The organism is Cryobacterium sp. TMT2-10 (genome assembly GCF_004403075.1).
In the GTDB taxonomy this organism is placed as follows: Bacteria; Actinomycetota; Actinomycetes; order Actinomycetales; family Microbacteriaceae; genus Cryobacterium; species Cryobacterium shii.
Genome location: NZ_SOGW01000058.1, coordinates 1 through 56,091, shown reverse-complemented (window position 1 = coordinate 56,091; position 56,091 = coordinate 1). Strand labels below are relative to the sequence as shown.

The 56,091-nt window shown below is 68.2% G+C and carries 55 protein-coding genes and 1 tRNA gene (1 of these 56 only partly in view); 35 read left to right on the top strand and 21 right to left on the bottom strand.

Features of this window, described 5'->3' with window-relative positions:
• The 4 genes from E3T37_RS06790 to E3T37_RS06775 all read left to right on the top strand — a co-directional run.
• Nucleotides 1-639, top strand: partial view of a sugar ABC transporter substrate-binding protein gene (locus tag E3T37_RS06790; RefSeq protein WP_134366047.1) — the 3' portion only. Its footprint begins 330 nt before the window's first position; only the last 639 of its 969 coding nucleotides appear in the window; the start codon falls outside the window, past its left edge; its stop codon occupies nucleotides 637-639.
• On the top strand, nucleotides 636-1,676 hold the full coding sequence (locus tag E3T37_RS06785) for an ABC transporter permease (RefSeq protein WP_134366046.1): 1,041 nt from the start codon (nucleotides 636-638) through the stop codon (nucleotides 1,674-1,676). The genes E3T37_RS06790 and E3T37_RS06785 overlap by 4 nt, the downstream gene beginning before the upstream one ends.
• A complete protein-coding gene (locus E3T37_RS06780) occupies nucleotides 1,673-2,452 on the top strand; it encodes an ATP-binding cassette domain-containing protein (protein WP_134366045.1) in 780 nt (259 codons plus the stop codon). The genes E3T37_RS06785 and E3T37_RS06780 overlap by 4 nt, the downstream gene beginning before the upstream one ends.
• A 248-nt stretch (nucleotides 2,453-2,700) precedes the next feature.
• Nucleotides 2,701-3,498 carry a maleylpyruvate isomerase family mycothiol-dependent enzyme gene (locus tag E3T37_RS06775; RefSeq protein WP_134366044.1) on the top strand — a complete coding sequence of 266 codons (798 nt, stop codon included), beginning with the start codon at nucleotides 2,701-2,703 and terminating at the stop codon, nucleotides 3,496-3,498.
• Between the two features lie 116 nt (nucleotides 3,499-3,614).
• On the opposite strand, the gene adhE is transcribed toward E3T37_RS06775, so the two are convergent.
• The 8 genes from adhE to E3T37_RS06735 all read right to left on the bottom strand — a co-directional run bounded on the left by adhE (nucleotide 3,615) and on the right by E3T37_RS06735 (nucleotide 14,724).
• Nucleotides 3,615-6,335, bottom strand: a complete 2,721-nt coding sequence (gene adhE / locus E3T37_RS06770; protein ID WP_134366043.1) for a bifunctional acetaldehyde-CoA/alcohol dehydrogenase — start codon at nucleotides 6,333-6,335, stop codon at nucleotides 3,615-3,617.
• A gap of 244 nt (nucleotides 6,336-6,579) precedes the next feature.
• Nucleotides 6,580-7,725 carry a cysteine desulfurase family protein gene (locus tag E3T37_RS06765; RefSeq protein ID WP_134366042.1) on the bottom strand — a complete coding sequence of 382 codons (1,146 nt, stop codon included), beginning with the start codon at nucleotides 7,723-7,725 and terminating at the stop codon, nucleotides 6,580-6,582.
• Nucleotides 7,726-7,736: 11 nt separating this feature from the next.
• Nucleotides 7,737-8,597 (bottom strand): carboxylating nicotinate-nucleotide diphosphorylase, encoded by an 861-nt coding sequence (nadC, locus tag E3T37_RS06760; RefSeq protein WP_134366041.1) that lies wholly within the window; start codon nucleotides 8,595-8,597, stop codon nucleotides 7,737-7,739.
• Nucleotides 8,591-10,303 carry an L-aspartate oxidase gene (gene nadB, locus E3T37_RS06755; protein ID WP_134366040.1) on the bottom strand — a complete coding sequence of 571 codons (1,713 nt, stop codon included), beginning with the start codon at nucleotides 10,301-10,303 and terminating at the stop codon, nucleotides 8,591-8,593. Before nadB ends, nadC begins: the two co-directional genes overlap by 7 nt.
• A gap of 1 nt (nucleotide 10,304) precedes the next feature.
• Nucleotides 10,305-11,645, bottom strand: a complete 1,341-nt coding sequence (gene nadA / locus E3T37_RS06750) for a quinolinate synthase NadA (protein WP_134366039.1) — start codon at nucleotides 11,643-11,645, stop codon at nucleotides 10,305-10,307.
• Nucleotides 11,646-11,710: 65 nt separating this feature from the next.
• Nucleotides 11,711-12,403: an NUDIX domain-containing protein gene (locus E3T37_RS06745; RefSeq protein ID WP_134366038.1), complete on the bottom strand. Its 693-nt coding sequence runs from the start codon at nucleotides 12,401-12,403 to the stop codon at nucleotides 11,711-11,713.
• Nucleotides 12,404-12,485: 82 nt separating this feature from the next.
• A complete protein-coding gene (locus tag E3T37_RS06740) occupies nucleotides 12,486-13,253 on the bottom strand; it encodes a polyprenol monophosphomannose synthase (RefSeq protein WP_134366037.1) in 768 nt (255 codons plus the stop codon).
• 4 nt (nucleotides 13,254-13,257) lie between these two features.
• Entirely contained in the window at nucleotides 13,258-14,724 is a 1,467-nt protein-coding gene (locus E3T37_RS06735) for a glycosyltransferase family 39 protein (protein ID WP_134366036.1), read from the bottom strand.
• A gap of 252 nt (nucleotides 14,725-14,976) precedes the next feature.
• Here E3T37_RS06735 and E3T37_RS06730 point away from each other — a divergent pair, with 252 nt between their 5' ends.
• Entirely contained in the window at nucleotides 14,977-15,804 is an 828-nt protein-coding gene (locus E3T37_RS06730; RefSeq protein WP_134366035.1) for a carbon-nitrogen hydrolase family protein, read from the top strand.
• Here E3T37_RS06730 and E3T37_RS06725 read toward each other — a convergent pair.
• Nucleotides 15,801-16,205 (bottom strand): ATP-dependent DNA ligase, encoded by a 405-nt coding sequence (locus tag E3T37_RS06725; protein WP_241975895.1) that lies wholly within the window; start codon nucleotides 16,203-16,205, stop codon nucleotides 15,801-15,803. The two genes, E3T37_RS06730 and E3T37_RS06725, sit on opposite strands and share 4 nt — an antisense overlap.
• Nucleotides 16,206-16,476: 271 nt before the next feature.
• On the opposite strand from E3T37_RS06725, the gene E3T37_RS06720 reads away from it, so the two are divergent.
• A complete protein-coding gene (locus E3T37_RS06720) occupies nucleotides 16,477-16,695 on the top strand; it encodes a hypothetical protein (RefSeq protein WP_134366034.1) in 219 nt (72 codons plus the stop codon).
• Nucleotides 16,696-16,736: 41 nt separating this feature from the next.
• Here E3T37_RS06720 and E3T37_RS06715 read toward each other — a convergent pair whose 3' ends face one another.
• Complete coding sequence (locus tag E3T37_RS06715) at nucleotides 16,737-17,744, bottom strand: alpha/beta fold hydrolase (protein ID WP_134366033.1); 1,008 nt, start codon at nucleotides 17,742-17,744, stop codon at nucleotides 16,737-16,739.
• Nucleotides 17,745-17,955: 211 nt separating this feature from the next.
• Between E3T37_RS06715 and E3T37_RS06710 the strand changes: the two genes are divergently transcribed.
• On the top strand, nucleotides 17,956-19,029 hold the full coding sequence (locus tag E3T37_RS06710) for an alkene reductase (protein WP_134366032.1): 1,074 nt from the start codon (nucleotides 17,956-17,958) through the stop codon (nucleotides 19,027-19,029).
• A 560-nt stretch (nucleotides 19,030-19,589) separates the two neighbouring features.
• On the opposite strand, the gene E3T37_RS06705 is transcribed toward E3T37_RS06710, so the two are convergent.
• Nucleotides 19,590-20,789 carry a pyridoxal phosphate-dependent aminotransferase gene (locus E3T37_RS06705; RefSeq protein ID WP_134366031.1) on the bottom strand — a complete coding sequence of 400 codons (1,200 nt, stop codon included), beginning with the start codon at nucleotides 20,787-20,789 and terminating at the stop codon, nucleotides 19,590-19,592.
• 92 nt (nucleotides 20,790-20,881) lie between these two features.
• Between E3T37_RS06705 and E3T37_RS17025 the strand changes: the two genes are divergently transcribed.
• The 10 genes from E3T37_RS17025 to E3T37_RS06655 all read left to right on the top strand — a co-directional run bounded on the left by E3T37_RS17025 (nucleotide 20,882) and on the right by E3T37_RS06655 (nucleotide 31,092).
• A complete protein-coding gene (locus E3T37_RS17025; protein WP_174776149.1) occupies nucleotides 20,882-21,457 on the top strand; it encodes a hypothetical protein in 576 nt (191 codons plus the stop codon).
• 302 nt (nucleotides 21,458-21,759) lie between these two features.
• Nucleotides 21,760-22,308: a hypothetical protein gene (locus E3T37_RS06695; RefSeq protein ID WP_134366030.1), complete on the top strand. Its 549-nt coding sequence runs from the start codon at nucleotides 21,760-21,762 to the stop codon at nucleotides 22,306-22,308.
• 120 nt (nucleotides 22,309-22,428) lie between these two features.
• Nucleotides 22,429-24,087 (top strand): S1C family serine protease, encoded by a 1,659-nt coding sequence (locus tag E3T37_RS06690; protein ID WP_134366029.1) that lies wholly within the window; start codon nucleotides 22,429-22,431, stop codon nucleotides 24,085-24,087.
• Nucleotides 24,088-24,284: 197 nt separating this feature from the next.
• Complete coding sequence (locus E3T37_RS06685; protein WP_241975894.1) at nucleotides 24,285-25,346, top strand: glycosyltransferase family 2 protein; 1,062 nt, start codon at nucleotides 24,285-24,287, stop codon at nucleotides 25,344-25,346.
• Nucleotides 25,343-26,155 carry a CDP-alcohol phosphatidyltransferase family protein gene (locus E3T37_RS06680; RefSeq protein WP_134366028.1) on the top strand — a complete coding sequence of 271 codons (813 nt, stop codon included), beginning with the start codon at nucleotides 25,343-25,345 and terminating at the stop codon, nucleotides 26,153-26,155. Before E3T37_RS06685 ends, E3T37_RS06680 begins: the two co-directional genes overlap by 4 nt.
• Nucleotides 26,142-27,041 carry a glycosyltransferase family 2 protein gene (locus E3T37_RS06675; RefSeq protein ID WP_134366027.1) on the top strand — a complete coding sequence of 300 codons (900 nt, stop codon included), beginning with the start codon at nucleotides 26,142-26,144 and terminating at the stop codon, nucleotides 27,039-27,041. Before E3T37_RS06680 ends, E3T37_RS06675 begins: the two co-directional genes overlap by 14 nt.
• 75 nt (nucleotides 27,042-27,116) lie before the next feature.
• Nucleotides 27,117-28,418 carry a hypothetical protein gene (locus E3T37_RS06670; RefSeq protein WP_174776150.1) on the top strand — a complete coding sequence of 434 codons (1,302 nt, stop codon included), beginning with the start codon at nucleotides 27,117-27,119 and terminating at the stop codon, nucleotides 28,416-28,418.
• A gap of 72 nt (nucleotides 28,419-28,490) precedes the next feature.
• Nucleotides 28,491-29,198, top strand: a complete 708-nt coding sequence (locus E3T37_RS06665) for a CoA-transferase (protein ID WP_134366026.1) — start codon at nucleotides 28,491-28,493, stop codon at nucleotides 29,196-29,198.
• Nucleotides 29,198-29,878 (top strand): 3-oxoacid CoA-transferase subunit B, encoded by a 681-nt coding sequence (locus E3T37_RS06660; protein WP_134366025.1) that lies wholly within the window; start codon nucleotides 29,198-29,200, stop codon nucleotides 29,876-29,878. Before E3T37_RS06665 ends, E3T37_RS06660 begins: the two co-directional genes overlap by 1 nt.
• Complete coding sequence (locus E3T37_RS06655) at nucleotides 29,875-31,092, top strand: acetyl-CoA C-acetyltransferase (protein WP_174776151.1); 1,218 nt, start codon at nucleotides 29,875-29,877, stop codon at nucleotides 31,090-31,092. The genes E3T37_RS06660 and E3T37_RS06655 overlap by 4 nt, the downstream gene beginning before the upstream one ends.
• Nucleotides 31,093-31,134: 42 nt before the next feature.
• On the opposite strand, the gene E3T37_RS06650 is transcribed toward E3T37_RS06655, so the two are convergent.
• Complete coding sequence (locus E3T37_RS06650) at nucleotides 31,135-32,043, bottom strand: hypothetical protein (RefSeq protein WP_241975893.1); 909 nt, start codon at nucleotides 32,041-32,043, stop codon at nucleotides 31,135-31,137.
• Between the two features lie 88 nt (nucleotides 32,044-32,131).
• Here E3T37_RS06650 and E3T37_RS16765 point away from each other — a divergent pair, with 88 nt between their 5' ends.
• The gene (locus tag E3T37_RS16765; RefSeq protein WP_160141025.1) at nucleotides 32,132-32,437 is read left to right on the top strand and encodes a helix-turn-helix domain-containing protein; all 306 of its coding nucleotides are present in this window, start codon (nucleotides 32,132-32,134) and stop codon (nucleotides 32,435-32,437) included.
• On the opposite strand, the gene E3T37_RS06640 is transcribed toward E3T37_RS16765, so the two are convergent.
• Genes E3T37_RS06640 through E3T37_RS06630 form a run of 3 tightly spaced genes read right to left on the bottom strand, consistent with a single transcriptional unit; the run spans nucleotide 32,424 to nucleotide 34,722 of the window.
• On the bottom strand, nucleotides 32,424-33,170 hold the full coding sequence (locus tag E3T37_RS06640) for an ABC transporter ATP-binding protein (protein ID WP_134366023.1): 747 nt from the start codon (nucleotides 33,168-33,170) through the stop codon (nucleotides 32,424-32,426). The two genes, E3T37_RS16765 and E3T37_RS06640, sit on opposite strands and share 14 nt — an antisense overlap.
• Nucleotides 33,170-33,970 (bottom strand): ABC transporter permease, encoded by an 801-nt coding sequence (locus tag E3T37_RS06635; RefSeq protein WP_241975892.1) that lies wholly within the window; start codon nucleotides 33,968-33,970, stop codon nucleotides 33,170-33,172. The genes E3T37_RS06640 and E3T37_RS06635 overlap by 1 nt, the downstream gene beginning before the upstream one ends.
• A gap of 59 nt (nucleotides 33,971-34,029) precedes the next feature.
• Nucleotides 34,030-34,722: an NTP transferase domain-containing protein gene (locus tag E3T37_RS06630; protein WP_134366022.1), complete on the bottom strand. Its 693-nt coding sequence runs from the start codon at nucleotides 34,720-34,722 to the stop codon at nucleotides 34,030-34,032.
• A 369-nt stretch (nucleotides 34,723-35,091) separates the two neighbouring features.
• On the opposite strand from E3T37_RS06630, the gene E3T37_RS17330 reads away from it, so the two are divergent.
• Genes E3T37_RS17330 through E3T37_RS06615 form a run of 3 tightly spaced genes read left to right on the top strand, consistent with a single transcriptional unit; the run spans nucleotide 35,092 to nucleotide 38,555 of the window.
• Nucleotides 35,092-36,663, top strand: a complete 1,572-nt coding sequence (locus E3T37_RS17330) for an ABC transporter ATP-binding protein (RefSeq protein WP_241981010.1) — start codon at nucleotides 35,092-35,094, stop codon at nucleotides 36,661-36,663.
• A complete protein-coding gene (locus tag E3T37_RS06620) occupies nucleotides 36,639-38,213 on the top strand; it encodes a hypothetical protein (RefSeq protein WP_241994544.1) in 1,575 nt (524 codons plus the stop codon). Before E3T37_RS17330 ends, E3T37_RS06620 begins: the two co-directional genes overlap by 25 nt.
• Nucleotides 38,214-38,261: 48 nt before the next feature.
• Entirely contained in the window at nucleotides 38,262-38,555 is a 294-nt protein-coding gene (locus tag E3T37_RS06615) for a DUF3039 domain-containing protein (RefSeq protein ID WP_134366020.1), read from the top strand.
• A 65-nt stretch (nucleotides 38,556-38,620) separates the two neighbouring features.
• On the opposite strand, the gene E3T37_RS06610 is transcribed toward E3T37_RS06615, so the two are convergent.
• Both E3T37_RS06610 and E3T37_RS06605 read right to left on the bottom strand, forming a co-directional pair.
• Nucleotides 38,621-39,943, bottom strand: coding sequence for a nicotinate phosphoribosyltransferase (locus tag E3T37_RS06610; protein WP_134366019.1), 1,323 nt, complete (start codon nucleotides 39,941-39,943; stop codon nucleotides 38,621-38,623).
• 49 nt (nucleotides 39,944-39,992) lie between these two features.
• On the bottom strand, nucleotides 39,993-41,225 hold the full coding sequence (locus tag E3T37_RS06605) for a beta-ketoacyl synthase (protein WP_198415990.1): 1,233 nt from the start codon (nucleotides 41,223-41,225) through the stop codon (nucleotides 39,993-39,995).
• 231 nt (nucleotides 41,226-41,456) lie between these two features.
• Between E3T37_RS06605 and murI the strand changes: the two genes are divergently transcribed.
• From murI to E3T37_RS06585, 4 genes are all read left to right on the top strand, one after another.
• Nucleotides 41,457-42,323, top strand: a complete 867-nt coding sequence (gene murI / locus E3T37_RS06600) for a glutamate racemase (protein ID WP_134366018.1) — start codon at nucleotides 41,457-41,459, stop codon at nucleotides 42,321-42,323.
• On the top strand, nucleotides 42,320-43,054 hold the full coding sequence (rph, locus tag E3T37_RS06595) for a ribonuclease PH (protein ID WP_134366017.1): 735 nt from the start codon (nucleotides 42,320-42,322) through the stop codon (nucleotides 43,052-43,054). The genes murI and rph overlap by 4 nt, the downstream gene beginning before the upstream one ends.
• A gap of 4 nt (nucleotides 43,055-43,058) precedes the next feature.
• On the top strand, nucleotides 43,059-43,649 hold the full coding sequence (gene rdgB, locus E3T37_RS06590) for an RdgB/HAM1 family non-canonical purine NTP pyrophosphatase (protein WP_134366016.1): 591 nt from the start codon (nucleotides 43,059-43,061) through the stop codon (nucleotides 43,647-43,649).
• 238 nt (nucleotides 43,650-43,887) lie between these two features.
• A complete protein-coding gene (locus E3T37_RS06585) occupies nucleotides 43,888-44,799 on the top strand; it encodes a cation diffusion facilitator family transporter (protein ID WP_134366015.1) in 912 nt (303 codons plus the stop codon).
• Nucleotides 44,800-44,848: 49 nt separating this feature from the next.
• On the opposite strand, the gene E3T37_RS06580 is transcribed toward E3T37_RS06585, so the two are convergent.
• From E3T37_RS06580 to E3T37_RS06565, 4 genes are all read right to left on the bottom strand, one after another.
• Nucleotides 44,849-45,631, bottom strand: coding sequence for a DedA family protein (locus E3T37_RS06580; RefSeq protein WP_370261904.1), 783 nt, complete (start codon nucleotides 45,629-45,631; stop codon nucleotides 44,849-44,851).
• A 101-nt stretch (nucleotides 45,632-45,732) separates the two neighbouring features.
• Nucleotides 45,733-46,422 carry a DedA family protein gene (locus E3T37_RS06575; protein ID WP_241994543.1) on the bottom strand — a complete coding sequence of 230 codons (690 nt, stop codon included), beginning with the start codon at nucleotides 46,420-46,422 and terminating at the stop codon, nucleotides 45,733-45,735.
• A gap of 1 nt (nucleotide 46,423) precedes the next feature.
• Nucleotides 46,424-46,505 (bottom strand) — tRNA-Leu (locus tag E3T37_RS06570).
• Nucleotides 46,506-46,590: 85 nt separating this feature from the next.
• Entirely contained in the window at nucleotides 46,591-47,520 is a 930-nt protein-coding gene (locus E3T37_RS06565) for a LysR family transcriptional regulator (RefSeq protein WP_241985431.1), read from the bottom strand.
• 147 nt (nucleotides 47,521-47,667) lie between these two features.
• Here E3T37_RS06565 and E3T37_RS06560 point away from each other — a divergent pair, with 147 nt between their 5' ends.
• The 10 genes from E3T37_RS06560 (at nucleotide 47,668) to E3T37_RS06520 (ending at nucleotide 55,830) form a co-directional block, all read left to right on the top strand.
• Nucleotides 47,668-49,059, top strand: a complete 1,392-nt coding sequence (locus E3T37_RS06560) for an MFS transporter (protein WP_134366013.1) — start codon at nucleotides 47,668-47,670, stop codon at nucleotides 49,057-49,059.
• Nucleotides 49,060-49,117: 58 nt separating this feature from the next.
• Nucleotides 49,118-49,924, top strand: coding sequence for a 3-hydroxybutyrate dehydrogenase (locus E3T37_RS06555; protein WP_134366012.1), 807 nt, complete (start codon nucleotides 49,118-49,120; stop codon nucleotides 49,922-49,924).
• Between the two features lie 242 nt (nucleotides 49,925-50,166).
• On the top strand, nucleotides 50,167-51,399 hold the full coding sequence (locus tag E3T37_RS06550; RefSeq protein WP_134366011.1) for a CpaF family protein: 1,233 nt from the start codon (nucleotides 50,167-50,169) through the stop codon (nucleotides 51,397-51,399).
• Nucleotides 51,396-52,256: a type II secretion system F family protein gene (locus E3T37_RS06545; RefSeq protein ID WP_134366010.1), complete on the top strand. Its 861-nt coding sequence runs from the start codon at nucleotides 51,396-51,398 to the stop codon at nucleotides 52,254-52,256. The genes E3T37_RS06550 and E3T37_RS06545 overlap by 4 nt, the downstream gene beginning before the upstream one ends.
• Nucleotides 52,253-53,191, top strand: a complete 939-nt coding sequence (locus E3T37_RS06540; RefSeq protein WP_134366009.1) for a type II secretion system F family protein — start codon at nucleotides 52,253-52,255, stop codon at nucleotides 53,189-53,191. The genes E3T37_RS06545 and E3T37_RS06540 overlap by 4 nt, the downstream gene beginning before the upstream one ends.
• Nucleotides 53,192-53,269: 78 nt before the next feature.
• Nucleotides 53,270-53,446: a hypothetical protein gene (locus E3T37_RS16760; RefSeq protein ID WP_166787107.1), complete on the top strand. Its 177-nt coding sequence runs from the start codon at nucleotides 53,270-53,272 to the stop codon at nucleotides 53,444-53,446.
• Between the two features lie 52 nt (nucleotides 53,447-53,498).
• A complete protein-coding gene (locus tag E3T37_RS06535) occupies nucleotides 53,499-53,909 on the top strand; it encodes a TadE/TadG family type IV pilus assembly protein (RefSeq protein ID WP_134366008.1) in 411 nt (136 codons plus the stop codon).
• A complete protein-coding gene (locus E3T37_RS06530) occupies nucleotides 53,884-54,348 on the top strand; it encodes a hypothetical protein (RefSeq protein WP_134366007.1) in 465 nt (154 codons plus the stop codon). The genes E3T37_RS06535 and E3T37_RS06530 overlap by 26 nt, the downstream gene beginning before the upstream one ends.
• A 26-nt stretch (nucleotides 54,349-54,374) precedes the next feature.
• Nucleotides 54,375-54,836: a pilus assembly protein TadG-related protein gene (locus E3T37_RS06525; protein WP_241975888.1), complete on the top strand. Its 462-nt coding sequence runs from the start codon at nucleotides 54,375-54,377 to the stop codon at nucleotides 54,834-54,836.
• 109 nt (nucleotides 54,837-54,945) lie between these two features.
• The gene (locus tag E3T37_RS06520) at nucleotides 54,946-55,830 is read left to right on the top strand and encodes a DMT family transporter (protein ID WP_134366005.1); all 885 of its coding nucleotides are present in this window, start codon (nucleotides 54,946-54,948) and stop codon (nucleotides 55,828-55,830) included.
• Nucleotides 55,831-56,091 lie beyond the last annotated feature (261 nt).

Genomic DNA, 56,091 nt, shown 5'->3' with positions numbered 1-56,091 from the left:
GCCGTCGAGAAGGCCGTTGCCGCCGGGATCCCGGTGATCACCATCAACTCCGGCCTGGAGAGGTCCCTGGAGTTCGGGGCGCAGACCCACGTCGGCCAGAGCGAGTTCATCGCGGGCCAGGGCGCCGGCGAACAGCTGAAGAAGGCCGATCTCAAGAACGTGATCTGCGTCATCCACGAGGCCGGCAACTCGGGGCTCGAAGAGCGCTGCCGGGGCGCGGCTGACACGCTCGGCGGAACCGTCAGCAACGTGCAGGTCGACATCGCGAACCTCGCGGATGCCCAGAACACCATCAAGAGCAAACTCCTGGCCGACCCAACGATCGACGGTGTCCTGACCCTGCAGACCGGGGTGGCCGTGGCCGCGAGCCAGGCGATCGACGAAGCCAAGAGCACCGCCGCGCTGGCCACATTCGACGTGTCCGCCGATGTCACCCGGCTGATCCTCGACGACAAGATGCTGTTCGCGGTCGACCAGCAGCCCTATTCGCAGGGCTACCTGCCCGTGATGTTCCTCACCCTGCAGAAGCGCAACGGTGACGTCGTCGGCGGCGGCCTGCCCGTGTATTCCGGCCCGGGCTTCGTCACGAAGGAGAACGCGGCGCAGGTGGCCAGGTTCGCGAAGAACGGCACCAGATGACCCTCACCGCAGTCGCGGCGACGAACGAACGGCGAAAGCGGCAGCATCCGCTCGTGACGCTGCTGCGCCGGCCCGAAGTCGGTGCCGCAGTGGCGGCCCTCGCGGTCTTCACCTTCTTCTCGGTATCGACGCCGACTTTTCTGTCGCCGGCCGGCATCTCGACCTGGCTGTACTCCGCGTCGCTGTTCGGCATCATGGCCGTAGCCGTGGCACTGCTGATGATCGGCGGCGAGTTCGACCTGTCCGCCGGTGCGATGACGGGGACCGCCGGTCTGATCGTCGGCGTGCTCACCACCGAGTGGGGCGTCAACATCTGGCTGGCGATGGCCCTGGCCCTGGCGGTGGCGCTCCTGATCGGTGCCGCAAACGCCTTCATCGTCATGAAGACCGGCCTGCCGAGCTTCATCGTGACCCTGGCCACGTTCTTCATCCTGCAGGGGTGCAACCTTGCCGTGACGAAGCTCGTGACGGGCACCGTCGCGATCCAGGGCATGGGCTCGGTCCCCGGTTTCGACCAGGTCAGGGTCTTCTTCGGGTCGTCCTTCGCCTTCCTGGGCATGGACGTCAAGATTTCGATCGTCTGGTGGATGGCCCTAACACTGCTGGCGACCTGGGTCCTGCTGCGCACGAGGGGCGGCAACTGGATCTTCGCCGTCGGCGGCCAGGCCACGAGTTCGCGCCAGGCCGGCGTGCCGGTGCTCAAGGTCAAGCTGGGGCTCTTCATGACCACCGCCGGCGCCGCCTGGCTGGTGGGCATGCTGCAGCTCTTCGACGTGTCGACCGTTCAGGCCACGACCGGGATCGGCCAGGAGTTCATCTACATCATCTGCGCCGTCGTCGGCGGCTGCCTGCTCACCGGCGGCTACGGGTCGGCCATCGGGGCGGCCCTGGGCGCCCTGATCTACGGCATGACACTGCAGGGCATCGTGTTCGCCCAGTGGGACAACAACTGGCTCAAGGCATTCCTCGGCGGGATGCTGCTGCTCGCCGTGCTGGTGAACCTGTACGTTCGCAAGCAGACCGGAGTCCGCTCGTGAGCGCGCTCCTCGAGGTGAAGGACATCGGCAAGTCCTACGGAACGGTGCAGGCCCTGCAGGGCGTCTCGGCGTCGGTCGGCGCCGGGGAGGTCTTGTGCGTGCTGGGCGACAACGGCGCGGGAAAATCGACGCTGATCAAGATCCTGTCCGGTGCCCACCCGCACTCGGAGGGCACCCTGCTCGCCTACGGTGAGGCCCGCACGTTCCGCAACCCCCGTGAGGCACTCGACCTCGGCATCGCGACCGTGTACCAGGATCTCGGCGTGGTGCCCCTGATGCCGGTGTGGCGCAATTTCTTCCTCGGGTCGGAGCTGACGCGCGGACGTGGCCCGTTCCGGCGTCTCGACGCAGCGCGGATGCGTGAGGTCACCAGGCTCGAACTGGCCCGGATGGGGATCGAGCTGCGCGACGTCGACCAGCCGATCGGCACCCTCTCCGGCGGTGAGCGGCAGTCCGTGGCGATCGCGCGTGCCGTGTATTTCGGGGCGAAAGTCGTGATCCTGGACGAGCCCACCTCCGCCCTGGGCGTGAAACAGGCCGGCGTCGTTCTCACCTATATCGCCCGGGCCAGGGACCGCGGCCTCGGCGTTGTCTTCATCACCCACAACCCGCACCATGCGTACCCCGTGGGGGACCGTTTCCTGCTGCTGAACCGCGGCACGAGCCTGGGCGCGTTCCTGAAGAGCGAGATCACGATCGAGGAGATGACCGCGCTGATGGCCGGCGGCGCCGAACTCGAGGCGCTGGCGCACGAGCTGGAGCGCCCGCGCCCCTAACCAATTCGACGGAGATTTTCACCGAATCGGGCATATAAACACTGAAATAGACGAAAATCAGGCTCTTTCGAAAAAATCTCCGTCGAATTGGTTCGCCGTCCCGCGGGGAGGCGTGGTGCCGCGGCCTGAGATATGCGTTCGTCTGGCCTGGTCGTTGGGGAACCTCGACCTGGCCGAACACGACTTGGGTGCCGATGCGGGCTCGCTTATCGTGGATAGCACAGCATCGCACCACCGATGGGAGTCCCATGGGCGCAGTACACGATTCGGCCGAGATCTCCGGCTGGGGGGCGCAGTTGCAGCTCGCCGGGCACGGCACGGCCGCCGTAGCCCGCATACTGGGCCGGCTCACCGACGCAGAACTCGATGGCGACTCGCTGCTTCCGGGCTGGTCGAGGCGCCATGTCGTCGCGCACCTGGCATCCAACGCCCGCGCCATGACCCGATTACTGCTCTGGGCCGAGACCGGCGTCGAGACCGTGATGTACGCGTCCGCAGACGTGCGGAACGATGAGATTGAGAAGGACAGCAAGCTCCGCCCCGATGAACTCTGTGTCTCCTTCAGCGAGTCGGCGGGCCTCCTCGAGCGGGCCTGGCGGGATCTGCCGAAGGATCGCCGGATGTACCCGGTGCGTAACGGCCAGGGGGCCATGATCCTGGTCTCGGACACGGTCTGGATGCGCACCCGCGAATTGTGGGTGCACGCGGTCGACCTGAACGAGGGAGGCTCGTTCCGTGATGTGCCCGCAGCCGTCCTCAACCGCCTGCTCGGCGACATCCAGCGCACGTGGGCCGGCCGGGGCGAGGACGCGAACCGGCGCCTGGTCGTGACCGATGCCCCGGACTCGTCGGTAGGCCCGGCGGATATGCTCCCGACAGGCATGGGCCCGACGGATGCCGCCGCTCCCGAAATCGTGTCGGGCACCCTGGTCGACCTGACGGCCTGGGCCTCCGGTCGAGGGTCGGCCGGAGTCACCTCGAGCACGGGGGAGACCCCGATCGCGGCCCGCTGGCTCGATCCGCCAGCTCTGATCCGCCAGCTCTGATCCGCCAGCTCTGATCCGCTGGCACTGATCCTCTGGCGGCACACGCCACCTAAAGAACGGCCCCGCACCTGTTCAGGTGCGGGGCCGTTCTTTGTGGTGCGATCAGGCGGTGAAGACTACTTGCCTGCCTTGCGGGCCGGCTTCTTCGATTCCTCCGGTGCGGCGGCGACGGCCGCGCGGTTGGCGCGGACCTCGTTGAACGAGGTGCCGTAGTACGCGGCTTCCATGATCGTCTTCATGTCCGCGAGCATGGGCATCCGCGGGTTGGCGGGTGCACACTGGTCGCCGTAGGCGCCCATCGCGAGGGCATCGAGGCGACCGATGAAGTCCTGCTCATCGACGCCCTGAGCCTGGAAGGAGGGCTTGATGCCGACCTGGTCGCGCAGCTTCTCGACGGCCTGGGCGTAGGACTCGATGCCCTCTTCAGGCGTCGAGGCCGGGAGGCCGAGGTGCTTGGCGATCTGCTGGAAACGCTCGGGAGCAATGTAGCTCTCGTACTTGGGCCAGCTGGTCAGCTTCGTCGGGATGAGACCGTTGTAACGGATCACGTGCGGCAGGTACGTTGCGTTCACCCGACCGTGGATGAGGTGGAGCTGCGCACCGGTGACGTGAGCCATCGCGTGGCAAATACCCAGGAACGCGTTACCGAACGCCATACCGGCGATCGAGGAGGCGTTGTGCATCTTCTCGCGCGACTTGATCACGGCGGCATCCGTGCTGTTCGAGGTGCCGGTGGCGCTCGTGACGATGTTCTCGAAGATGAGCTTGATCGCGTGCAGGCACAGGCCGTCGGTGAAGTCGTTCGCGTAGACGGAGACGTAAGCCTCGGTCGCGTGCGTCAGAGCGTCGAAGCCCGAGTCGGCGACCAGGAACGACGGCATCGCTGCGGTGAGCGACGGGTCGATGATGGCGACGGTCGGCAGGAGCGCGTAGTCGGCGAGCGGGTACTTCACTCCGCTGACCTCGTCCGTGATCACGGCGAAGGGGGTCATTTCAGAACCGGTACCCGAGGTAGTCGGGATGCAGACGAGCTTGGCCAGTTCGCCCAGGTCGGGGAACTTGAACGCGCGCTTGCGCACGTCGAAGAACTTTTCCTTCATGTCCGAGAATTCGATTTCGGGGTGTTCGTACAGCAGCCACATCACCTTGGCGGCGTCCATCGGCGAACCTCCGCCGAGGGCGATGATCGTGTCCGGCTTGAAGGCGCGCATTTCCTCTGCGCCCTTGGTGACGGCGGCGACGGTCGGCTCCGGGAGCACGTTGTCGATGATCTGCAGGGAGACGCGGTTCTCGCGACGGTTGAGCACGTCAAGGATCTTGTCGACGAAGCCGAGCTTGGTCATGGTGGCGTCGGTCACGATGGTGACGCGCTCCACGTTGCGCATGTCCGACAGGTAACGGATGGCGTTCGGCTCGAAGTAGGTCTTCGCGGGAACCTTGAACCACTGCAAGTTGTTGTTCCTTCTGCCGATGCGCTTGACGTTGATGAGGTTGATCGCCGAGACGTTGTTCGAGACGGAGTTGTGCCCGTACGAACCACAGCCGAGCGTGAGCGACGGGATGAAGGCGTTGTAGATGTCGCCGATGCCACCGAGCGAGCTCGGTGCGTTCGTGATGATCCGGACCGCCTTGACGCGGATTCCGAACTGCTCGATGATCGCCGGGTCCTCGCTGTGGATTGAGCCCGAGTGGCCGAGGCCGTCGAATTCAACCATCTGCTCGGAGAGCGAGATGCCCTCTTCCGCGTCCTTGGCGTGCAGCACGGCGAGAACCGGCGCGAGCTTTTCGCGGGTCATCGGCTCGTGCGGTCCGACTCCGCTGACCTCGACCATGATGATCGAGGTGTCTTCGGGAACCGTGAATCCGGCCTGCTGGGCAATCCAGACCGGCGACTTGCCGACGACTGCGGCGTTCAACTTGGCCTCGCCGCAGTTGGTCGAGTTGGCCTGGACGCCGAAGATGAAGTCTTCGAGGAGCAGCTTCTCGGCGGGGGTCACGAGGTAGGCGTGGAGGCGCTTGAATTCCACCATGGCCTCGTTGTAGAGGGGCTCTTCGATGATGACGGCCTGCTCCGAAGCGCAGATCATGCCGTAGTCGAAGGCCTTGGAGAGCACGACGTCGTTCACGGCGCGCTTGAGCTTGGCCGTCTTCTCGATGAAGGCCGGGACGTTGCCGGCACCGACGCCGAGGGCGGGCTTGCCACAGGAGTAGGCCGCGCGGACCATGGCGTTACCACCGGTCGCGAGGATGGTTGCCACGCCCGGGTGGTTCATCAGCAGGGTGCTGGCCTCGAGGGAGGGAACTTCGATCCACTGGATACAGTTCGCGGGTGCGCCGGCTGCGATCGCGGCGTCACGCACGACGCGCGCAGCGGCCGCGGAGGACTGCTGTGCTGCCGGGTGGAAGCCGAAGATGATCGGGTTGCGGGTCTTAAGCGCGATCAGCGATTTGAAGATCGCGGTCGAGGTGCAGTTGGTGACGGGGGTGATCCCGCAGATAACACCGACCGGCTCGGCGATTTCGGTGATGCCGCTAATTTCGTCGTGGCTGATAACGCCGACTGTTTTAAGGTTCTGCATGGAGTTCGTAACGTGCTCACAAGCGAAGAGGTTCTTCACGGCCTTGTCTTCGAAGACGCCGCGTCCAGTCTCTTCGACTGCGTGAACTGCCAGCTCAGCGTGCTTGCTGAGGGCTGCTACGGATGCTTTCTTAACGATGTGATCGATTTGTTCTTGCGTGAAATTCGCGTAATCCAAAAGCGCGACCTGTGCGGCTTTAACCAGTGAATCAATTTGAGTTGCGAGCGACTCGGTTACTGGCTTGTCAGTTATCGTCATGGTGTCCCTTTTCGGGCGGCCCAACTTGGGCTTATCGCCTCTTGACACAACTCTACGACTCCGCACGCTGCGTCGCATGCTGGAGATGCCGATTCTGACCTGCGCCGCCGGGGCCGCCGAATCATTTTGGCTGGTCGCGGCCTTTTTTGCGGGGCAACAGCAAATCCTGTTTATTTAGCCTCGCTAAGGACATTACGCGCGCGTACGCACGCGCAGTAGAGGGTCGGGGCGATGCCGGGCGCGCTCAGCGGCGCCCGAGGTCCCGAACTGCGTCCACGGCGGGCTGAACGGATGCGGCGGCGCGCCGTGCGTCATCGGCTGTGGTCGTGGCCGCGAGGGTGAAGCGCACGGCGGTCCGGGCTTTGTCCTCGGGCAGGCCCATCGCGGTCAGGACGTGGGACGCCTCGTCGCTTCCCGCCGCGCAGGCCGAGCCGCTCGAACAGACGATCCCGCGCTGCTCGAGCTCGAGCAGCACCGCCTCGCCGCTGGTGCCCGGGAACACGAAGGACGCGGTCCCGGGGAGGCGCTCGGTGGGGTGCCCGGTCAGCCGGGCGGACGGGGTGCCGGTGAGCACCGTGGCGATGAAGGCGTCGCGCAAGGCGGCGACCCGCGGCGCGGCCTCCGCCCGTTCCCGGTCGGCCAGACGCAGCGCCGTCGCCAGGCCGAGGGCACCGGCCACGTTCTCGGTGCCGCTGCGGCGGCCGCGTTCCTGTCCGCCGCCGTGGAGCACGGGTTCGATCGGGAGGCCTCGGCGCAGGAAGAGCGCCCCGACTCCGGGAGGGGCGCCGATTTTGTGACCGGAGAGGCTCAGTGCGTCGACTCCGAGTGTCCGCACGCCGAGGTCCAGCCATCCGGCCGCCTGCACGGCGTCGGTGTGGAAGGGCACGCCTGCCGCCCGGGCTATGGCCGCGAGGGCGGCGACGTGCTGGACGGTGCCGACTTCGTTGTTCGCGTACTGGATCGACACCAGGGTGGTGTCGGCGCGGATCGCGGCGTGGAGCTGGGCCGGATCGATGCGACCGGCGGCATCCGGGGCCACCAGTGTGATCTCGAAGCCGTGCACCCGCTTCAGGAAATCGCAGGACTCGAGCACCGCCTCGTGCTCGACGGCCGACGTGACGATGTGGCGGCCGCGCGGCGCGCCGAGGGCGATTCCCTTCACCGCGAGGTTGTCCGACTCCGTGCCGCCGGTCGTGAACACGATCTCGGCCGGGCGACAGCCGAGCACGCTCGCGATCTGGGCACGGGCATCGGCCAGCGCGGCTGCGGCGGCCTCGCCGACCTGGTGGTGGCTCGACGGATTGCCGAAACTGCCCGCGAGCTGCTGCCAGAGCACCTCGAGCACCTCCCGGCGCACGGGGGTCGTCGCGGCGTTGTCGAGGTAGATCACGTCGGTCCCGGTCAGCCCTCGGTCAGGATCACGACGTCGAGGCCGAGGTCGAGCGAGCGCACGCTGTGGGTGATGGCGCCGACCGAGATGATGTCGACCCCGGTCTCGGCGATGCCGCGCACGGTGTCCAGGTTGACGCCGCCGCTGGCCTCGACCAGGGCGCGGCCGGCCGTGATGCGCACGCCCTCGCGAAGGTCGTCGGGTGAGAAGTTGTCGAGCATGATCGTGTCCACGTTGGCGGCCAGAACCGGCTCGATCTGGTCGATCCGGTCCACTTCCACCTCCAGGTGCGTGGTGTGGGAGATGCGGTCGCGCACGCGCAGGAGCGCTTCGGTCAGGTTGAGGCCGCCGGAGGTGAGCACGGCGAGGTGGTTGTCCTTGGCCATGACGGCGTCGGAGAGGCTGAATCGGTGGTTGTGGCCGCCGCCGTCCCGCACGGCGTGGCGCTCCAGGGCACGCAGTCCGGGGGTCGTCTTGCGTGTGTCGACGATGCGGGCCCGGGTACCGGTGGTCTCGGCCACATAGAGTGCCGTCAGGGTGGCGATTCCGCTCATCCGCTGCACGAAGTTAAGGCCGATGCGTTCGGCCTGAAGGATGGCCCGGGCGGACCCGGACACCTCCGCGAGCGCGTCCCCGGCAGCGAAGGCGGCGCCGTCGGCGACCAGCAGCCGCACCACGATGCGCGGGTCGGTGAGCCGGAAGGCCGCCGCGAAGACGGCACCGCCGCTGAAGACCCCGGATTCCCGGGCGACGAGCTGGGCGGCCCCGTCCGCCTCGGCCGGGATGAGCACCTGAGAAGTCAGGTCCCCCCACGGGGCGTCCTCCTCGAGCGCGGCCCGCACGACGGTTTCGATGGCGTTCACGGTCAGCATGCAATGGCCTCCTCGGCCTCGGTGGGGTGGTCCAGGTTCGTGGTGCTCTGCATCGCGCCTGCATCGTGCAGCCCGGCGTGCATTCCGGTGCCGGGGTCGCCGCCGCCTCGGCGCCAGAGCACGGTCCGCGCCAGTTCGGGGCGGCTGTCGGGGAAGTCGGAACGGTGGTGCGCGCCACGCGATTCCTCGCGGGCGAGGGCGGCGGCCACGGTCGCCCTGGCCAGGTCGAGCAGGTTCGCATCCTCGTATGCCCGAACGTGCATATTGACGTCGGCGGGCTGCTCGGGCTTCATTCTCCACCCGGCCAGGGCCACGGATGCGGCGGCGAGGCCCTCTCCGCTGCGGAGGACTCCGGCGCTCTCCCACATCAGGCGCTGCACGTCGGACCGGTCGACAGCGGTGGCGTTCGCGGGTGTCGCGCTCGTGGTGATGGTTGAGGCGGCCAGGACCCTCCCGGGTGAGTCCGTCCACCCCGAGTGGACCGGCCCGTCCGAGGGAAGCCGCAGGGCGCGCACGGCGCGGTCGGCGAACACGGCCGCCTCCAGCAGCGAATTCGAGGCCAGACGATTGGCACCATGGGCCCCGGTGCGGGCGACCTCGCCGACGGCGAAGAGTCCGGGCAGGGAGCTGCGTCCCCAGATGTCGGTGTGCACGCCACCCATCCAGTAGTGCGCTGCCGGGGCGACCGGGATCGGCAGGGCGGCCCAGTCCAGGCCGGCGTCGCGGCACGCCGCGGTGATGGTCGGGAAGCGCCGTTCAAGCAGGTCACGGCCGAGGGCGGTGGCGTCCAGCAGCACGGGTGCGCCGTTCTGGCGCGCCATTTCACGGGCGATGCCGCGGGCCACGATGTCGCGTGGGGCCAGTTCGGCGCCGGGGTGGACGCCCTGCATGAATCGGTGGCCGTGGATGTTGCGCAGCACGGCGCCCTCGCCCCGAACCGCCTCGGAGACCAGGGGAGTGCCCGGCACGGCCAGAGCCGTGGGATGGAACTGGTAGAACTCCAGGTCGGCGACGACGGCTCCGGCCCGCCAGGCTGCCGCCACGCCGTCGCCGGTGGCCACGGACGGGTTGGTGGTGTGCGGATACAGCGCGCCGGCGCCGCCGGTGGCCAGGATCACGTTGTCGGCCCGCGTGGTGCGCAGGTCCCCGTCCGGTCCGAGCAGCACGGCTCCGGTGACCCGGCCGTCCTGCACCGTCAGGTCGGTGAGCATGGTGTGTTCCCGGATGCTCAGGCCGCCCTGTGTCGCGGCGCCGGACTCCCGGAGGGAGCGGGTCCGAGCCGCGCGCTCGTGCACGGTCGCCACGAGGGCGGCCTGGATGGCGGCGCCGGTGGCGTCTCCGCCGGCATGCAGCACGCGGGACCGCGAGTGGGCCGCCTCCAGCCCGCGCGTGACGCCGGACTCGTCGCGGTCGAAGTCCACCCCGAACCTGATCAGGTCGCGCACGCGGGCCGGTCCCTCCGAGCAGAGCACGCGCACGGCGACCGGGTCGCACAGGCCGGCCCCGGCCCTGATCGTGTCGAGGTAGTGCGAGTCGACGGAGTCGTCGGAGAACATGGCGGCGGCGATCCCGCCCTGGGCGTAGCGGGTGTTGCTCTCGGGCAGCCCGGCCTTGGTGACGAGTGTCACCCGGTGGCCGGCATCCGTCGCCCGGACCGCGGCGATCAGCCCTGCCAGTCCGCTGCCGACCACGAGCACGCGGGTCATGTCAGGCGCCTGTGCCGGTGGAGCTGGTCGAGCCGGCGGGGAGAGCGGCGGGCGGCCTGGCCGCGAGCATCCGTTCGAGTGCCACACGGGCGTGGCCGGCGACCTTCTGGTCGACCGTGATGCGGTTGACCACCTCCGCCGGCTGCTCCGCGGTGCCGACGAGAGCCTCGAGCACCCAGGCGAGGTAGCCGGAGTGGATGCGGTACATCGTGGAGCAGGGGCAGATCACCGGGTCGAGGCAGAAGATCGTGTGCTCGGGGTGCTCTGCGGCCAGGCGCTGCACCAGGTTGATCTCGGTGCCGATGGCGAAGGTCGAGCCGGCCGGGGCGGCCTCGATGGCCTTCTTGATGTAGTCGGTGGAGCCGTATTCGTCCGCTGCGTCGACGACGGCCATCGGGCACTCCGGATGCACGATCACGCGCACGTCGGGGTGCTCCAGCCGTGCGGCGGTGATCTGGTCAACCGTGAAGCGTTTGTGCACGCTGCAGAAACCGTGCCACAGGATGACCTCCGCGTCGCCCAGTTCGTCGGCGGTGCTGCCGCCGAGGGGCTTGCGCGGATTCCACATCGGCATGTGCTCGAGAGGGATGCCCATCGCTTTGGCGGTGTTCCGGCCGAGGTGCTGGTCGGGGAAGAACAAGACGCGGCGGCCTCGCGCGAACGCCCACTCCAGCACGGTCTCCGCGTTGGAGGAGGTGCAGACGATGCCGCCGTGCTCACCGCAGAAGGCCTTGAGCGCGGCGGAGGAATTCATGTAGGTGACCGGGATCACCGGCACCCGGCCGTCGGCATCCGGCTCGGTGCCGTACAGGTCCTCGAGCTGTTCCCAGCAGTCCGTGACGGAGTCGATGTCAGCCATGTCGGCCATCGAGCAGCCGGCGGCGAGGTTGGGCAGGATGACGGCCTGATCGGGCGTGGAGAGCAGGTCGGCGGTCTCCGCCATGAAGTGAACGCCGCAGAAGATGATCGCCTCGGCGTCCGGCCGGCTCTTCGTGGCCTGGGCCAGCTGGAAGGAGTCGCCCACGAAGTCGGCGTGCTGGAGCACCTCGTCCCGCTGATAGAAGTGCCCGAGCACGACGACCCGGTCGCCGAGCGTCTCCTTGGCGGCACGGATGCGCTCGCCCAGTTCCTCGGTCGTCGCGAGTCGGTACCGCTCCGGCAGGGCACCCTGGCGCGGTGACCCGGTCGGAAGCACGTCACCCATGGATGACCCCGGACCGTAGCCCGGCGTTCCGGAATCGAACTCCCACGGGCCGGCGGCGAGGTCGGGGCTGCAGGTGCTGCCGGCGGCCGCCCCCGTTTTGATGAGCCGGATGGTGCGGTCAACCGATGCAATGGTCATGCTGTTACTCCTCGGTGTTCAGAAAAGCGGTACTCGGAAAAACAAAACTCGGCAGGGGTCACGGTTCAGCCGATCGCGGGCCCGAACGGCCCCAGGTCGGTCGCGTTGACGGAATCGTTGTAGCGGTAGAGCCGCGGCGGGCGGTGCGGCACTCCCGCCACACGCTGGCCGGTGTCGACGACGGTGCCGGACGACTCGATGGTGCGGCGGAAGTTGGCCGGGTCGAGGGCCTTCTGCAGCACGGCTTCGTGCACATCGCGCAGCTGCGCCAGGGTGAAGGTCTCGCCGAGGAAGGCGTGCGCGATCCGGGAGTACTCGACTTTGGTGCGGAGGCGCCAGAGGGCATATTCCACGATACGGTTGTGGTCGAACGCGAGGGGCGGGAGCCGGTCGGCCGGGAACCACTGCACGTTCTCGCCCACGACCGCAAGGGCGGCCTCGCCGGTCTCCACCAGCGCCCAATAGACGACCGAGACGACCCGGCCTCCGGGGGAGCGACCCGGGTCGCCGAAGGTGTACAGCTGCTCCAGGTACTTGGGAGTCAGTCCCGTGGTCTCGCGCAGGGTTCGGGCGGCGGCGGCGGCCAGTTCCTCGTCGGCCGGAAGGTCCCCGCCGGGCAGTGCCCACTGGCCGAGGTGCGGCTCGCGGGTGCGACGCACCAGAGGAAGCCACAGCGTCGAAAGGTCGGACGCGGGATCCGGCCTGAGCGTGAAGATGACCGTTGACACGGCAAGTGCCGCCTGAAGCTGTCCGGTCATCGCGTCTTCCCCTCAGTAAAAGTCAATCTGACTCTAACTGGTGGTACCATCTTATAGTCATCCTGACCAGAACTCACAACCTTTACCCAGTGGGGCCGCCGCCGAGGTGCGGGGCGGACGTCGCCGGAGCCGTAAGGTGCCCGGCGCTCTTGCCGGTGAAACCCCAGATGGTGACCCGGAACATCGCTTCGATCACGATAGGGCCGCTCATTTTCGATGCGCCGAGAGTGCGTTCGACAAAAGTGATGGGAACCTCCGTCACCTTCAACCGGGCCCGGACGGCGTGCAACAGCATGTCGATCTGGAAGCAGTACCCCAGGCTCTCCACGCTCGAGAGCTTCATCCGTTCGAGTGCGCGGGCGCTGTAGACGCGATATCCGCCGGTCACGTCACTCTGCTTCAGCCGCAGCAGGATCCGCGAATAGACGGACCCTCCGCGGGACAGCAGCCGCCGGTGCCAGGGCCAGTTCTGAACCTTCCCGCCGGGAATCCAGCGGGAGCCCATCACCACGTCGGCCGACTTCGCGGCCTCAAGCAGTGCGGGCAGTTGTTCGGGCAGGTGCGATCCGTCCGCGTCGAGCTGCACCAGCTGGTCATAGCCGCGGGACAGCCCCCAGGTGAAAGCCTCCAGATACGCGGCGCCCAGACCGTCCTTGCTGGATCGGTGCAACACGTGCACCTGGATGTCGCCGACGGCCAGGGAATCGGCCAGCTGTCCGGTCCCGTCCGGCGACGCATCGTCGACGACGAGCACGTCCGCGTCGGGAACGCTCGCTCGAACGCGGCCGACGATCGAGAGGATGTTGTCGCGTTCGTTGTAGGTCGGGATGACGACCAGGGTGTGGGGCATGTTGCTACCTTGCCAGTTCGATGATGAGGGTGCGGTTGACGGTCGTGGTCGCCATGACCGTGAAGCCAAGACTCTGCAGGGTGCGGATGTCGGTCCCCGACGTGTTCTGGCCGCTGCCCAGGTACTGCAGCACCCAGACCCGGTCGGTGCCGGTGAGTCTTTCGGTGACCCAGTCCAGCGGCACCGTCAGGTCCCAGAGCCCCGGAGTCGCGTCGAACGGGCGGGACAGGGTGATGTCGCGCAGGCCCTGGAAGGCTGCGGGGTAGAGGTGCAGGGCCAGGCGGGGCTTGCGGGAGGGCCGCACGCTCTCGTCGAACACGACCGCGTCTCCGGGCAGGGCGCCCGCCTGCACGACGGCGGCGGCCTGGCGCCAGTCGCTGCCCTCGTTCTTGCCGAACGGGCCGCGCTGGGCGACATAGGTCGGCGCCATGAGCAGTGCGATCAGCATCAGCACCCCGGTCTGAGCCCAGAAGGGCCGGAGCCGTGCGATGCCGAGACCCACGGCGATCGCGACGGCCGGCGTGCAGATCGACAGGTAGCGCATCGAGTACATCGGGGAGATCAGTTGCGTGCCGATGAGCAGGGTGGCGCTCGGAACGAGCATCCAGGCCAGGGCCACCGAGAGGGCGGCGCGGTCTTGCGCAGTGGCGGCCAGCCGCCCGCGACCGGCGTACACCAGAACGACCGCCAGCAGGACCAGAGCCCACGCGGCGATCGCCAGCGACGGATTGCCGAACCACTGGTTCACCGCCGCCGTCAGCACCGAGGTCGGCGGCCGGCGGCCGATGAAGGCGATCTGCTCCCGCTGGTTCAGCGCCTCGATGATCACGGGGGTGGCCAGGGCGACGCCGGCGGTGCTGGCCAGCGCCCAGGACCTGATGCGCGCCCGGCGGTCCGGCCGCCAGGGCGTCCACAGCCAGACGAAGAGGGCGAACACCGGGATCAGGAGCAGGACGTAGAGGAACAGGTAGATCCCCAGGGCGAGCAGCGCGGAGTAGCCGGCCCACAGCCCGATGCGCGTGGCCGTGGTGCTGGTTCTGCTCGTGCGCAGGATGTGCAGCAGCAGGACCGCCAGCCAGACCACAACGGCCGTGGCGATGGCCGCGGATCGGGCCTCGGCACCCATGTTCGTCACGCGGGGGAGCATCAGGAAGACCAGAGCCGAAACCGTCGCGACCGAGGTGGAGACGAGGCGACGCGCCAGAACGAAGGTTCCGGCGGTCGCAACGCCGACGGCGATGGCGCTGGGTAGCCGGGTGGACAGCTCGGATGCCCCGAACAGCTCGATCCAGAAATGCAGGCCCAGGTAGTAGGCGCCGTGCACGGCGTCGACGTTGCCCAGCATCGCCACCAGTTTCGGGATCGATCGCTCGGCCGACATCACGCTGGCCGCTTCGTCACCCCAGTACGAAGGTCGCCAGGATCCGGCGAAGGGCACGAGGAAACCGAGCGTCCCGAGCAGCGCGGGCAAGCCGTATCTCAGCCAAGGACTCCGGGTTCGCCGCAGTGCCAGGGCTGATTGGTTTGGGCGAAGCAGCCGGGGGACAACAGACAGGAAGGACACGCGTTCACGTTAGGCCAGCTTTTTCGACCTCACCAGTCGGGGCACGCCGGTCTGTGCTGACTCCCAGACTGTGCCGACTCCCCGACTGTGCAGACTCCCCGACTGTGCAGACCCCCGGACAGACGTGATGCGGCGGAGCCCGACCGCTAGGCTGGCGCCATGATCGATCCTGACGTGTCGAGCGGTGCCGCTTTCGGTGTGGCCGTCGCCCAGTTCGCCCCCGGCCCCGACTCGGGCATCAACGTCGCCGCGATGCGTGAGCTGGCGAGGACGGCGGTCGCCCGCGGTGCCCGCCTGATCGTGTTCCCCGAATACTCCGCGTTCTTCGAACCCGTCATGGGGCCCTCGTTCGTGGCGGCAGCCCAGCCGCTGGACGGGCCGTTCGTGATGCAACTGGCCGGGATCGCCCGGGAGCTCGGCATTCATGTCGTGGCCGGGATGCTGGAATCGACCACCGACACCAGTCGTTTCTCCAACACCATCGTGGCCCTGGATCCGGCCGGTGCCCTGGTCGCTAAGTACCGCAAGCTCCACCTCTACGATGCGTTCGGCGACCAGGAATCGCGCTGGGTGCTGCCCGGCACGGTGGAGGAGCCCGAAACCTTCGACGTGGGCGGGCTCCGCGCGGGACTGCAGACGTGTTACGACATCCGTTTCCCTGAGGTCACCCGGCGCCTGGTGGACGCCGGGGCCGACCTGGTGCTGGTGCCGGCCGAGTGGGTGCGGGGGCCGCTCAAGGAGGCGCACTGGCGCACCCTGGTCACCGCGCGCGCCCTGGAAAACACGGTCTACGTGGCTGCGGCCGACCACGCGCCGCCGGTGGGGGCCGGCAACAGCATGGTCGTGGATCCCATGGGAGTGGAACTGGTCACGATCGGCGAGACGACGGATGTCGCGGTCGCCTGGGCGGCGCCGGGGCGGGTTCGGGCCGTTCGCGCCCTCAACCCCGCGGTCGAGCTGCGCCGCTTCGCGGTGGTGCCGCGTTAGCTTTCGGTGGCGATCGTGTCCTGGGAGGCCGGAGCGGCCCGCACGGTGAATTTCTGATCCGGGCGGTGGGTGCGTTCGGGGCGGTCTGGTCGCTCCGGGTCGGCCATGGCCCTCTCCTCGCCGGTGGCGACGAGTCCCTGCGAGCTGTTCGCTGACCGGGTGAGCTGGGCGAGCCAGAGCGGGTTGATGCTGGGCGGCTGGCCACCCGAGAACTTGAAATACAGGGGGATGGCGGGGTGCAGCCACGCGGAGCTTCGCCCGTCTCCCGCCTCGGCGGCGTTCCGCCAGGAGAGCAGGAAGCTCTCACCGCGGCGGAGCTTCTGCACGATCACGATTTGGAGATGCGCCAAAATCCGGTCGTCGAATTCGACCGTGACTCTGTCATACGTCAAGGAGCCCATGGATTTCGCTCTCAATCGGTTGCGCTTGCCCCGGACCCTGGAGCGTGAAGGATCCGTTTCGCAGCCCCGGGTAGTGACTTCAGTTTGGCCGCTTTGCCTCCTCTTGACAAGAGAATTGCCGGTGGGGTCGAAACGGGGGCCGTCCTCGACTCCGGTGGGACATGTTCCTTCTGCCCGTTTCGCCGCACAATGCCAGGGACAGGCGCGCTGGTCCGTCGTACCGTCCTGACCGGCAGTGATCTGCACCGAGTCAGGGAAGGCGGAAAACGCAATGGACACGTTCAACTGGGTCTACTCCATCCCGCTGATTGCGATAATCGGCGGGATCACCGTGGCCATGTACGCGATTTATCTCAAGAACAAGCATGGTGGTGAGGAGGGCACGGCCGGGCTCGAGAACGCGGCCCTCAACCGGCAGGTCCTGGACCGGCTGGACTCCATCGACGCCCGGCTGGCGGCGGTCGAGAAGTCTCTTCGAGAACACGCCTGAACGAGAACGGTTCAGTCGCGCTCGGTTCAGTCGCGCTCCCATCAGTCGCGGTGCGAGGTGAACACGTGGGCAAGGGTCTGGAACGGACGCTCCATGTGCCCGAAATGGCCGGTGTCGGGCTCCGTGCAGAGGCTGAAGTCACGGATGACGGCCCGCAGCCGGTCGGCATCCGTCTCACCCACGAACACATCGGCGTCACCCTGGCTGGCGCGCACGGGGCACTCGATCCGGGACCAGATCGAGGCGTCGTAGCGGCCGGCCCGAGCGGATGCCGCCGCGAAGGCGTTCGGGCGCAGTTCCGTCGCGAGGGCGTCGATGACGCTCTCGGGCACACGCCCCGGGTGACGGAACAGGGGCGCCGCGAGCGGGCGGAGCAGGCCCCGGCGGTGCAGAGCGCCGACCGGATCTGACCCGGCCCGGCCGAGCCGGGCGAGCCCGCGCATGACCGGGAGCAGCGCTCCGAATCCGGGCAGCACCGCGGCCGAGCTCACCGGATGCCGAACGGTGTCGATGACGGAGAAGGACGCCGGGGAGACCAGGCCGACAAAACTCGTCGAGCGTGGCTCGCTCGCCGCGAGTTCGAGGGCGACGAATCCACCCAGGGAGTGGCCGATCACGGTCCAGGACCGGTAGCCGAGCGCCCGAGCGACCTCGGCGACCGCGGCCGCGGCCGACTCGATGGTGGCGGACTTACCGGTGGCGGACACGCCGGCCGGCAGTGCTGAGTCGCCCCAGCCGGGCAGGTCGGGGATGATCAGGTCCGTCAGAGCGGCGCTCGCAGGATGTGCCGGATTCGCCGAATCCGCTGCGGCCAGGAGCGGCGTCCAGGTGGTCCAGGAACCCGCCGCGCCGTGCAGCAGGATGGTGGCCGTGTCGCTGTCGGTGCGGCGTCCGTGCCTGACCGACACCGTTCCCGATCCCAGCCGCATCGCGCTCGTCGTCAGCCCGAATGCGCGTGCGTCCCGGCTGAGGGGGAACGGGAAGTATCCGTCCGGGCTGTGCCGGGCAGGTGCGGTGGATGTCGGCGCGGACCGCTCCAGGAGGCTCATGACGGTGGTTCGGTGCGGACCGGGCCGGCGGATTGGGCGCTCTCCCGCCGTGGGCTGGCCCGATCCGAGGCTGTGTATTGACAGACCATCCGTCCTCGCCGGAATACCCCGTCGGTGCGTGCCGTTGCGCGAAGAGGGAACCTGCTTCCCGATGTCCACGGCCGCGCACGCGCCGCCCGACGGCACTTGTCCGACAGAAAGAGCTATTCACGTGAATCTTTTCTCCCCGCTCACCCTCGGTGACCTGGAACTGCCCAACCGCCTCGTCATGGCGCCCCTGACCCGGGTGCGTTCGGGCATCGAGGGCGTGCCCGGCCCGCTCGTCGTGGAGCACTACCGGCAGCGCGCGACCCTCGGCCTGATCGTGACCGAGGGCACCTACCCCAGCCATGCCGGCCAGGGTTTCCCCGGTCAGCCCGGCCTGGTCACCCCGGAGCAGATCGAGGGCTGGAAGAACGTGGCCGACGCGGTGCATTCCGCCGGCGGCCGCCTGGTCGCCCAGGTCATGCACGCCGGGCGGGTCACCCATGAGGGCACCAACGGCGGCCGCGAGGTCGTCGCCCCCAGCGCGATCGCGATCGAGGGGGAGACGCGCACCTACGACGGCAAGCACCCGTATCCCGTGCCGCACGCCCTGACCGCCGACGAGCTCGCCGGCGTGGTCGCCGACTTCGTCCAGGCCTCCCGGAACGCGATCGCCGCCGGCCTCGACGGCGTCGAGATCCACTCCGCCAACGGCTACCTGCTGCACGAATTCCTGTCGCCGGCCTCGAACCAGCGCGACGACGTCTACGGCGGCTCCCCGGCCAACCGGGTCCGCTTCGTGATCGAGGTCGTCACCGCGGTTGCCGAAGCGATCGGAGCGGGTCGGGTGGGCATCCGCGTGTCCCCGGAGCACAACATCCAGGATGCCCTCGAAACCGACCCGGCGGATGTCCTGGCCACCTACGGCGCACTGGTCGACGGCCTCGCGCCGCTGAACCTCGCCTACCTGAGCGTGCTGCACAAGGAGCCGGCCGGCCAGCTGGTGCGGGAACTTCGCACCCGCTTCGGCGGACCGCTCCTCGTCAACAGCGGCTTCGGCGGAATCACCACCCGCGAGGAGGCCATGGCGGTCATCGCGGATGACCAGGCGGATGCCGTCGTCGTCGGCCGCGCCGTCATCGCCAACCCGGATCTGGTGCGGCGTTGGCTGAACGACCTGCCCCTGAACGCCCCGGACCCGCTCACCTTCTACGGTGCGGGCGCCGCCGGCTACACGGACTACCCGGCCCTCCATCACTAGCCCTCCAGCACTAGCCTTCCCCGCCCGGTGCTTCCCCGCCCGGTGCTGCCCGGTGCTTCCCCGCCCGGTGCTGCCCGGTGCTGCCCGGTGCTTCCCCCACCCCGGGTCTGATCGTGCATAACTCCTGCAATTTCTGAGACGCTCGCCGTCCAGCCCCGGATTCCCGGGGCGGCGGATGCTGCGCCCCCACGATCTGCAGGAGTTATGCCACCTGCCCCTCCCGGCACCGGCCTCCCCGGTTGTGAATCGTGCCGCCGCGGTGGTTAACTCAGGAGATTCGGGTCGGATGCCGGGCACGCCCCCGGAAACGCGGGGCGACGGGTGCCCGGAGCTCGGGTTTTTCCTGAGTTGGCCACGAGGGGTGGCGGGCAATGGGCCGGGGGGTGTCCCCGCGGCCACAACATTCGGGTCCACTGTCGCGGCCCAGTCGCGCATAACTCCTGCAATTTCTGAGACGCTCGCCGTCCAGCCCCGGAATCCCGGGGCGGCGGATGCTGCGCCCTCACGATCTGCAGGAGTTATGCAAGGGCCGGGCGAGGCATCTGCCCGCGACCCGTTCGCTACCGGCTGCTGATGCCCGCCAGCCGGCCGGCCGCGCGCTCGAGCACGTCCACCTTCTTGCAGTAAGCGAACCGCACCAGGGAGGCGTAATCTGCCCGGTTCGCGGGTGAACAGAAGGCGGCGATCGGCACCGCGACGACGCCGGCGAGCGCCGGTAGGATCCGGCAGAACTCGGCGCCGTCCGGGTAGCCGAGCGGTGCGGCATCCGCCACGATGAAATACGAGCCCTGCGGGCGGCTGACGGTGAAGCCGGCGGTCGTCAGCCCGACCTCGAGCACGTCCCGCTTGGCTTCGAGGTCGGCGGCGATGCCGGTGAAGAAGCTGTCGGGCAGGTCCAGGCCCCGCGCGATCGCCGGCTGGAACGGCGCCCCGTTGACGTAGGTGAGGAACTGTTTCACGGCGAGGATTGCGGTCACCAGAGGCGCCGGTGCGCTCAGCCAGCCGATCTTCCAGCCGGTCGTGTTGAACGTCTTACCCCCGGAGGATATCGTGATGGTGCGTTCGCTCGCTCCGGGCAGTGTCGCGACCGGAACGTGCGCGACCCCGAACGTGAGGTGCTCGTAGACCTCGTCGGTCACGATGAGCGCGTCGTGCCGGTGCGCCAGCTCGACGATGAGCGCCAGCGTTTCGATAGGAAGTACGGTTCCGGTGGGGTTGTGCGGGTTGTTGACGATGATCAGTCGCGTCTTGTCGGTGATCGCGGCGCGGAGCTCGTCCAGGTCGGGCTGGAACTCGGGGGAGCGCAGCCGCACGGTGCGATGGACGCCGCCGCCCAGGGCGATCAGGCCACCGTATGCGTCATAGAAAGGCTCCAGGGTGACGACCTCGTCGCCGGGCTCGATCAGGGCGAGGATCGTGGCGGCGAGGGCTTCGGTGGCGCCCGCGGTCACGAGGACCTCGGTCTCCGGATCGGCCGACAGGCCGTAGAAGCGCTGTTGGTGGCGCGAGATGGCCTCGCGGAGCACGGGCAGTCCCCTTCCCGGCGGGTACTGGTTGACGCCGTCGGAAATCGCCTGGCGTGCCGCCTCGAGTACCTCGGGCGGGCCATCCTCGTCGGGGAACCCCTGGCCCAGGTTGATCGCACCCGTGCGCATCGCGAGCGCGCTCATCTCCGCGAAGATACTGGCCGCGACGGTACCGTCCGCGCCGAGCAGCCCCGCTCCGTCGGCGGTTCGCCGCCAGGCGCCGGTAATCGTCATCGAGTCACCTGCATCCCTACAAGCTACGACATGCCCCGCGCTCCCTGTGGACAGTTCGAGCGGGAACGCGCTCGGTGCCCTAACGTGGCCGCATGCGGACCGTGACGCGCGCACTGCTCACCCTCAGCGCCCTGGTGCTCCTCGGAGGCCCGGCGCTCGCCGGTTGCGCGCCGACGCCCACCCCGAAACCATCCGCAACCGCCACAACGGATGCCCCCGTCTTCGCCTCCGACGCCGACGCTCTCGCCGCGGCAACGGAGGCCTATGCGGCCTATGACAGTATGACGGCGGAGATCGCTGCAACGGGAGGAACTAATCCAGAGCGGATCGAGCCTTTCGTAACAGTCGATTACTACCCAGCTCTTGAGAATGGATTCCAGAAATTCCACGAATCAGGACAAGTCAGCCAGGGCAATGCGAGCTTCGACACGGTGTCGCTTGTTGGCCACGAGACTCTCGGTCCCGGGATGGCTCGCGTTGAGGTCTACCTCTGTTCAGATGTAACGAATGTTCGGCTGCATGACATTTCGGGCGCGGACGTCACGCCGGCGGTGCGACCAAACAGAATCCCACTCCAGATTGTTCTTCTCTCGCGGGCATCAAACCCATCAGCGCTCCTGATCAGTGAGGAAAAGGTATGGTCAGGACGAGATTTCTGTTTGCAATAGGCCTCGCACTTGGAATCGTATTCTCATCGCTTGGAATATTTCCAGCCATTGCCTGTTCGAGCATCGACAGGTTTGGTGGTGGTTGTGATGTTTCGGCAACCGGCGCCATCAACGACGGCGGGGTCGACCTGTCTGCCGGTTATGACAGCGGCGGCGGGGGAGATCAATCCGGCAGCGCGAACGGAGCCGGCGGCGACGCCGGATCAGACAGCGGATCTGACGCCGAATCCGGCACAGGCCCCGGCACAGGCCCCGGCACAGGCCCCGGCGGCCAACCGGGGGCAGCGCCGACCTCCCCCTCTGTGGTCGTCGTGCGGGACGGTTTCACGGTTGTCTGCGATCCGGGAGCTCCCTGCGATCCGAACCTCGTCGTTCGATTCAGCGACCTGGTCAACTTCAAGCCGGCGGAACCCACCCAGAGCATGGAGCCGGACGGGTGGAGCGTGATCGGGCTTCCGGCGAACTTCATCGCCGCGGCATCCGTGCACGGTCGGTCAGGACTGCTGCTCGATTTTCCGGCCGAGGTGCGTTTCACCCCGGTCGGCTACCGCTGGAACTTCGGTGACGGCTCGACCTTGGATTCGCCCTCCGGTGGAGCCACCTGGGCGGACCTGGGCCAGCCCGAATTCTCCGACACGCCCACCAGTCACGAATTCCGAAAATCCGGGGTTCACTCCGTGAGCGTGGTTGTTGTCTACTCCGCCGAGTACCGGTTTGCCGGCCGAGACTGGCGCGGGGTGCAGGGGACGCTCCCGGTAGCGGGAAGCCCGATCAGCGTGGTAATCGGCGACGCCAGAACCGTGCTCGTCGATCGCGAATGCAGCCGCACTCCCGCGGGACCGGGCTGCTGAGCGCGTGCGGTGCCGAGAAGCAGGGCAAGGTCACGGCCTCATCATTGAATGCTCCCAGCCTCCACATACCTTTCGCTCAGGTTCGGGAGCGAAGCTGACATCGCTTGGAAGGAGCACCCAATGACCGACAACACCCAGGAACCCGGCAAGACGCCCGATCACCCGCATGGCTCAGTTCCGTTCGAAGTGAACTCCGTCGGCGAAACAACGTCGGCGACGGATGCCTCCACGACTTCTTCGTCCTCCGCAGAACCCGCCGCCGGCCCCACTGTTCCGGCCTCGACGCCGGGCCGAGCCGCCGATGACCAGTCGACCGAGGTCATCCAGCCCGCATCCACGCCTGCCGCAGCGCCTGCCGCAGCGACTGCCGCAGCAGGGCCAGCCGCCGCGCCTGCCGGCGCAGCGACTGTCGCCCAGCCCACCCTCGCCTACGCCACCGATGCGTTCGGGCGTCCGCTGCCAGGTGGGGCCGGTTCCACCCCGAACTACGCGCCGAACGGGGCTCCGCAGACCTACGCCCACGAAAACGGCTACCCGAACCAGCAGGCCGGGGGGATTCCCCAGAAGGACCAGCAGCGAAGCAAGGGCAGCATCGCCCTGATCGCCGCCCTCGCCATCGGCGCGCTCCTCGGCGGCGCCTCCGGCGCCGGAGTCACCGCGTTCGTGCTCACCAACCAGAGCAGCGGCATCCCGGCCGACCAGGCCACGGGCCCGCAGAGCGTCGTGGTCAACAACACCGACAGCGTCAACCAGATCACCGCGGTCGCGGCCAAGGCCTCGCCCAGCGTCGTGACCATCGACGCGAGCAGCGGCAGCTCCGGGGGAACCGGTTCAGGTGTGGTGCTGACCCAGGACGGCTACGTGCTCACGAACACGCACGTCGTCACCCTCGACGGCGCGGCCGCCGACGCGACCCTCCAGGTCACCGGCAACGACGGCAAGCTCTACGCGGCCACCATTGTCGGCACCGACCCGGTTTCCGACCTCGCCGTGGTGAAGCTCACCGACGCGAAAGGCCTCACTCCGATCGACTGGGCCGACTCCAGCAAGCTCAACGTCGGCGACACGACCATCGCCATCGGAGCCCCGCTCGGCCTGTCCGGCACAGTCACCGACGGAATCGTCAGCGCGCTCAACCGGAGCATCTCGATCGCCTCCTCGGCCGCACCGGATACGCAGGACAACACCGCCCCCAACGACCAGCAGAGCCCCTTCTTCTTCGATCTGCCCGACAAGAACGGCAGCCAGGAGCAGGCGCCCACCACCAGCGGCAGCATCTCGTTGTCGGTCATCCAGACGGATGCCGCCATCAACCCCGGCAACTCCGGTGGAGCCCTCCTCAACGCCAAGGGCGAGCTCATCGGCATCAACGTGGCCATCGCCAACGCGGGCGGATCGTCCTCGTCCGCCGCCGGCAACATCGGAGTCGGGTTCTCGATCCCGTCCAACCTCGCCAAGCGCGTGTCCGAGGAACTGATCAAGAACGGCACGGCCACGCACGGCCTGCTCGGCGCGAGTGTCACCAGCGCGGCCGGAACCGGCCAGAGCGACACCGTGGGGGCCCTGATCAGTGAGGTGTCCTCCGGTGGGGCGGCGCAGAAGGCCGGCCTCCAGAAGGGTGACGTCGTCACGAACTTCAACGGCGTGCCCATCACCGACGCGAACGACCTCACCGCCCAGGTGCGCGCCCTCGCGGCTGGCGACGAAGCCAAACTGACCTACGTGCGTGACGGCAAGTCCGTCACCGTCTCCGTCACGGTGGGTGCCCTCTCCAGCTAGCCCCCGCTCCTTCCAGCGAACGAAGAGCTGCGCCGCCGGTCATGCACCGGCGGCGCAGCTCTTTTTGCTGTCCGCGCCGCGCCCGCGCCGGGCCCCGCGCCGCGTCTGACGCGCACCCGGACGGGCGGGAATCGGCCCGATGCGGGCCGGAAAGGCACGGCTGGTAGGCTCGGACATCCCTCCAGAAGAATGGAAATATGATCAGCCAGGAGCCCTCTGCCGGAGGCACGTCCCTGCTCGGGGTTTCCTATGTGATGCCGGTGCTGAACGATGTGACGCACGTTCGGGCCGCCGTGACCAGCCTCCTCCGCCAGGACTACACGGGGCCGTTCGAGGTCACCGTAGCCCTCGGTCCGAGCATCGACGGCACCACCGAACTGGTCGAGGAAATGGTCGCTGTCGATCCGCGCATCCGGATCGTGGCGAATGAAATCGGGTCGACCCCGGCCGGCCTCAACATCGCCATCCGGGCCTCGAGCTATCCCGTCGTGATCCGCGTGGACGCCCACTCAGTCCTGCCCCCGGACTACGCCCGGATCGCCGTCGAGACGCTCGAGCGCACCGGCGCCGACAATGTGGGCGGCGTCATGGACGCCCAGGGCGAGAGCCCGTTCCAAAAGGCCGTCGCACGGGCCTACGGCACGAAGATCGGCCTTGGGGGAACGCCGCTCCACGTCGGCGGCCCCGAAGGGCCCGCCGAAACCGTGTACCTGGGCTGTTTCCGAATGGACAGCATCGTGCGCGTCGGCCTCTTCGACGAGGGCATCAAACGGGGTCAGGACTGGGAGCTCAACCGGCGCCTGCGGGAGCAGGGCGGCACGGTCTGGTTCACGCCCCGGCTCCGGGTGGTCTACCGCCCGCGCCCGAGCCTGTCCCGCCTGGCCCGGCAGATGGTGTCCACCGGCCTGTGGCGTGGAGAGCTCGCCCGGCGGTACCCGGAATCCAACGGCATCCGCTACTTCGCCCCGCCCGTGATGGTGCTGGGCGTCGTGCTCGCCCTGCTCGCCGGTCTGGGTGGCCTGGTGCAGCTCCTGACCGGAGGGGCGCCGTGGCTGCTCCTCGGATTGCTCGTGCCCGTCGCCTACCTGCTCATCGTCGCAGCGGCCACGGTTGCCGTCACGCGACCGGACGGGTTTCGTGCCGCGCTGTGGTTTCTCGTAGTCTTGCCGTGCATTCACTTCTGCTGGGGCATCGGATTCCTGCTCGGATACCTGAAACTCACCACCAACATCACGGCCCACACCGGGAGGCAACTATGACGTCAGGGACGCCAGCGGCGACTCGACCCTCCTCGATCGCGGAGTTGCGTGAGGTGGCGCAGCCGCCCGAGGTGAGGTTGCGCGCGAATGCCGAGCACTGGACGGCATCGCTCTATCTGCGCGATATCTCCCCGTATTTGACCTGGATGCTGCTGAAGACCAGCATCTCGGCGAACGGCGTCACCGGGCTGATGATCCTGGTCGGCTGGTCCACCGCTGCCGCACTGCTCATCCCCGGCATCTGGGGCGCGCTGCTGGCGCTCCTCCTCGGCCAGTTGCAGATGCTGGTCGACTGCTCCGACGGGGAGGTCGCCCGCTGGCGCCGGCAGTCTTCACCGGCCGGAGTGTTCCTGGACAAGGTCGGGCACTACACGACCGAGGCGCTCATCCCCATCGCCCTGGGCATCCGGGCCGCGTTCTACCCGTTCGAGGCCCCGGCCGACTTCCTGTGGACCACCCTCGCACTGCTTCTCGCGCTGATCATCGTGCTGAACAAGGCGCTCAACGACATGGTGCATGTGGCTCGCGCGAACGCCGGACTCACCAAGCTCGCCGACCGGAAACACGAGCAGACCCCCACCTCGAGCCTGATCGCCAAGGCCCGCAGGCTGGCCCGGTTCCTGCCGTTCCACCGCCTCTACCATTCGGTCGAACTCACCATCCTGATATTCGCCTCCGCGGTCATCGGCACACTCATCGGCGAGCCCGTGGTCGACCGCGTGCTGCTGGCCACCCTGGTCCCGCTGGCCTTCATTTCGCTGGTGGGCCATTTCGTGGCCATCATGGCGTCCAAGCGTGTCCGGTCCTAGCGCCTCGCCCGTCGACTCCACCCTGCCGACGGTCGGAGTGGTGGTGCTCACCCAGGGCACCCGGCCGGACGATCTCGAGCGCGGCATCCGGAGCCTGCTCCTGCAGCAGGACGTTCGCCTCGACATCGTGTGCGTCGGCAACGGATGGCAGCCGACCGGGCTGCCCTCCGGAGTCAAGGCTCTGGGGCTGCCCACGAACCTGGGCATTCCGGCGGGGCGCAATCGCGGGGTTTCGCAGGTCGCGGGGGAGTACCTCTTCTTCCTCGACGACGATGCGAGCATTCCCGACCCCCTATTCCTGGTCGACGCCATCGGGATGCTGAGGGCAGACCGCACCATCGGCCTGCTGCAGCCCCGGGTCGTCGATCCCGCCGGGATCGCGTCACCGAGGCGGTGGATTCCGCGCATTCGCAAGGGCGAGGCCACCGCGTCGAGCAACGTCTTCTCGGTCTGGGAAGGCGCCGTGCTCCTTCCTCGGGCCGTCTTCGACGCCACGGGCGGCTGGGGGGAACCCTACTTCTACGCGCACGAGGGCATCGAACTGGCGTGGCGGGTCTGGGACCAGGGCTTCCGCGCCTGGTACGCCGGGAACCTCGTGGCGAACCACCCGGTGATCCAGCCGACCCGGCATGCCGACTACTACCGCCTCAACGCGCGCAACCGCGTGTGGCTCGCCCGCCGCAATCTTCCGGCGCCCCTGATCCCCGTGTACGCCGGGTCCTGGCTGCTGATCCAACTGGTCCGCTGGGCCCGCAACCCCACCGCCCTCCGGGCCTGGCTGGGTGGATTCCGCGAAGGCTGGGCCACATCCCCGGGCGGGCGACGCCCCCTCCGCGCACGCACGGTATGGCGGATGTCCCTGGCCGGGCGCCCTCCCGTCGTCTAACGATCCGCCTGCTATCGGTCCCGTTCGGGGGCCAGGCGGCATCGTCGAATCGGCATCGAAAGGTACTCTTGACCCGTGGGTATACAACGAGACGTCAGGCTTGGATTCAAGCTGGTCAAGGACGTCACGGCGTCCCGCAGGGCACAGCGACTGCTGAACGGCCGCCTGGCCACGCGGGAGCCGCTGCCGGGGCGGCACTTCAAGATCGCCGTCTACTTCGCCGACGGCCCGGTCAACCTCTACCAGATGCGCCAGTGGTACAAACCCCTCGCGAAGCTCGCCGAGACCTGGCCGGTGCTCGTGCTCAGTCGCAACGGAGCGGGAGCCCTTCCCCTGATCGACGAATCCCCGGTGCCGGTGGCCTACGTGAGGCGGGTCGCCGACCTTGAGCGTGTGCTGGCCGAGCAGGATATCCGCATCGTGTTCTACGTCAACCAGAACTCACGCAACTTCCAGATGATGCGTTACGGTCGCTGCTGGCACGTTTTCATCAACCATGGTGAGAGCGACAAGATGTACATGGTGACCAACCAGATCAAGGCCTACGACTACGCCTTCGTCGCGGGGGAGGCCGCCCTCGCCCGTCTCGGCAAGGTGCTCTGGGACTACGACTTCGACAAGCGGGCCATCAGGATCGGGCGTCCGCAGGCCGACCACTACTCCGGGACCACGGCCATCGCCCCCGACGAGCGCCAGGTCGTGTTGTACGCACCGACCTGGGAGGGGGACCGCCCGTCCGCCGCATACGGCTCCATCGCCACGCACGGTGTCGACCTCGTCGCGGCTCTCCTCGCCTCCGGGCGTCACCGGGTCATCTACCGTCCTCACCCGCGTAGCGGCGTCGTGGACAGCGCATACGGCGCGGCCAACAAGCAGATCATTGCTGCCATCGCGGCCGCGAACGAGCGAGACGCGTCCGCCGGACACATCTACGATTCGGGCCCCGAACTGGGCTGGCAATTGTCGGCAGCGGATATCGCGATCGTCGACATCTCCGCCATGGTCTACGACCGGCTTGCCACGGGCAAGGCTCTGATGGTGACCCGCCCGGCAGACCCGAGCGCGCAGATCGACTCGAGCGGCTATCTCTCGGACTGCGAGTGGCTGTTCGACGGCCAGACCGGGAATATCGTTGCGGTCCTGGACGAGCTCACCCACGACGATGCGGCGGAAGCCAGGCTCACGGTCTGGGTGCAGCGCTACTTCGGCGACACGAATCCCGGGGTCGCGACGGAGCGCTTCCACGTCGCCGTGCAACACCTGATGAACGAGTGGGATCGTTTCGACACGGCCAACCCGCGCACCGACCACATCGAGGCGTCGTCGGCGCAGGGATCTCTGTCAGCGGACGACGGCCCGGACATCGAGCTTCTCTAGTCTGCGTGCCGGCAGCACCCTGGACTTCCATCCAGTGGAAGTTGTCGGTGGATCGCGCTAGCGTGTCGGGGTATGAGCGGAAAACCAGCGCACACAACGGCGGCGGACGGGCTGTCGGCCCCGGTCGCCGTCGACAATCGTTCCGTCGCGGCCCGACTCTTCGCCATTCTCGACGCGTTCACCGCGCCCGCCGGGGCGACCTCTCTCACCCTGACGCTGACGGCCATCGCCCAGCGGGCCGGCCTGCCGCTTTCGACCACGCACCGGCTGGTCGCGGAGTGGGTTGGTTGGGGCGGCCTGACCAAGCACGACAACGGACAGTACTCGCTCGGCATGAAGCTGTGGGGCCTGCCCTGGCGCTACGGGCCGGATGGCGAGGTGACGGTGTCGTCCCCGCCCAAGCAGACCCGCACCTTCTCCTCCCTGCGCGGCGGGGAGAAGGAGTACGTGCTCGAAGAGGCCATCGTCACCGACTACACCCTCGGGCGCGCGGCCAAGGGCGACCGGCACGGCAACCTCGTGTTCGAGAAATCGGCCCGCAACTTCAACCCGGTCGCCGGCATGGCCGGTCGCATCACCATTGCCGAGGTCGACGAACTGGTCGAACCGGGTGAGATCGACCCCGACCAGGTGCACCTCGCCGGGATTTATGTGAACCGCATCGTGCAGCTCGGCGCGGTGGACGCCGCCGATCTGCCGATCGAGAAGACGACGACGCGGCCACGGCCGTCGGCATCCGCCGTGGCGCATTCACCCCCGGACGAGACCGGAGCGAACTGATGGCCCTCACCCGCAACGAGATGGCCGCCCGGGCCGCCCAGGAACTTGCCCCCGACTCCTACGTCAATCTCGGTATCGGCCTGCCGACACTCATCCCCAACTTTCTGCCGGACGGTGTGCACGTGGTTCTGCACTCCGAAAACGGTGTGCTCGGCGTCGGCCCGTACCCCTGGGAGGGCGAGGAAGACCCGAAACTCATCAACGCCGGGAAGGAAACCGTCACCGTCAACCCCGGCGCCGCCTACTTCGACTCGGCACAGAGCTTCGGCATGATCCGCGGCGGCCTGATCGACGTCGCCGTGCTCGGCGCCATGCAGGTGTCTGTCGTCGGCGACATCGCAAACTGGGCCGTGCCCGGCAAGATGATCAAGGGCATGGGCGGCGCGATGGACCTCGTGCACGGTGCCGACACGGTGCTCGTCGTCATGGAACACCTGACCAAGACCGGAGAATTCAAGATCAAAAAGGCCTGCGACCTGCCGCTCACCGGCAAGGCCGTCGCGACCCGCATCATCACCGACCTCGCCGTGATCGATGTCAGCCCGGCCGGACTCGTGCTGCGCGAACTCGCGCCGGGCGTCACCGTGGCCGAGGTCCAGGCCGCCACCGAGGCGACGCTGCTCGTGCCAGGGCCGCCGCTCACGATTCGCACCTTGCTCACCGAAATGGTCGCCGGATGACCGCGCTGCGCGAGGTCGTCATCTGCGAACCGCTCCGCACCCCCATCGGTCGTTTCGGCGGAGCTTTCAAGACCGTGGCGCCCGCCGACCTCGCCGCGGCGGTGATCGCCGCGCTGCTCGAACGCACCCACCTCGACGGCGCGCTCGTCGACGACGTCATCTTCGGCCAGGCCTACCCGTCCGCCGAGGCCGCACCGGTCGCCCGGGTCGCTGCCCTCAACGCGGGCCTGCCGGTGACTGTGGGCGGCGTGCAGGTCGACCGCCGCTGCGGCTCCGGTCTGCAGGCCGTCCTCGACGCCGCCATGCAGGTGCAGACCGGCGCCAGCGACCTCGCCATCGCCGGCGGCGTCGACGTGATGAGCCAGGCCCCGTTCTACACGGTCGATTCCCGCTGGGGCGTGGGTGGCACCGCCGGAATGCTGCTGCGCGACGCACTCGGCCGCGGCCGAGAGACCGCCGGCGGTCGGCGTTTCCCGGTTCCCGGCGGCATGCTCGAAACTGCCGAGAACCTGCGCCGCGACTACGGAATCGACCGCGTCGAACAGGACGAACTCGCCGTGCGCTCCCAGCAGCGTGCGCTGGCCGCCGTCGCAGACGGTCGTTTCCTCGACGAAATCGTCCCGGTCATCGTGCCCGGTCGCAAGGGCGCTGTTGTGGTTTCGGCCGACGAGACCCCCCGCGCGACCAGCCGTGAGGCCCTCGCCGGCCTGCGCCCCATCCTGCTGACCACGGATGCGGCATCCACTGTCACCGCCGGAAATGCCAGCGGGCAGAACGACGCGGCCGCCGCCTGCATCGTGACCACGCCCGAGCGCGCCGCCGAACTCGGACTCACACCGCTCGTGAGTCTCCGGTCGTGGGCCCGGGCCGGCGTCGACCCGTCGCGGATGGGCCTCGGCCCGGTGCCCGCCACCGCGAAGGCACTTGAACGCGCCGGGCTCGTACTCGCCGACATCGACCTGATCGAGCTCAACGAGGCCTTCGCCGCGCAGGTTCTCGCCGTCTCGCGCGAATGGAACTTCACCGACGCCGACTGGGACCGCACCAACGTGAACGGCTCCGGCATCTCCCTCGGCCACCCGGTGGGCGCCACCGGCGCGCGGATCCTCGCAACGGCCACCCGGCAGCTGCAGCGCACGGAGGGCCGTTTCCTGCTCGAAACCATGTGCATCGGCGGTGGCCAGGGCCTGGCCGCCGTCTTCGAACGGGTGTGACCGGGGCGCACGACCGGGACCAGGCCAGGCCTTTCGATTTCGCTACACGGGGGCTGGGCCGGACGCGGGATTGCCGGCCGGTTCCTGTGGACCTCGCGCGGGCTGCATCCGTCGCCGCGGGGACAGCCGGCCGGACAGCCCGGACAGGGTCCTGCGGTTGAAGACGGCGATCCGGCGCGCCGCGGTGCCTTCGCCCACGACGAGATCCGGCATTTTCGGGTCGAGGTCGGGGCTGAAGCCGGCCGGCGGCAGGCCGAATGCCATCCGCGAGGTCTGCACCACCCGCTTGCCGAGGATGTTGTTGCCGGCACCGCCGACGATCGCGCCGACACCGAACGGGAGGGCCTTTCCGATGAAGCTGGCCCCGCCCCTGGCCGCGAACTGCCGGAGGAAGCTGCTCTTCAATCGGTCCGTCAGCGGCCCCATGATGGCTCGGGGGAGGCTGGTGGTGACGAGTTCGCCCCAGTAGACGTTGCGCGCGGCCCCATTGCCCGTGGCCTGGCCGGCCAGCTGGCGCACGAGTTCCGATCCTTCGTGTCCGAGCATCATCGTCATCACCAGGGCGCGGGCGCGTTCCGGGTCGGCGACGGCGATGCCGTGCACCTCGCTCACCGATTGGGTGAACAGAGCCGTCGCTTCGAGGAAGCCGGCCGTTTCCACCCCGGACAGGGCCAGGGTGATGCCGGTGGTCACGCCCGGGATGACCGCTGTCGCGCCGACGGCCGCGCCGCCGGTGGTGACGGCGGCGACATAGCGCCGTTCGAGGATGACGATGATCTCGACCGGGGTCGCGTGAGGGGACCGCCGGCGGATCGCGCGGATGTGCGCCAGCACGGCCGGGCGGTGGATCGCCATCACACGGTCGAAGCCCGCGATGACTCCGGACGGCAGTTGCCCGCCCTGGGGCAGACCGCCCGTTGTCGACACCATTGGTTGTGGCTTTCTGGCCATCAGAGCACGCTCCTTCGAATTCTCGATGAGTTTACGTGTCTCAGATGGGCCACTGGTGGGAATCGCCGGGCGCGCCTATACAGGGAGGATGTCTGACCCGAAATCGGAAGCATCGCGCATCCTCGGACTGAGGTTACGGCGCCGGCGACGCCAGCTCGCCCTCAATCAGGAGGCCGTGGCGCTCCTGGCCGGGCTCAACGTGTCGAATTATGCGCGTATCGACCGCGGTCACGGCAATCCGACGTTTCACACGCTGATTCGGCTCGCAACGGTGCTCGGCCTGGAGCCAGGCGATTTGATGACCGGGTTCAGCGCCGAGCAGTTGCCGCCCACACGCGACAGTCTCACGCGGTCGACCGGCTCGACGTGGACGGGCCAGATCAGGCCGACTTGATGCCGTACTGGGTGTTGTACAGCGCCAGGACCTCGTCGATGGGCGCATCCAGTACCAGCTTGCCCTTGTCCAGGTACAGACCCCGGGTGCAGAACCGGCGTAGGTCCCGTTCGTTGTGCGAGACGAAAAACAGTGTCCGTCCGCCCGCGAGGAGCTCCTCGATGCGCCGGTAGCATTTCTCCCGGAAGGCCTTGTCGCCCACGGCGAGTACCTCGTCGACGAGGAGGATCGGTTCCTCGAGGCGGGAAATGACGGCGAAAGCGATGCGCACCTTCATCCCGCTGGACAGGTGCTTATAGGGCGTGTCGACGAAATCGGCGATCTCGGCGAATTCGATGATCTCGTCAAAGCGCACGTTGATCTGCTTTTTCGTCATGCCGTGCAGGCCCGCTGTGAGGTACACATTGTCGCGCACGCTCAGGTCGTCGACGAACCCGCCGGTGATCTCGATCAGCGGGGCGACGCCCTCCGTCACGTGCACGGTGCCCTCGTCGGGCAGCACGACGCCGGTGACGAGTTTCAGGAGGGTGGACTTGCCCTGGCCGTTGCGACCGACCACGCCGATCGCCTCGCCGCGCTGCACGGAGAAGGACACGTTCCGCAGCGCCCAGAACTCGCCTGGGCGGATCCGCCGCTTGCTGCCGGCGAACATGTCCTTGAACGTGCGGCGGCCGCGCCGATTGCGTCGAAAACGGATGCCGACCCCCGTCAGGGTGATCACCGGTGCCGGCACTAGATCTCCTTCAAGACTGCGCGCTCCGTGCGCGTGAAGACAACGAGCCCGCCCAGGAGCAGCGCAAGCGACATTGCGGCGCTGACACCGACGACGGCCCAGTTGAGCTGCCCAGGGAAGAACGCTGCGCGATACAGGCTGAAGATGCCGCTGAGCGGGTTGAATGCCGCCCAGAACTGCAGTTGTTCCGGTAGGTCGGTGGTGCCGTAGATGATCGGGGAGGCGTAGAAGAGGAAACGCAGCACGAGCTTGACGGCGCGCTCCAGATCGCGGAAGAAGACCACCAGCGGAGCGACGATGAGGCCCACCCCGACAGTCAGCACCGCCTGGATCAGGATGGCCAGCGGGAAGAAGACGGCGTCGAGGTTGATCTGCGCGCCGGAGAAGACCGCGAACAGCACCAGTACCGGAATGGACGCCAGGAACTCGATCCCCTTGGAGAGAACCAGCCGGTTGACCCAGATCGTGCGGGGGATCCTCGTCGACCGGATGAGCTTTGCTTCCCGAAGGAACGCCCGGGTGCAGTCGGAGACCGTGCCGTTGAACCACATCCAGGGCAGCAGGGCGGCGAGGAGGAACACGATGTACGGCTCGTTGCCCACGCCGCGCTGGAAGACCTGCGTGAAAACGAACCAGTAGATCCCGGCCATCACGAGCGGGTCGAGGATTGACCAGAAGTAGCCGAGCAGCGACGTCGAATACCGCACGCGCAGGTCCCGCTGAGTGAGCAACCAGAGGGAATGACGATATCGGGCGGAAGACGTGCGCTGCTCAGGGCGCACTTCCGCGTAACTACTCACGCGCTCTATCGTAGGGCCGCAAGACGCGGCCCCAGGTGCCAACGCCTGGAGGAACAGGCCTAGACGAACAGGTTGGCCCGCTCGAGATCCTCGGCGAAGTCGACCTCGACGGCATAGAAGTCGGAGATGTCGAGCGGTTCGACCAGCAGGTTGTTCTTCTCGATGGCAAGTTCGATGCCGCGCTCGAAGTAGTCCTGGTCGCCCACCTTCGTCAGGTGGTGAAGCAGAACGGCCTTGTAGGCGCTGGAGATGTAGTTGATGCCGACGGCTTCGCCGAGGCCGCCCTTGACGGTCTTCGACAGTTCCTTGATGTAGCCCTCGGCGCTGGTCGTGTACTTGACCTCTTCGTCGGACACCTTGGAGGTGTTGACGGTCACGAAGGACTGGTCGCGAGCCACCATGGCGGCGGCGCGATCGAGGATGGCGGGGTCGAAGACGACGTCGCCGTTCATCCACAGCACTCCGCCGGTGGTGGAGGCCTGCAGGGCACGCATCAGGCTCTTCGACGTGTTCGTCTGGTCGTATTCTTCGTTGTAGACGAAGGATGCCTGCGGGAAGGCCTCGATGATGTGCTCGAGCTTGTAGCCGACGACGATGGTGACCTTGGCCTTCTTGCCGAAGGCGTGCCCGATGTTGTCGAACTGCTGCTGCATGATCGTTCGACCGTCGTTGAGTTCGGTGAGCGGCTTCGGGAGCGAACGGCCGAGTCTGCTGCCCATGCCTGCTGCCAGAATGACTACCTGAGTGGTCACGATTGTCTCCTTCAAAAAGTTTTGGGACCGAGACAACACTCGTAGTGGGACAGAGTTTGTCTAGGGTTCACCCATAAGGTCACGTATAGACACACCGTTATGCCCGCTTCAGAATACCTTAAGGGCCATATCCGGGGGAAGAGCATGCTCGTAACGTGTTGCTTTCGTGACCCGACCGGTGTCCCGGGCACCGCAGAATGTGTCTTTGGCTGACCCCCCAAACCTGCGGTGTCAGACGGTCCTTGGTAGGTTAGCGAGGTGACTGACGTGCCCCCCAATTCCGAGCCCCGCGAGCCGAGGACTGCAGTACCGAGGCAGGTTTCCGCTGAATCAGAGGCCACGGCGACCCTGCCTGTGCGCAAGATGCCGGTGCGTAAATCCACGGTCAGAACGGCCCCGGCGCGCACGCCGGGTACCCCCCGTCCGGCCACAGCGCGCCCCACCACCGCCTCCGCCAGGGCAGCCGCGGCGGATCTCGGTGCCGATTCCGCTCCCGCTTCCGCGCTCACCGCGCCGAAGAAGCCGGTGGCCAGGGCCAGGCCCACGAAGGCCGTCGGGGCGTCGACTCCCGCCCGCGAGTCGGCGGCGGGCGAAGCCGTCTCCTCCGCCCCGGCGGCCACTCCCCGGACACCGTCCGCCCGGACGGCCGCGGCAAGGGCGACCGCCGCCCGCACGGCGGCGGCGAAGTCGGAGTCCGCCGTGAAATCGGGCGTGGCACGGGCCGGCGCGGCCAAGGCCACGGCCACCAAGACCAGCTCGGCGAAGGCCAGCGCAGCCAAAGCCAGCGCCGCCAAGGCCAGTGCGGCGAAGGCTGCAGCCGTTCGCGCGGCTGCGCTCCAGGCGTCGACCGGTCGGCTGGTTCCGGAGCCTGCCGGAAGCGGCGACGACTCGTCGGCCGGGGCCGCGGCATCCGTCGTCGACGGAGTGCCGTTTGTCGCGGACGTGCCGCTTGCACTCGAGGTGGCGGATGTGCCCCTCGCCGCGGACGTGCCGCTGGTCGCGGTGGCACCCGTTCGCGTCGAACCCGTCGTTGAACCTGTTGCCGACCCCCATGCCGTTGAGTCCGTCGTCGTTGAGTCCGTCGTCGTTGAGCCAGTCGTCGCGGAGCCGAAGCGTCCCGCATCCAACCGCACGCCCCGGAAGTCCGCGGTCGCACCGGTCGCGCCCACAGACCCTGCGGCGCCGATCGTCCTGGCCGTGAGCGGCCTGCGGAAGAGCTTCGGCCAGACCGTCGCCGTGGCGGGGGTCGACCTCGAGGTGCGGACCGGATCGTTCTATGGGATCGTCGGGCCCAACGGCGCCGGCAAGACCACGACGCTGTCCATGATCACCGGCCTGCTGCGGCCGGATGAAGGCTCAGTGACGATCAACGGGATCGACGTCTGGGGGAGTCCGATCGCAGCCAAGCGCCTGATCGGAGTGCTTCCTGACCGGTTGCGGCTGTTCGACCGGCTGACCGGCGCCCAGCTCATCTACTACTCCGGAGTTCTGCGCGGGCTCGATGCCGTGACGGTGCGGAAGCGTTCGGCGGACCTGGCCGTGGCCTTCGGGCTGGAGGAGGCTCTCAACCGGCTGGTCGCCGACTACTCGGCCGGTATGACGAAGAAGATCGCCCTGGCCTGCGCCATGATCCACTCGCCACGCTTGCTGGTACTCGATGAACCGTTCGAATCCGTGGACCCGGTCTCGGCCGTCAACGTCACCGAGATCCTGCAGAAGTACGTGGCCAGCGGGGGCACGGTCGTGCTCTCCAGTCACGGTATGGACATGATCCAGCGGGTCTGTGACCATGTGGCCATCATCGTGCAGGGTGCCGTTCTGGCGTCCGGCACCGTTGACGAGGTGCGCGGTGAGTCGACGCTCGAGGAACGGTTCATCGAACTGGCCGGCGGTCGCAAAGTGGCGGAGGGCATGGAGTGGTTGCACAGTTTCTCGGACTGAGACTCCGTCTGCTCGCCAATCTCTTCCGGCGCAGCCCCTGGCAGATCGTGGGCATCGCGATCGGGCTTTTGTACGGGCTCGTCCTAGCGCTGGGCCTTCTGGTTCTGCTGGTGGGGCTGCGATTCACCGGTGACGTCGAGGCCATCCGCGACGGCATGGTCGTCTGCGGGGCATTCGTCATGCTCGGCTTCCTGCTGGTCCCGCTCGTGTTCGGCGTCGACGACGCGATGGACCCGCGCAAGTTCGCGATCATGGGCATTCCGAATCGGCAGCTGTCGCTCGGACTGGCGGTGTCCTCGGTCATCGGGGTGCCCGCGTTCGTACTGGCTCTGGTTCTTCTCGGCACCGTCGTGACCTGGTCGCGGGGCATCCTCGAGACACTCCTGGCCCTGGTGTCCGCCGTTGTGCTGCTGGCCACGTGCATGCTGGCGTCGCGGGTCAGCACGTCCCTGGCCGCATTCCTGCTGGCGACCCGCCGGTCGCGCGAGTTCACCGGAATCATCGGCGTGCTGGTGCTGGTCATGATCGCGCCCGTCGTGCTCCTGGCCCTCAACTTCGACTGGGAACAGTACGGCCTCGACCTGCTCGGAGGGCTGTCCGCGATTCTCGGCTGGACGCCGCTGGGCGCGGCCTGGGCCGTTCCGGGAGACGCGGCGACGGGTTCCTGGGGCACGGCTTTCCTGAAGCTCCTCGTGGCACTGGCGACGGTCTACGTGCTGTGGCAGGCGTGGCAGGGCCTCGTCGCCCGGATGCTGGTCACGCCGGGTCGGGAAGCCCCGGCTCGTCAGTACGGCGGTCTCGGGTGGTTCGACCGCATGCCGCACACGCCCGTCGGCGCCATCGCCGCCCGCAGCCTCACCTACTGGCGCCGCGACTCGCGGTACTGGATGTCGCTGATCATGATTCCGATCATCCCGGTGCTCGTGATCATCCCGTTGAACTTCGCCGGGATCCCCCTGTCCTACCTCGCACTGCTCCCGGTGCCCCTGATGAGCGTCTTCCTGGGCTGGACGCTGCACAACGACGTGGCCTTCGACCACACCGCCGTCTGGCTGCACGTGGCTTCCGGCACCCGCGGTTTATCCGACCGGCTCGGCCGCCTCGTTCCGGCCCTGATGGTGGGCATCCCCCTGATCGGCATCGGGTCGGCGATCAGCATTTCCGTCTACGGCGACTGGACCGCCCTGCCTTCGGTGCTGGGAGTGAGCACGTGCATCCTGCTGACCGGGCTTGGCTTCTCGAGTTACGCCTCAGCGCGGTTCCCGTACCCGGCGACGAAACCCGGAGACAGCCCCTTCTCCCAGCCGCAGGCATCGGATACTCCGGCGGCCTTGATCCAGTCCCTGACGTTCGCCGGCTCGATCGCCCTGTCCCTCCCGGCCATCGCCTGCGGACTGCTGGGGGTCTTCGTCAGCCCGATCTGGCATCTGCCGGCCCTCCTGCTGGGCGTGGGCGTGGGCATCCTGACCCTGACTCTCGGGGTCTGGCTGGGCTCGCGGGCGTTTGATCGACGGGGCCCGGAGATGCTCGCCTCAGCAATCCGCGCCTGACCCGGTGCTCCCTGCCGTTTCCGAGCGGGGTTGCCTAGAATGTCAGGCATGACTGAAGACTTCCGTGCGAGCATCGCAGAACCCGGCAGCCCCGGCGCCGGCGGCGGCACATCCACGCTGGACCGCGAACTCGAAGAACTCCTCAACCGGGAGCAAATCGAGCCGGGCGACCACGAACGTTTCTCGCACTACGTGCCCAAGGACAAGATCCTCGAGTCCGCCATCTCCGGCAAGCCGGTGAAGGCACTGTGCGGCAAGAAGTGGCTGCCGGGACGCGACCCGGAGAAGTTCCCGGTCTGCCCGACCTGCAAGGCGATCTACGAGAAGATGAAGGCCTCCTGACCCCCAAGCGCTGACCGTGCGGCGGTACGGCCCTGGCGGAGCGGTAGGGCCCTAGCGGTACGGTTCTAGCGGTACAGGGTCGGCAGAACGGGGTCTCCGCGCCCCAGGCGGAACGCTTCCATCGGCAGTTCCTGCATGACGGATGCGTGGTGGGCGCGGGCGAGCAACGTTCCGGCCGTTCCGAGGTAGCGGTCGTCGAACACGCCGGCGGTCACCAGCGGCACGAGCAGTACGCGGTCCCGCCCCTCCGGCTCGGCGGGCGGGGCGGCATCCGCCGGATCCTCGCCGATCAGGACGACCTCGGCGCGGGCGATCCCCGCCGCGTCGAGTTGCCGCACGGACCGCTTGCGCCCGCCGACCGAGATCTTCGCGGGAGACGTCTTGGCGACCGAGACCCATTCACCGGCGTCGTCCCGGTGGGCCACCAGCTTGTAGACCATGCCCGCCGCGGGGGACCCGGATCCGGTCACGACCGAGGTGCCCACCCCGAAAGCGTCGACGGGCGATGCGGACAGCGCCGCGATGGAGTACTCGTCGAGGTCGCTGGTGACCGTGATGCGGGTGTTGACGGCGCCGAGCGAGTCCAGCCGGGCGCGGGCGCTCGCGGCCACGGTCGGCAGGTCGCCGGAATCGATGCGGATGGACCCGAGCTCCGGGCCGGCCACGTCGACCGCCAGCCGGATGCCCTTCTCGACGTCGAAGGTGTCCACCAGCAGCGTCGTCGCCGGGCCGAAAGCGGCCACTTGCGCGCGGAAGGCGTCTTCCTCGCTGTCGTGGAGGAGGGTGAAGGAGTGGGCGGCCGTGCCCATCGTGGGCACACCCCAGCTGCGTCCGGCTTCGAGGTTGCTGGTCGAGGCGAACCCGGCGATGTAGGCGGCACGGGCGGCGGCCACGGCGGAGTACTCGCCCGTGCGCCTCGATCCCATCTCGGCCAGGGGCCTGCCCAGACTCACCGACACCATCCGCGCGGCCGCGCTGGCCACGGAACTGTCGTAGTTGAGCACGCTGAGGATGAGGGTCTCGAGGATCACGCACTCGGCGAAGCTGCCGTCGACCGTGACCAGGGGGGAGCCGGGAAAGTACGCCTCGCCCTCCTGGTAGCCCCAGATGTTGCCTCGGAAGGCGTAGTTCGCGAGCCAGTCGAGGGTGGGCTCGCGAACCACCTTATTGTCACGCAGCCAGGTGAGCTCGGCATCCTCGAACCGGAACGAACGGATCAGTTCGAGCAACCTGCCGGTGCCGGCCACGATGCCGTAGCGGCGGCCGGAGGGCAGTCGGCGTGCGAAGGCCTCGAACTGGCACTCCCTATCGGCGGTGCCGCTCTGGATCGCGGCATCCACCATCGTGAGCTCGTAACGGTCGGTGCGGAACGCTGAGGATTCGGTCACTCGGAAAGCCTATCCCTCGGCCTGACTCGGCCTCGTCAAAGAGTTCGGCTTACAGCGCCCCGAAGGCGACGATGCAGTTCTGGCCGCCGAAGCCGAAGGCGTTGGCCAGCGCGAACTTCACCGGCTTCTCCCGGGCCACCCTGGGCACGTAGTCGAGCGTGCAGTCCGGGTCGGGGGTCGTGTAGTTGATCGTGGGTGGGATGATTCCGGTGCGGATCGATAGCGCGCAGAGCAGGCCGGAGAGGGCGCCCGCGGCCCCGATCATGTGGCCGGTCATCGATTTGGGTGCGGTGACGGCGATGGAATCGGCAGCCTGACCGAGCGCCTGGCGGATCGCCGAGGTCTCGGCCCGGTCGTTGGCCTGGGTGGAGGTGCCGTGGGCGCAGATCATGTCGATGTCGCTCGGGTTCAGCTTCGACTTGATGAGGGCGCGGGTCATGGCCAGGCTCGCGAATTTGCCGGTGGGTTCGGGCGCGACGATGCTGTGGCCGTCGCTGGTGAGGGCGCCGCCCAGCACCTCGGCGTAGATCTGGGCACCGCGGGCGCGGGCGTGGGAGAGCAGCTCCATCACGAAGACGACCGCTCCCTCCCCGAAGACGAGTCCGTTGCGGTCGGCGTCGAATGGGCGGGAGGCCTCGGCCGGCGAGTCGTTGTTCGTGGAGGCCGCGTGCATGGCGTTCAGTCCGGCGAACATGACGGGCGTGATGGCGGCCTCGACACCGCCGGCGATGACGACGTCGGCGTCGCCCATGATGAGCATGGTGCGGGCTTCGAGGAGCGCATAGGCCCCGCTGGCGCAGGCCAGGGCGCTCGCGTTGACCGGGCCGTGGATGCCGAGGTCGATCGCGACCTCGCAGGCGGCCATGTTCAGCAGGGCCGAGGGCACGAAGCGCGGCGGGATGCGCCGGGAGTCTCCGGAGTTGACGAGCTCGGTCGCTTCCTGGATCTCCGCGAAACCGCTGACGGCGCTGTTGACGACGACAGCCGTGTCGATCCCTTCCATCGAGGTGCCGAAGCCGGCATCCGCCACCGCCTCACGGGCCGCGGCGATCGCGAGCTGCGAGGACCGGGAGGCGCGCTTGACCTGCTTTACGGCCATATGGTCGGCCGGAATGAAGTTCTTCACCTCGCCGGCGATCTGCGTCGGCAGACCGGTGGGATCGAACTGGGTGATCCGGGCGACGCCGCTGCGCCCGTTGGTGAGGCCTGACCACGTGTCGCGCCAATTGTTCCCCAGCGGCGTCAAGGCGCCCAGCCCGGTGATTACAACTCGATCATTCACGGTGATCATCTCCTCAAACGGCGAATGTGACGCCATCTTTGTGCGGATCTCGTCGGTTGGCGGCACCCGTATTTCGAGTGTAGTTACGGCCATATTCCCTTCTCGGTACGTGCCGGCATCCGTGCCGTGAGTCTGGGAATGCGCCCTGAAAGCACTCAGTTCCGCGGCCCGGACTGCAGGCGACCGCGCTGTCGGGCGAGCTGTCAGGGAATCCGGGTAGGCTCGTCTGTCGTGACGGATGCACCGATAGGAATCTTCGATTCCGGAGTGGGCGGCCTGACCGTCGCCCGGGCGATCAAGGATCAGCTGCCCAACGAATCGATCCTCTATATCGGCGACACGGAGCACTCCCCGTATGGTCCGAAGAAGATCGCAGATGTGCGCGGCTTCGCCCTGAAGGTGCTCGACGACCTGGTCGCGCAGGACGTGAAGATGCTGGTGATCGCCTGCAACACCGCGTCGGCTGCCGTGCTGCGGGACGCCCGCGAGCGCTACAGCGTTCCCGTGGTGGAGGTCATCCAGCCGGCGGTGCGGAGCGCCGTCCGCGCCACCCGCAACAACCGTGTCGGCGTGGTCGGCACCCTCGGCACCGTCAACTCCCTCGCCTACGACGACGCGTTCGCCGCGGCCACGAACATCCGGCTCTTCACCCAGGCCTGCCCCCGATTCGTGGAATTCGTCGAGGCGGGCGTGACCACCGGTGACGAGCTGCTCGCCGTCGCCGAGGAGTACCTCGCCCCGTTGCAGGCCGCGGAGGTCGACACCCTCGTCCTCGGCTGCACCCACTACCCGTTCCTGCGCGGCGCCATTTCGTACGTGATGGGCGACGCGGTCACCCTCGTCTCCAGCGACACCGAAACCGCCAACGACGTGTACCGGCTGCTCGTCAGCCAGGGCCTGGCGCGCACCGAGGCTGCGCCCCCCAGCTACCGGTATGAGGCCACCGGCGACAGCGCCGAGGATTTCCTTCGCCTGGCCCATCGCCTGATCGGACCGGAAATCTCCCGGGTCGACCTGGTCGAGACCGGCTCATTCAGCCTGAGCGAACTTGCCGAGTTCGCCGCTTCGCACCCCACCATCACCAAGGAGATCTCGTGACCGATATTGTGCGCGTAGACGGACGAACCACTGACCAGCTGCGCCCCGTCACGATCGAGCGAGGCTGGAGCGACCAGGCCGAGGGCTCCGCACTGATCTCGTTCGGACGCACGAAGGTTCTCTGCACAGCCTCCTTCACCAACGGCGTTCCGCGCTGGATGGCCGGCAAGGGCAAAGGCTGGGTCACGGCAGAGTACTCCATGCTGCCGCGTTCCACCGATTCCCGGATGGACCGCGAGTCGGTCAAGGGCCGGATCGGCGGCCGCACCCACGAGATCAGCCGTCTGGTCGGGCGGAGCCTGCGCGCCGTCGTCGACATGAAGGCCCTCGGCGAGAACACCATCGTGCTGGACTGCGACGTGCTGCAGGCCGACGGCGGCACCCGCACGGCGGCCATCACGGGTGCCTACGTCGCCCTCGCGGACGCGCTCGAGTGGGGCCGGGAGAAGAAGTTTCTCAGCCAGAAGGCTCAGCCGCTCATCGACAGCGTCTCGGCCATCTCCGTCGGCATCGTCGGCGGCGTGCCCATGCTCGACCTCGCCTACGTCGAGGACTCCAAGGCCGAAACCGACATGAACGTCGTCGTCACGGGCCGCGGCCTCTTCGTCGAGGTTCAGGGAACGGCCGAGGGTGCTCCCTTCGACCGGCAGGAGCTGAACTCGCTACTCGACCTGGCACTGGCGGGCACGGTGTCCCTGACCGAGTTCCAGAAGACGGCACTGGGGCGTTAGGGCCGTGCAGGTCGTTCTCGCCACCCACAATCCGCACAAGGTCGAGGAGCTGCGTCGCATCCTCGCCCCGAAGCTCCCCGCACTCGAGGTTCTCGCCTATGACGGCCCGGAGCCGGTCGAGGACGGCGCCACCTTCGCCGAGAACGCCCTGATCAAGGCGCGCGCCGCCGCCGCGCACACCGGGCTGCCGGCGATCGCCGACGACTCGGGGATCTGCGTAGACGTGCTGGGCGGGTCGCCCGGGATCTTCTCCGCCCGGTGGGCCGGTCCCGCAAGGGACTCGGACGAGAACCTGCGGTTGCTGCTCTGGCAGCTCGGTGACATGGGCGCCGAACACCGCGGGGGCCACTTCACCTGCGTGGCCGCGCTCGCGCTGCCCGACGGCACGGAATGGCACGTGACCGGTGAATGGCCGGGGCAGATCCTGACCGCGCCGAGCGGCTCCGGCGGTTTTGGCTACGACCCGATCTTCCTGCCCGACGGCTACGCCATCTCCGCCGCCGAGCTGACGCCCAACGTGAAGAACGAGCACAGCCACCGGGCCCGTGCCTTCGACAAGCTGATCCCGGTGTTGCAGACCCTGCTCGCGGTGTGACCTTCCCCGTCCCACCGCCCCGCCCCTGAACCAATTCGACGGAGATATTGCTCTAAACAGGCGGTTTCGAGGCTTTCGGGGCCGTTTCGGGCAGATTCTCCGTCGAATTGGTTCGGGGCCGGGCCCTGACGGGTGGGCTCGGACCCGGTGGGCTCGGACCCGGCGGGAGCAGGCGCGGTGCTCGATCCCGGAGAGGGGCCAACTGGCGGGGCGGCGTCGCTCGCCATACCGTGGACGCATGGGACACGATCACGCGCACACCTCGCAGACGAACCGCGCGCGGCTGTCGTTGGCGATCGGCATCGTCGCGACCGTGCTCGTGGTCGAAATCATCGGTGCCTGGCTGACCGGCTCGCTGGCCCTGCTGGCGGATGCCGGACACATGTTCTCCGACCTCGCCGGACTGCTCATCGCGTTCGCGGCGACCGTGGTGGCGGCCAGGCCGGCCACGGACCGGCAGACCTTCGGCTATCGGCGGGCCGAGGTGTTCGGAGCGCTCCTGAACGGGCTGATCCTGGTCGGCGTGGCGATCTCCGTCACGGTGGGTGCTCTCACCCGGCTCCTCGGTGCGGACGGGGGAGAGGTACGTGCCGCGCCCATGCTGGTCGTGGCCGCCATCGGACTGGTCGCCAACCTCGCGGCGCTGCTGCTGCTGCGGCCGGCGGCGAGCACGTCGATCAACATGCGCGGTGCCTACCTGGAGGTGCTCGGCGACACGCTCGGATCGGTGGCCGTCATCGTGGCGGCCGCGGTCATCCTGTTCACCGGTTTCGAACAGGCCGACGCGATCGCGTCGCTGCTCATCGTGGGCATGATCGCGCCCCGGGCGTTCGTGCTGCTGCGCGACGTGGTGCGCGTGTTCAGTGAATCCGTTCCGGTCGACACGGATGTCGCGGAGATCCGGCGGCATCTGCTCGCCACATCAGGCGTCGTGGCCGTGCACGACGTGCACGTCTGGGCGATCACGTCCGGCGCCCACGTCTTCAGCGCCCACGTCGTGGTCGAAGCGAGCGTGCTCAGCGGGGGAGGCTCCGGGGCTCTGCTCGACGCGCTGTCGTCCTGCCTGGCGGAGCATTTCGACGTGGACCACTCCACGTTCCAGCTCGAACCGGCCGGGCACGCCGAGCACGAGGACAACCCGCACCTCTGACCGGCGAGCCGCAAGGCGGTCAGCACGGGTCCGGGGCGCCGGCGCCGGGTCAGCTGTCGCGCGTGTGCTCGTCGTTCCGCTGCTCGGGGTCCTTGGGCTCGTGTCCGCCGTCGAAAGCGTCGGAGTCGAGGACCAGAGTGCCGGTGTGGGTGGCAACCCCGCCGGTGCGCGTGGCGCGCCGGGCCTTCAGCACGGACTGCAGGTAGTGATAGACGGTGGGAATGAGCGTGATGAACACCGCTCCCAGAAGGATCAGGTCGATGTAATTCTGCACGAACTCTGCGACGGGCGGGATATAGCCCAGGAAGAAGCCGAAGTAGGTGAGGCCGGCGCCCCAGAGGAGGGCCCCGATCAGGTTGTAGAGCGAGTACTTGCGGTAGTCCATGTGGCCCACGCCCGCGGCGACCGGGGCGAACGTGCGCACGATGGGCACGAACCGCGCCACAATCACGGCGACCCCGCCGAAGCGCACGAAGAACGCGTTCGTGCGCTCGACGTTCTTGACGCTGAACAAACCCGATTCCTTGCGTTCGAACACTTTCGGTCCGAATTTATGCCCGATCAGGTAACCGGCTTCGCCGCCGAGGAATGCCGCGAACCCGATCGCCAGGGCCACCCACCAGATGTCCATCTGGATCACGCCGGCGAAGGTGAGGAGGCCGGTGATGACCAGCAGGGTGTCGCCGGGGAGTAGGAAGCCGACGAGGAGCCCCGTCTCCGCGAACACGATCGCACACACGCCCAGCAGCGCCCACGGGCCGAAGCCGTTGATGAGCACCTCCGGATCGAGCCAGGGGATGACGGCCGCAGGGGCCAGAGCAGTGTGAATCACGTAAAAACTCCTGTTGGCGTCGGTCAGATCGGCCGGGCGGCGGGATCACGGGATGCTGTGTTACAGGCTAGCCCGTATTCTCGATAGAACGCCGTGGGGCACTATGAGGTTGCCGGTCCATCGAGGAGCCCGTCGCCGCCCTCCGCCGATGCGGCATCCTGCCTGGTCTGGGCGCGGTCGGCGAACCAGGTTCGCAGTCCGAACACGATCGAGGCGGCGATGAAGACACCGGCAATCACGTATGTCGCGCTCTTGACGCCGGGGATGGCCGCCGCGTAGTAGCCGGTCAGGGTGAGCCCGACACCCCAGGCCAGCGCTCCGACGAGGTTGCTGCTGAGGAACTTGTAGTAATTCATGCGGCCGACACCGGCGATCACCGGCACGAAGACCCGCGCCCAGGGCATGAACCGGGCGACGACCACCGACCACCAGCCGAACTTGCGGTAGAAGGACTCGGTCTTGACGATGGCCGCGCGGGTGCGGCGCCCGCCGTGCCGATCGAGGTACGAGCGGCCGAAGTGGCGCCCGAGCAGGAAGCCGACTTGGTCGCCGAGGAAGGCGGCCACCCCGGTTCCCACGGCCAGCACCGCGATGCTCAGGTTCGGTGTCGACGCCGCCACCAGGCCCGACCCGAACAGGAGCGAGTCGCCGGTGATGAAGGGGATGAACACCCCCAGGAAGACCGCCGTGCCCGCGAAGACCAGCGCCCAGACAAGCAGATAGAAGACCACGACGCCGGTGTTCGCCAGCAGGTCGTTCAATTGGCCGTCCAGGGCCGACATGTGACTCATGTGCGGGAGAGGGGACTTGAACCCCCACGCTCGAAAGCACAGGAACCTAAATCCTGCGTGTCTGCCAATTTCACCACTCCCGCGAAGTGCGGTTCCAGTGTACTTCGTGCGCCCGACCTGCCCGTGAGCGCGCGGGCCCGCGGGTGCCCCCGTCACCAGCGAGCCGGCTCAGGGGGCGGATGCGACTCCGAGCAGAGACTGCGAGAAGGCGGACGTCTGGGCCCGGAGGGCGGCGACGACGGCGGCCACGGCCGGCTGGTGCAGGGAATCCTGCCTGAGCACCATCCAGTACTGCAACCGCTCGTGGAACTGGTCCGGCAGCAGGCGCACCAGGTCGGCATGCCGGTCGCCCATGAAGCACGGCAGGAACCCGATTCCGGCCCCGGCGCGGGTCGCCTCGACGTGCACGAAGACGTTGGTGGAGCTCAGCGACGCCCGCATCGAGGGCACGAGGCGTCGCGGCGCATCCAGATCATCGACCAGCAGCATCGAATCGACGAAGTAGACGAGCGGATGCGTCGTCAGCTCCGCCACGGTCGTCGGCGTGCCCTTCTCGGCGAGGTAGTCTCTCGACGCGTACATGCCCAGCAGGTAGTAGCCCAGCCGAAACGCCTCGGCCCGGTGCGCCTGGGGCTCGCCCACCACGACCTCGATGTCCAGGCCCGAGCGGTGCTGGAGGGCACGGCGGGTCACGGTGACGATTTCCACCCGTAGCGCCGGGTGGGTTCGCTGCAGCGCGGCGATGGCCGGGGCGGCGATGTAGGCGCTGAAGCCATCCGTTGCCGACATGCGCACGACGCCGGACAGTTGGTGCGGCCGGTCCGTTGGGCCGTTCAGGATCGCGACCGCTGACTCGACGTTCTCGGCGGCGTTGAAAGCACGTTTGCCCAGTTCGGTCAGCTCCCACCCGCCGACCGTGCGGGAGAGCACCCGCCCGTCCAGAGCCCTCTCCAGTGCGGCGATCCGGCGGGAGACGGTGGTGTGGTTCAGGCCGAGGCTCTCCGCGGCCGTGGTGAAGCGACCGGTGCGCGCGACGGCGAGGAGAATTAACAGGTCGTCCGGGTTGGGCGAGGAGGCCGGGGTGGGCTGGAAGCTCATATCTGCAAGTATGCACATAGTGTGTGTAGATGTGGTCATTGATGCAGATCGGTGTGGCGGGAATACTCAAGGGATCCGTTCCGGGTAGAACGGGGCCCATCCGTAATTCACCACGAAGTGTCAGCGACGACACCGAAGGAGTCAGACATGAGCGTCAATCAGCGCGTCGAAGCCGGATCATCCGGACGGAGTGCCAGCGAAGAGACATCGGGCCTGAGAAAGATCGTGGCCGCGTCGATGGTGGGCACAGTCGTCGAGTGGTATGAATTCTTCCTCTATGCCACGGCAGCGAGCCTCGTCTTCGGCAAATTCTTCTTCCCGAACGCCGGCAGCGAACTGGACGGCATCATCGCCGCGTTCCTCACCTACGCCGTCGGGTTCATCGCCCGGCCGCTGGGCGGCATCGTCTTCGGCCAGATCGGCGACCGGCTGGGCCGCAAGCACACCCTGCAGGTCACGATCATCCTGGTCGGCGTGGCCACCTTCCTGATGGGCTGCCTGCCGGGTTACAACACCATCGGCTACTGGGCTCCGGCCCTGCTGGTGGCCCTTCGCTTCGTGCAGGGCTTCGCCGTCGGCGGTGAGTGGGGCGGCGCCGTGCTTCTGGTCGCAGAGCACAGCCCCGACAAGTCCCGTGGCTTCTGGTCCAGCTGGCCCCAGGCCGCCGTTCCGGTCGGCAACCTCCTCGCCACGCTCGTCCTGCTGACCATGTCCTGGATCCTGCCCGCCGAACAGTTCATGAGCTGGGGCTGGCGCGTCGCATTCTGGCTCTCCGCGGTGATCGTGGTCATCGGCTATTACATCCGCACCCACGTCAGCGAGGCGCCGATCTTCCTGGAGGCCCGGGCTCAGGTCGAGGCCGAGAAGGCGGTCAGCTACGGCGTCATGGAGGTCGTGCGCAAGTACCCGAAGGGCATCCTGGGAGCCATGGGCCTTCGGTTCGCCGAGAACATCCTCTATTACACGATCGTCAGCTTCTCCATCGTCTACCTGGTCACGGTGCACCAGTACGACACCAGCAAGCTGCTGCTCGCCCTGTTGATCGCCCACATCGTGCACTTCCTGGTGATCCCGCAGGTGGGACGGATGTCCGACCGCTTCGGTCGCAAGCCCGTGTACCTGGCCGGGGCCATCCTCGGTTCGACCTGGGCCTTCTTCGCCTTCCCGATGTTCGACACCCAGAATCCCGTCATCATCGTGGTGGCCATCACCATCGGACTGTGCTTCCACGCCCTGATGTACGCGGGGCAGCCGGCCATCATGTCCGAGATGTTCCCGACCCGGATGCGCTATTCGGGTGTGTCCCTCGGCTACCAGGTCACGTCGATCCTGGCCGGCTCGATGGCTCCGATCATCGCCACGGCCCTGCTGAAGGAATACCAGTCCTGGGTTCCCGTTGCCTTCTACCTCGTGATCGCCTGCGCCATCACGGTCGTCGCAGTCGTGACGCTGAAGGAGACGAAGGGGATCTCGCTGCGAGAGGTCGACGCCGTCGACGCCCGCAAGCACGGTCTGGAGCCGGTCGCGAACGGCGCCTGACCAGCCGCCCCCGCCCCGCACGCACGAGCGCGATACACGCAGTACAGAGGACAACGCAATGACTGATGCATTCGAGGCCGCTTCCATCGCAGGGTGGGAGCGGCCTCGGCCGCTCGCCGGCCGCACAGCCCTAGTCACCGGGGGAGCCAGCGGGATCGGGGCCGCCGTGGTGCGCTCCCTTGCCGAACGGGGTGCCCGGGTCATCGTCGCCGACATCGATCGGGCGGCCGCGGAGGCGCTCGCCGCGGAGGTCGGCGGATCCAGCTGGGCCGTCGACCTGGCCGACACGCACGCACTGACCGACGGGGTGCTGGCGGAAGCGCTCGCCGGGGTGGACATCCTCGTCAACAACGCCGGAATCCAGCGGATCAACCCGATCCAGGACTTCGCCCCGGCCGACTTCCGTCTCATCCTCGCCCTGATGCTCGAGGCCCCGTTCCTCCTGGTCCGGGCCGCCCTGCCGCACATGTACGCGACCGGGTTCGGGCGCATCATCAACATCACCTCGGTGCACGGCATCCGCGCCTCGCCGTTCAAGAGCGCCTACGTGGCCGCCAAGCACGGCCTCGAGGGCCTGTCGAAGGTCACCGCTCTCGAGGGCGGCGAGCACGGGGTGACGAGCAACTGCGTCAGCCCCGGCTACGTGCGCACGCCCCTGGTGGAGAAGCAGATCGTGGACCAGGCGGCCGTTCACGGCATCCCGGAAGCGGAGGTGCTCAGCAGCATCATGCTGACCGAGAGCGCCATCAAACGCCTGGTCGAACCGGCAGAGGTCGGCTCGCTCGTTGCCTGGCTGGCATCGACCGACGCCGCCATGGTCACCGGGGCCAGCTACACGATGGACGGCGGCTGGTCGGCCCGCTGAGCGCGGTATTACCTGCGGCGCTGCCCGTGTGGCCAATTCAGGAGATGCGTGTCGAGTGGCGGCATGCCGCGCGTGTTTCCGCGGTCCGGCTGCTCGGGTGCCCGGCATCTCCTGAGTTAGCCACATTCGGCGGGGGACACTGGCCGCCTCGACTGAAGACGCCGGGTGCGGAACAGGCGCGCGATGGACGGGGCTGTGGATAAGTCCGGCGGCGCCTGCCCCAGGTGGGCGATCATGCAGGAATGAGCGAAGCCGTCCGTATCATCACCGAGCAGGTTCGGTCCCGGGTGCGCCGCGACGGCGTGGACCTGGCCTCCGACAACCGGCTCACCGAGCAGTACGTGCGTGACGAACTTCAGCGATACAGCGAGCGGGCCCTGGGCAGCTCGCTCCCGCTGATCGGTGACGAGCGCCAGGCGGCGCGGGAGGTGGTGGCCTCCCTGACCGGGTTCGGGGCGCTGCAGCCGTTCCTCGACGACCCGGGCATCGAAGAGATCTGGATCAACGCGCCCTCCCGGGTGTTCGTGGCCCGCGACGGCGTGCCGGAGTTGACCACGATGGTGCTGACCGAGACCGAGGTGCGGGACCTGGTCGAACGGATGCTGCAGGCATCCGGCCGCCGTGTCGACCTCAGTTCGCCGTTCGTCGACGCCTCCCTGCCCGACGGGTCCCGGCTTCACGTCGTCATCCCCGACATCACTCGCCGGCATTGGGCCGTGAACATCCGCAAGTTCACCCGGCGCATCCGTGATCTGCAGCAGCTCGTCGGCCTCGGGTCGCTGACCCAGCAGTCCGCGGAGTTCCTCCGGATGTGCGTGCTGGCCGGCCAGAACATCCTGGTCTCCGGAGCCACCCAGACCGGCAAGACCACCATGCTCAACGCCCTGCTCTCCGCCACCCGCACCACCGAGCGGATCGTGACCGTGGAGGAGACCTTCGAACTCGACCTGGCCGCGCGTGACGTGGTGGCGATGCAGTGCCGCCAGCCCAGTCTGGAGGGCACCGGGGAGATCACCCTGCGGCGCCTGATCAAGGAATCGTTGCGGATGCGCCCCGACCGTTTGATCGTCGGCGAGGTGCGCGAGGCGGAGAGCCTCGACCTGCTGATCGCCCTCAACAGCGGGTTGCCCGGAATGTGCTCGATCCACGCCAACAGCGCCAGGGACGCCCTCGGCAAGCTGTCCACGCTGCCGCTGCTGGCCGGTCGCAACATCGATTCGGCATTTGTGCTGCCGACCGTGGCCGGTTGCATCGACATCGTCGTGCACTGCGCGATCGACCGGCACGGCCGCCGTCGGGTGACCGAGGTCATCGCCCCGAGCGGCGGGCTGACCGGTTCCGTGATCGAGGCCAGCCCCATCTTCCTGATGCGCGAGGGCGCCCTGGAACCCACGGGCGGCCACCCCACCAAACTCGCCAAGTTCCGCGCGGCCGGGCTGGACCCGGCAATCGTGCTGCGGCCGGGGGCAGCATGATCCTGGTGATCGGATGCCTGCTCGGCGCCGGGCTCCTCCTGGTAGCGGCGCCGTTACTCTGGCCCCGGGCCGACCAGGCGGCAGAGCGGAGCCCGGCGCGGGGCCGGTTGCGGGGCATCCTCGCCCAGGCGGGACTCGGTTCGCTTCCGCTGGCGGCCTTCGTCGCCATCTCGCTGGTGCTGGGGCTGGCCGTGGCCGCCCTGGCGCAGGCGATTCTCGGCATCGCTGCTCTGTCGGTTGTCGCGGGGCTCTCCGGGCTGGCGCTGCCGCTGGTGACGGCGTCCCGGCGGGCGCGGGCCCGCCTTCGTGCGAACCGGGCGGTGTGGCCCGACGTCGTCGACCACCTCGTGTCCGCGGTGCGATCGGGGCTGGCGCTGCCCGACAGCGTGGGCAGCCTGGCCGGGGCCGGACCGCTGTCGACCCGGTCGTCGTTCGCCGCGTTCGCGCGTGAGTACCGGGCGAGCGGCAATTTCTCCGCGGCGGTGGACGAGCTGAAGGCGTCCCTGGCCGACCCGGTGGCCGATCGCATCCTCGAGACCCTGCGGATGGCCAGGGAGGTCGGCGGTTCCGACCTCACGGTCGTGCTGCGGAGCCTGGCCGCCTGGCTGCGGCAGGATTCTGCCATCCGGTCGGAAATCGAGGCCCGACAGTCCTGGATCGTGAGCGCGGCGAGGCTCGGGGTGGCAGCACCCTGGATCATCCTGCTGCTCCTGGCCTCCCGGCCTGAGGCGGCAATCGCCTACAACACCGCCTCCGGGGTGGTGGTGATCGTCGGCGGCCTGGTGGTCTCCGTCGTGGCCTACCAGGTGATGGTGGCCCTGGGGCGGCTGCCGGAAGAACGACGGTGGTTCCGGTGAGCGCTCCATTGGCCTGGGCACTTTTCTGCGGCACGGCGCTGGGCGTCGGCCTGTGGTCGCTGGCGAGCCTGGTGCCCCGGCTCAGCCGCCCGCGCCTGGTGCAGCGACTGGCGCCGTACATCCTCGACGTCTCGGCCGAGGCCCGGGCGTTCGTCGGGCGCACCACGGTGCACCCGATCCCCGTACTCGGCACCCTGTTCGCGCCGACCTTCGGCGGCCTGAAACGCGGGTTCGCGGCCGTTCTCGGCGGTACGGACACGATCGAACGGCGCCTGCGGCAGTCGGGATCCAGCCGCACGGCCGATGCCTTCCGTTCGGAGCAGGTCGTCTGGTCACTCATCGCCCTGGCCGCCGGGGCGGCCGCGGTCACCACGGTGCCGACCCTCCGCACCCTGCCCGTGCTCATGCAGGTCGGCCTGCCGGCCATCGCGGGGGTGTGCGGCGCCCTCGCCCGGGACTGGGCGCTGAAGCGGGCGGCCACCGCCCGCCTGGCCCGGATGCAGAGCGAGTTCCCCACGGTGCTGGAGTTCATGACGCTGTCGCTCTCGGCCGGCGAGGGGATTCTGGATGCCCTGGGCCGGGTGTCCCGCACGAGCACCGGCGAGCTGTCCCGCGAGCTGGCGGGGGTCGTGGCCGACGTGCGCACGGGTGTGCCGCTGTCCGCCGCGCTGCAGAATCTCGCTCGCCGGATTGCGCTGCCGTCGGTGACTCGCCTCGTCGACCAGGTCGTCGGAGCGCTGGAACGCGGCACCCCGCTGGCGGACGTGCTGCGCGCCCAGGCGCAGGACGCGAGGGACGAGGCCAGGCGGGGACTGATCGAGGTGGCCGGGAAGAAGGAGGTCGCCATGCTCGTGCCGCTGGTGTTCCTGATCCTGCCGATGACGATCCTGTTCGCGATCTTTCCCGGCCTGTTCATCCTGCAGAGCGGGTTCTGACGTGCCGTCCCTTCAACGAAGTGCCCACCGGGCGACCGCCCGATCAAGGAAGCTGCCCCATCGAGAAGGAGAGCAATCATGAACACACTGAGACGGCGTTTCCCGGTGCGATGGTCAGATGAGCGGGGCGACGTTCCGGGCTGGGTGCTGATCACCCTGATGACGGCCGGCCTGGTCATGATCATCTGGGGCCTCGCCGGCCCCGCCCTCAGCGGCGTGTTCCAACAGGCCATCGACAGGGTCAGTGGAATGTAGGCCCCGGATGACTTGGCCGCGGATGACCGGACCCCGGATGATTTGGCCCCGGATGACTGTGGCGTGGCGACGCCGGACGGGCGCGCTCGCCGGCGAGAGCGGTTCGGCGGTCGCCGAGTTCGTGATGGTCGGGGCGCTGCTCACCGGGCTGACGCTGGCCGTGATGCAGCTGGGGCTCGCCCTGCACGTACGCAACACCGTGCTCGACGCGGCGGCGGAGGGGGCCCGGTACGCCGCGCTCGCGGACAGCGGCCTCTCCGACGGCGCCGCCCGCACCCGGGAACTGATCACCACGGCGATCGGTCCGTCGTTCGCGACCGACGTGCAGGCCGGGTACGGCGATTACGAGGGCTTTCCCAGCGTGGAGGTGCGGGTGATCACGCCTCTGCCGCTGATCGCACTGTTCGGTCCGGGCCGCGGGCTGGAGGTGGTGGGGCATGCTGCCGTCGAGGACCTGCGCTAGTCCCGCCGAGTCGGAGCGCGGCTCGGCCTCCCTCGAATTCATCACGGCGGGCCTGATCCTGCTCGTGCCGCTGGTCTACCTGGTCCTGGCGATGGCGGCGCTGCAGGGCGGCGCGCTCGCCGTCGAGGGGGCCGCGCGCCAGGCCGCCCGCGTCTACGTGCAGGCTCCCGACGAGGCCACGGCGACCGCCCGGGCCGAACGCGCGGTGCAGTTCGGGCTCGCGGACTACGGCATCGACGCAGCGGACGCCGAGATGAGCGTCGACTGCCGGGCCGACACCGACGGATGCCTGACCCGCCGGGGCACGGTCACGGTCACGGTGCGCATCCGGGTGCCCCTGCCGCTGGTGCCGGATGTGCTGTCGCTGCGGAACGGTTCCAGCGTGCCGCTCGAGGCCTCGGCGACGCAGACGGTGTCCCGGTTCTGGCGGTCCGGATGAGCGGCGGGGGACCGGGGCGGCGGGCGGTGGTCCGGCGAGCGTCGGCGCGGCCCGGCGACGAGGACGGCTCGATCCTGTTGCTGACCATGTTCTACGGTTTCCTGGCCCTGGTGCTGATCCTCGTCACCGTGGCGGCCACGTCCCTGTACCTCGAACGGAAGCGGCTGCTGACCCTCGCCGACGGCGCAGCACTGGCCGGGGCGGAGGCCTTCGACCTCAGCGCGGTGGCCGTCACGACGGACAGCTCCGGCCCGGTGCTGCGGGCCGCCCTGGTGTCTGCCGACGTTCACGCGGCCGCCGCGGAGTATCTGGACACCGCCCCGCACGGCGGCATCGCGGGGCTGGAGCTGGCCGGGGCGGCATCCGTCGACGGGAAGAGCGCCACCGTGACGCTGACTGCCTACTGGCGGCCCCCGGTGCTCGCCGTCGTGCTGCCGGCCGGGGTGCCGATGGAGGTCACGGCGGTGGCGCGCTCGGTGTTCCGGTAGGGCGACGGTGTTCCGGTAGGGCAGATGACCCCGCGGCGCGGAACATCCGTGCCCGGCCGAACCGGTACTCTCGAAAAGCGCGCCTGCCCCGGCCGCGGGGAGGAGCGCTGTGACCGCGAAACGCGACCGCCTGACCGGTGCGGGCGCCCAGGTCGTCACAGAGGTCAGCATTAACTTCGGCTCGTCCCTCGCCGGCCTCGCCATCCCGCTCGTCGGCTCGCCCGTCGTGGTCGCGGTGCGGCAGCTGGTGATGGCGGCGGCCGTGCTGCCGTTCTACCGGCCGAAACTGGCCGGCCTCAGCTGGCGGCGCCTCTGGCCCGCCCTGGCCCTGGGCGTCGTGCTCGCGGTGATGAACCTGACCTTCTACGAGGCCGTCGACCTGCTCGGGCTCGGCATCGCCGCCACCATCGAGTTCCTGGGGCCCTTCGCCCTGGCCCTGGCCTCGTCGCGCCGCCCCCTCGACTTCGTGTACGCCACCGCGGCCGCGGGCGGGGTGTTTCTGCTGACCTGGTCAGACGGCACTCTGAACGTGCTCGGCGTTCTCTATGCGCTGACGGCGGCGGCGGCTTGGGCGGCGTACATCCTGCTGACCCGGCGGGTCGCCACCGCCTTCCCTGGCCTGGAGGGCATCTCCGTGGCCAGCGTCGTCAGCCTGACTCTGCTGGTGCCGTTCGCGCTGATCACGGTCGACTGGTCCAGCCTCGACTGGGGCGTGCTCGGGCTTCTGCTGGCGATCGGGGTGCTCTCGTCGGCCTTCCCGTACACGCTGGACACCTTCATCCTGCGCCGGATCACCCCGCGTCTCTACGCGATCATCACCAGCTTCGGGCCGGTGATCGCCGCGTTGTTCGGTGCGCTGGTGCTGGGGGAGACGTTCCTGTTACAGCAACAGATCGCCATCGTCGTGGTGTGCGTCGCGGCCGGGGCCGCGATCGCCGGCCAGCGCGAGACACCTAAATCCGAGCTCGAGATCGTCGGGGGCGCGGTCCCCTGACCGGGCCCCCGGGCATCCGTCGCCCGCTCCTCGGCAGCTAACCAATTCGACGGAGATTCTGCTGTAGAATCACGCTTTCGGCCGGTTTGGGGCCGATTCCGGCAGAATCTCCGTCGAATTCGTTCAGGACGAAGCCGGCTCCTGTGACTTGACCGTCTAGGGGCGTGGGTCAGTAACGGCAAAGTTTAAAACGCCGCCGGATTTCCCGTCCTTGGCCGTGGGGTCTGGGAAAATTGCTTATGAGCGATTCTGATGGCCTGT

What these genes read in the sequence shown, in the direction of transcription:
- E3T37_RS06550 (WP_134366011.1), top strand. Translation starts at nt 50,167, where the DNA reads ATGAGCGAAGCCGTCCGTATCATCACCGAGCAGGTTCGGTCCCGGGTG.
- E3T37_RS06785 (WP_134366046.1), top strand. Translation starts at nt 636, where the DNA reads ATGACCCTCACCGCAGTCGCGGCGACGAACGAACGGCGAAAGCGGCAG.
- E3T37_RS06545 (WP_134366010.1), top strand. Translation starts at nt 51,396, where the DNA reads ATGATCCTGGTGATCGGATGCCTGCTCGGCGCCGGGCTCCTCCTGGTA.
- E3T37_RS06660 (WP_134366025.1), top strand. Translation starts at nt 29,198, where the DNA reads ATGGCCCTCACCCGCAACGAGATGGCCGCCCGGGCCGCCCAGGAACTT.
- E3T37_RS16760 (WP_166787107.1), top strand. Translation starts at nt 53,270, where the DNA reads ATGAACACACTGAGACGGCGTTTCCCGGTGCGATGGTCAGATGAGCGG.
- nadB (WP_134366040.1), bottom strand. Translation starts at nt 10,303, where the DNA reads ATGACCCGCGTGCTCGTGGTCGGCAGCGGACTGGCAGGGCTGATCGCC.
- E3T37_RS06690 (WP_134366029.1), top strand. Translation starts at nt 22,429, where the DNA reads ATGACCGACAACACCCAGGAACCCGGCAAGACGCCCGATCACCCGCAT.
- E3T37_RS06530 (WP_134366007.1), top strand. Translation starts at nt 53,884, where the DNA reads ATGCTGCCGTCGAGGACCTGCGCTAGTCCCGCCGAGTCGGAGCGCGGC.
- E3T37_RS06715 (WP_134366033.1), bottom strand. Translation starts at nt 17,744, where the DNA reads ATGAGCCTCCTGGAGCGGTCCGCGCCGACATCCACCGCACCTGCCCGG.
- E3T37_RS06725 (WP_241975895.1), bottom strand. Translation starts at nt 16,205, where the DNA reads ATGGGCTCCTTGACGTATGACAGAGTCACGGTCGAATTCGACGACCGG.
- E3T37_RS06665 (WP_134366026.1), top strand. Translation starts at nt 28,491, where the DNA reads ATGAGCGGAAAACCAGCGCACACAACGGCGGCGGACGGGCTGTCGGCC.
- E3T37_RS06555 (WP_134366012.1), top strand. Translation starts at nt 49,118, where the DNA reads ATGACTGATGCATTCGAGGCCGCTTCCATCGCAGGGTGGGAGCGGCCT.
- E3T37_RS06730 (WP_134366035.1), top strand. Translation starts at nt 14,977, where the DNA reads ATGATCGATCCTGACGTGTCGAGCGGTGCCGCTTTCGGTGTGGCCGTC.
- E3T37_RS06685 (WP_241975894.1), top strand. Translation starts at nt 24,285, where the DNA reads ATGATCAGCCAGGAGCCCTCTGCCGGAGGCACGTCCCTGCTCGGGGTT.
- E3T37_RS06585 (WP_134366015.1), top strand. Translation starts at nt 43,888, where the DNA reads ATGGGACACGATCACGCGCACACCTCGCAGACGAACCGCGCGCGGCTG.
- E3T37_RS06655 (WP_174776151.1), top strand. Translation starts at nt 29,875, where the DNA reads ATGACCGCGCTGCGCGAGGTCGTCATCTGCGAACCGCTCCGCACCCCC.
- E3T37_RS06745 (WP_134366038.1), bottom strand. Translation starts at nt 12,403, where the DNA reads ATGACCGGACAGCTTCAGGCGGCACTTGCCGTGTCAACGGTCATCTTC.
- E3T37_RS06565 (WP_241985431.1), bottom strand. Translation starts at nt 47,520, where the DNA reads ATGAGCTTCCAGCCCACCCCGGCCTCCTCGCCCAACCCGGACGACCTG.
- E3T37_RS06720 (WP_134366034.1), top strand. Translation starts at nt 16,477, where the DNA reads ATGGACACGTTCAACTGGGTCTACTCCATCCCGCTGATTGCGATAATC.
- nadC (WP_134366041.1), bottom strand. Translation starts at nt 8,597, where the DNA reads ATGCTGACCGTGAACGCCATCGAAACCGTCGTGCGGGCCGCGCTCGAG.
- E3T37_RS06705 (WP_134366031.1), bottom strand. Translation starts at nt 20,789, where the DNA reads ATGACGATTACCGGCGCCTGGCGGCGAACCGCCGACGGAGCGGGGCTG.
- E3T37_RS06740 (WP_134366037.1), bottom strand. Translation starts at nt 13,253, where the DNA reads ATGCCCCACACCCTGGTCGTCATCCCGACCTACAACGAACGCGACAAC.
- E3T37_RS17025 (WP_174776149.1), top strand. Translation starts at nt 20,882, where the DNA reads ATGCGGACCGTGACGCGCGCACTGCTCACCCTCAGCGCCCTGGTGCTC.
- E3T37_RS06650 (WP_241975893.1), bottom strand. Translation starts at nt 32,043, where the DNA reads ATGGCCAGAAAGCCACAACCAATGGTGTCGACAACGGGCGGTCTGCCC.
- E3T37_RS06560 (WP_134366013.1), top strand. Translation starts at nt 47,668, where the DNA reads ATGAGCGTCAATCAGCGCGTCGAAGCCGGATCATCCGGACGGAGTGCC.
- E3T37_RS06615 (WP_134366020.1), top strand. Translation starts at nt 38,262, where the DNA reads ATGACTGAAGACTTCCGTGCGAGCATCGCAGAACCCGGCAGCCCCGGC.
- E3T37_RS06680 (WP_134366028.1), top strand. Translation starts at nt 25,343, where the DNA reads ATGACGTCAGGGACGCCAGCGGCGACTCGACCCTCCTCGATCGCGGAG.
- nadA (WP_134366039.1), bottom strand. Translation starts at nt 11,645, where the DNA reads ATGACCATTGCATCGGTTGACCGCACCATCCGGCTCATCAAAACGGGG.
- adhE (WP_134366043.1), bottom strand. Translation starts at nt 6,335, where the DNA reads ATGACGATAACTGACAAGCCAGTAACCGAGTCGCTCGCAACTCAAATT.
- E3T37_RS06535 (WP_134366008.1), top strand. Translation starts at nt 53,499, where the DNA reads ATGACTGTGGCGTGGCGACGCCGGACGGGCGCGCTCGCCGGCGAGAGC.
- E3T37_RS16765 (WP_160141025.1), top strand. Translation starts at nt 32,132, where the DNA reads ATGTCTGACCCGAAATCGGAAGCATCGCGCATCCTCGGACTGAGGTTA.
- E3T37_RS06775 (WP_134366044.1), top strand. Translation starts at nt 2,701, where the DNA reads ATGGGCGCAGTACACGATTCGGCCGAGATCTCCGGCTGGGGGGCGCAG.
- E3T37_RS06575 (WP_241994543.1), bottom strand. Translation starts at nt 46,422, where the DNA reads ATGAGTCACATGTCGGCCCTGGACGGCCAATTGAACGACCTGCTGGCG.